Origin of the sequence: Streptomyces sp. NPDC006294 (genome assembly GCF_042870895.1) — a bacterium.
Classification (GTDB): domain Bacteria; phylum Actinomycetota; class Actinomycetes; order Streptomycetales; family Streptomycetaceae; genus Streptomyces.
Window position 1 is genome coordinate 224,413 of record NZ_JBIAHV010000006.1, and the last position, 55,952, is coordinate 280,364.

Consider the following 55,952-nt stretch of genomic DNA (forward strand, 5'->3'; position numbering starts at 1 on the left):
GACGTGCCGATCATCGTGGTCACCGCGAAGGCGATGCCCGGGGACCGCGCCGAGGCCCTGGCCGCCGGAGCCGACGACTACGTGTCCAAGCCGGTGGACGCGGACCAGCTCGTCGCCAAGATCCGGCAGCGGCTCGACCAGGACGGCTGACCACCGCCTCTGGAGCGCGGCGTCAGTCGATACGGACCGCGATGAGACTCGTGTCGTCGTCCGTGTCCCCGGTGGCCGTGCTCAGCAGCCGGTCCACCTGCGCCTCCACCTCGCAGTCCGGGAGCCGCTCCGCCATCTGCCGCAGCGCCGCCAGCCCCTCGTCCAGGCCGTCGTGTCGCCGCTCGATCAGACCGTCCGTGTAGAGCAGGAGCGTGTCACCGGGGGCCAGCTGCGTCGTCGCCTCACCGTAGACCGGCGCGTGCACGGCGCCGAGCAGAATGTCCTGCGGCGGCTCCAGGAGCGTCGCCTTGCCGCCGCGCAGCAGCAGGATCGGCAGATGGCCCGCGCTCGCCCAGCGCAGGAGGCGTTCCCTTGGGTCGTACATCGCGCACAGCGCCGTGGCGGTGGGATGACCCGCCGTGTGCAGCGTCACCTCGTTCAGCAGTCCCATCAGACGCCCGGGGGACTGGCCGGTGAAGGCCAGGCCGCGCAGGGCGTTGCGCAGGGCGATCATGCCGGTGGCCGAGTCGATGCCGTGGCCGGCGATGTCGCCGACCGCCATCAGCACCCTCCCGTCGGGCAGCGGCAGGATGTCGTACCAGTCGCCGCCCACCCGGTACTCCTGGGCCGCCGGGCGGTAGCGGGCCGCAGCGCTCAGACCGGGCAGCCGGGCGGGCGACGGCATCTCCGGCACGATCGCCCGCTGGAGCTGGAGCACCAGCCGGTGCCGCAGCGTCGCCTGCGCCCGGACGGCCGTGAGCTGGTCGAACGTCGCCGTGAGCGCCACCTCGGTGTGGTACTCGGCCGAGATGTCCTGGTAGACACCGGTGATCCCGGACAGGGCCTCCCCGTGCAGCAGCGGCTCCGCGGCGATCCGCACATGACGCAGACCGCCGTCCTCGCGGAGCACCCGTACGACGGCGGCGGCGCCCTTGCGCCGCTCCAGCAGGTCGGTGAGGAGCTCGGCCAGGTCGCCCGAGTCGTCGGGATGCACCCGCGGCCCCAGCTCGGTGAGCGGGAACGGCGCCGCACCGCTGCCCATCCCGAAGATCGCGTACGTCTGCTCCGTCCACGTCGAGCGTCCGGTGCCCAGGTCGTCCTCGAACAGCGCCAGGCCCTGCAGCCGCCCGACGGCGCGCCCCACCGCCGTGCGGCGGTCGCTGTGCGTGTGCCACAGCACGACGGTGCGGTCAGCGCCCGCCGGCAGCACCCGCAGATCCAGCAGCGGCCCGCCGGAGCCGGCTCCGTGCTCGGAGGGCAGCCGTGCCGCCCGCTGCGGGGAGGAGGCGTAGTGCGCCCGCCGGGCCATGGCGTCGAGATCGGCGTGGATCAGCGGGAACGCGGCCTCGACCGGCCGCCCCACGGCCCGCCGGGAGCCGCCGAGCGCCTCGCCCGCCGACGCGTTGACATGCTCGACCAGCAGGGCCGAGGTGTGCGGGTCGCGCCTCAGGGTCATCGCGGGGTGGACCAGGGAGTCGAGCAGGTCGTCCAGCGCGGGCTCCTCCGAGAGCGGCGACGCCTCGGCGCCGAGCACCCGCGCCGCGACCTCGACCAGGCCCGTGAGCGCGGCTCTGAGCCGTTCGTCCAGGTCGGCGCTGTCCGGCCAGACGGTCAGCGCGAGCCCCATCGTCCGGCCCCGCAGCCGCAGCGGGAACAGTGCGCGGGCCGCGCGGTCGGACGGGCCGGGCAGCAGCTCCCCGGCCGGCGGGCCCGTCGGCAGCCACACCGGCGCGCCGTCCGCGAAGGCCGCGCGGACCGGTGCGGGAGCCGCCGGGGGGATCCAGCGCCACTGCGACGCCTCCAGGGCGCTCACCCCGGCGTGCCCGGCGAGCCGCAGACAGCCGGACCCCGTCAGCCGCCACAGCCACAGGGACTCCACGCCCAGCGGCTCCAGCCCGCCCTCGAGCAGCGTGGCCGCACCCGTGGACACGGAGTCGGCCGCCTCGGCGGCGGTGACCACCTGGCGCAGCCGGCGCTCCTCGGCATACGGCGGAAGCCCGTCACCGTGCGCCTCCTCCGCCGAGCCCGGCGGGGCGGCGGGCGCGGTGACGGTGACGGCCCCTGCGACACCGTTCACGAGGTCGGCGGCGATGTCCTCGAGACTCACGGCGCCCGACTCGGCGAGCCGGGCGAGATGCTCGCCGGCCTCCGACGGAGAGGTGCGCAGCTGCGCCGCGAGGATCCCGGTGGCCAGATCGGTCAGATGGCGGCGGGTGAGCTCCTCGCGCAGTGCGGTGTTCTCCTCGCTGAGGCGGACGATGAGCGCTCTGGGCTCGCGCTGTCCGCCGTTCGCCGGGGCGGGGCCCTGGGAAGGCATGATCAGGACCACCCCCATCTCGAGCAGTCGGGCGAACGGACCGGTGGGTGATCGCGCCCGTCAGATTTTACGCGCGCGGCCGCCGCCCGGCAGAAGCACGGAGCGGCCGGGCGCATCCGGAACACGGGCCGGCCGCGCGGAATCAGGCCGCCGCGTGCTGTTTCGCCGACTCCACCACGTTCTTGTCGAGCGCCGCGCGGACGAGACCGGCCGCCAGATGCGCCGCGTCGGAGTCGTCCGCGAGCTTCAGCAGCGTGCCGGGATCATCGCCGACCCCCAGCCGGCGGGCGCCCTGCAGAGCCTTCTCGTCCAGCAGCGGCCCGGCCTCCGGCCACACCGACTGGACCTCCCGCAGAAAAATGTCCGCCCCGGCGGGCCCGATGCCCGGGACCTCCCGCAGCAGACCGCGCAGTTCGTCCACGTCGCCGCCGGCCCGCTCCCGCATCCGGCGCAGATCGCCGCCGTACCGTTCGATCAGCAGCTCCGCCCCGTCGCCCAGCTGGGTGGCCGTGCGCTCGTCGTAACGGCGGTAGCCGCCGCGGCCGAGGGCGTCGACACGGTCCTGCCACGAGGCGTCCCGCATCGCCTGCGGGCTGCGCATCCCGGCGTCGCTCAGCTCGCGGGCGGCGGCGACCGCCACGGACGCGCGGATACGGGCGCTCAGCAGGTGGGCGAGCACCAGCAGCCGGTACAGCGGCTGCGGCGTGTCGCGGAGCTTGATCCCGGCCTCTTCCGCGTACGTGCGGCCGTGGTCGTCGAGGAGCGCGTGGAGCACCGCCCGCTGCTGCTCGTCCCCGGTCCTGCGGGGGCTCATGGCCGTTCCATCTCCCCGTACGGCCAGCGCAGCAGCGCGCCCAGACCGCCTGCCGGGGTGTCGTCGCCGGCCGGCGGCAGGCTCTGCGCCTCCGCGCCGGTCACCACGGCGGACCGAAGCAGCGCGTCGTCCGCGCGGGCCGCCGCCGGCTGCGTGTCGCCCAGGTACTGCGTCTCGGAACGGCGTACGGCCAGCTGGTCGGGCTCGGCGCCGACCCAGACCTCGCGGTGCGTGTCCGGCCCGTCGGGCCGTACGAGCAGCTCGGCGATCCGGTGCTCGCGCGCCGCCTCCACCAGGGCGGGCACGCCCTCGGCCTTCGCGTCGTGGGCGGAGCGGAACCGGTCCAGCTCCTCCTCGGCCCTGCGGAGCATGTGCTCGTGCCGGACGTTCTCCAGTTCCTCGTCGAGCAGCCGGGTCGTGGAGCCCTCGGCCCGGCCGCCGTGCTCGGACTCCACCGCGCGGCCGTGCAGGGGCTGGGGCAGCTTGTCGTGCACGGCCCGGCGCATCCGCGGATCGCCGACCAGCACGATCAGATCGGCGCGCACGTCCTTGTCACAGGCGGCGATCGCGGCCGCGACCTCACCGGCGTTCTCCTCCCAGGTGTTCTCGACGCTCTGCTGGAAGTGCCGCTCCGACCAGTCGTCCCGACCGGTCCGGTGCATCGGCCAGTCCTTGCCGTGGGCCTCGCCGGCGTCCCTGCTGCCGAGCGGCGTGCGGACCTCCAGATCGGCGCCCGTCCGGTCGATGTAGGCGACGAGACACACCGGTTCCTGGGCCGCGAGGTCGAGCAGGGGCGACACATGCGGCAGCGCGGACCACTGCGCGTCGACCGGGGTCGGCGGGCGGGTCGCCAGGGGCGGATCGAGGACCACCCGGCCGGCGGTGGCGAACACGGCCCGCCCCGCCCCGTGGGTGGGACCGGGACGTGACATCAGCGCCTCGTACACGGCGCGCCCGGTCGCGTCGTCGGCTCCCTGGCGGGCGAGGGAATCGCACACGTCACGGGCCTGGAGCTCGCGCCGTGCGGTCGTGGACTCGTTCTCCCAGCCGGTGTCGAGATGAACACTGGCCCATGGGCCGGGACGCTCATAGAGAGGGGTGAGAAACGAGAGCTGCATGACTTCCTCCCTCGGAGGCCGGGTATCGCGTCACGAGCGGGTACCCGTAAGGCCGACCACCACACGCCATGACCAGCACGACTCGGAAGGGGACGGTCGCCGTGAACGAGAACGCGAACGAGAGCGGGAGCGAGCACCGGCACAAGGGCGTCGACCCGGCGGAACTCGGCGACCAGGACCTGCTGCGGGAACTGGAGACCATCCACCGCAGCCGGCACGACACGCTGCTCTACGGTTCGGCCGCCGCCCTGCAGGCGCACAACGTGCGGATGGCGGAGCTGGAGGGCGAGTACCTGCGGCGCCATCCGGAGAGGCCCGTCGCACCGGGCCGTACCCGGGCCGGTGCGCGGTCGCGGCAGCCGTGAGCATGAGACGGGGCGAGGTCGCGGCCGTGCGCGTGAGCCGGTGCGAGGTCGCGGCCGTGCGCGTGGGAACGCGGGCCGGGGCGGGCGCGCGCCGCGCCCGCCCCGGCGACCCGCCGTGACGTCGTCGCCGTGACGTCGTCGTCGAGGACCGCTCAAAGGACCGCTCAGCGGCTCGCGCCCGCGCCGGCTCCCGCGCCGGCGAACTTGGCGAACTCCGCCGTGAACGTCTCGCAGAACGCCTCGAGATCGCCCGGCTTGCGGCTCGTGATCAGCGTGCTGCGCGCGCCGTCGTCGACCTGGACCTTCTCGTCCACCCAGTCGGCGCCCGCGTTGCGCAGATCCGTGCGCAGACTCGGCCAGGACGTCATGGTGCGGCCGCGGACCACGTCCGCCTCGATCAGCGTCCACGGCGCGTGGCAGATCGCCGCGACCGGCTTGCCCGCGTCGAAGAACGCCTTCACGAACGCGACGGCGTCCTTGTCCATCCGCAGCGCGTCGGGGTTGGCGACGCCGCCGGGCAGCACCAGGGCGCCGAACTCGTCCACCGAGGCGTCGGCGGCCACCTGGTCGACGGGGAAGGTGTCCGCCTTGTCGAGGTGGTTGAACGCCTGGACCCGGCCGGAACTCGTCGACACCAACTGCGGCTCGTCGCCGGCGTCGGTCACCGCCTGCCACGGCTCGGTGAGTTCGACCTGCTCGACCCCTTCCGGGGCCGTCAGAAACGCGACCTTCATCATCAGCTCCTTTCGTTGTTGCTCTCGGCCAGGCTGATCTCCGCCAGCGCCGAGCCGGGATCCTGGGCGGCGGCCAGATCACCGATGCTCACCACCCCGAGCGGGCGGCCGTCCTCCACCACCGGCAGCCGGCGCACCGCATGGGCGCGCATCAGCCGCACGGCCGACGCCACCGAGTCCTCAGGGGTCACGCACACGGGATCGGGGGTGCACGCCGAGGCGGCGCTGACACCGACGGGATCCGCTCCCTCGGCCACCGAGCGGAGGGTGATGTCCCGGTCCGTGAGCACGCCGACCACACGGTCGCCGTCGGCGACCAGGACGTCTCCGATGTCCAGGTCCCGCATCAGCCGGGCCGCCTCGACCAGTGAGGCGTCCGGCCGGACCGCCGCCACACCGGCCGTCATGACTTCTCTCACGATCTCTGCCATCGCTGCTCGCCTTCCAGTGGTGGTGCCTGCCGGCCCGTTCCGGGCGGCTGCCGCGCCCCGGGTACCCGGTCGACCGGCCGTGACACGGGAGAACGGCCTCTTCGGACGGCGATTTCGCGAGGCGATGTTTGGGGCGGCGGGAGGCGGGGACCCGGAGTTCGGCCGAGCGGCCATGGGATGGGAGAACGGGCCGGGCACAGAGGATCGGCGGACCTCCGTGCCCGGCCCGCCCCACGCCCCTCAGCTCATGCCGAAAGCGTCCAGGATGCGTTCGGCCGCGAGCGAGGCGGTCAACTCGCCGTCCCGCACCCGTTGTTCGAGACCGGGCGCCAGTTCCCGTACGCCGGGATGCGCGCGCAGCCGGTCCCGCAGGGTGTCGTGGACCATCGCCCACGTCCACTCGATCTGCTGCTCGCGGCGCTTGGCGTCGAGCGCGCCCGTCGCCGACAGCACCGCGCGGTGCTGCTCCAGCCGCTCCCACACCGTGTCGAGTCCGGTGCCCTCGCGGGCGCTGCACGACAGCACCGGCGGAGTCCACGCGGCGTCCGGCGGGTTCATCAGCCGCAGCGCACCGGCCAGTTCACGGGCGGCCGAGCGGGCGTCCCGCTCGTGCGGGCCGTCGGCCTTGTTGACCGCGACGACGTCGGCCAGCTCCAGCACGCCCTTCTTGATGCCCTGCAACTGGTCGCCGGTGCGGGCGAGGCTGAGCAGCAGGAACGAGTCGACCATGCCCGCCACGGCGGTCTCTGACTGGCCGACGCCGACCGTCTCGACGAGCACCACGTCGTAGCCCGCGGCCTCCATCACGACCATGGTCTCCCGCGTGGCCCTGGCGACGCCGCCCAGCGTTCCCGAGCTGGGGGAGGGGCGTACGAACGCCGCCGGGTCCACCGCCAGGCGCTCCATACGCGTCTTGTCGCCCAGGATCGAGCCGCCGGTGCGGCTGGACGACGGGTCGACGGCGAGGACCGCCACCCGGTGGCCGAGCACGGTGAGCATCGAGCCGAGCGCGTCGATGAACGTCGACTTGCCGACACCGGGCACCCCGCTGATGCCGACCCGTCGCGCGTTCCCCGCGAACGGCAGCAGCCCGGTGAGCAACCGCTGAGCGAGCACCCGGTGGTCGGGCCGGGCCGACTCCACCAGCGTGACGGCGCGGGCGATGTACGCCCGCGAACCGTCACGCACGCCCCGCACGTACGCGTCGATGTCGATCTTCGGCGGCATGGGCCTACGACTCGTGGCCGAGCGAGGCGGCCAGCGTCCGCACCAGCTCCCCGGCGGCGTCCGGGATGACCGTGCCCGGCGGGAAGACGGCCGCCGCACCGGCCGCCCGCAGCGCGGGGACGTCCTGCGGCGGGATCACACCGCCCACGACGATCATGATGTCGTCGCGTCCCTCCGCCGCCAGCTGCTCGCGCAGCGCGGGCACCAGCGTCAGATGTCCGGCGGCGAGCGACGAGACGCCGACGATGTGCACGTCCGCCTCGACGGCCTGCCGCGCCACCTCGGCCGGCGTCTGGAACAGCGGGCCGACGTCCACGTCGAAGCCGAGGTCGGCGAACGCGGTCGCGATCACCTTCTGGCCGCGGTCGTGCCCGTCCTGCCCCATCTTGGCGACCAGGATGCGCGGCCGGCGGCCCTCGTCCCGCTCGAACGCGTCGACCAGGGCACGGGTCTCGTCCACCGCCGGCGACATGCCTGCCTCGTTCCTGTACACGCCGGAGATCGTACGGATCTGGCCGGAGTGCCTGCCGTACACCTTCTCCAGGGCGTCGGAGATCTCACCGACGGTCGCCATGGCACGGGCCGCGTCCACGGCCAGCGCCAGCAGATTGCCCTCCAGACCGCCACCCCCCGCCGGCCCGGCCTCGGCCGCCGCCGTCAGGGCGCGCAGCGCGTCCTGGCAGGCGGCCTCGTCGCGCTCCGCGCGCAGCCGCCGCAGCTTCTCGATCTGCTGGGCGCGCACCTGGGAGTTGTCGACGCCGCGCACCTCGATCTGCTCGTCGGTCTCCACCCGGTACTTGTTCACCCCGATCACCGGCTGCCGGCCGGAGTCGATACGGGCCTGGGTGCGGGCCGCGGCCTCCTCCACCCGCAGCTTGGGGATGCCGGCGTCGATGGCCTTCGCCATGCCGCCCGCGGCCTCGATCTCCTCGATGTGCTGCCAGGCCCGCCGGGCGAGGTCGTACGTCAGCTTCTCCACGTACGCGCTGCCGCCCCACGGGTCGATGACCCGGCAGGTGCCCGACTCCTGCTGGAGCAGCAGCTGGGTGTTGCGGGCGATCCGGGCGGAGAAGTCGGTCGGCAGCGCCAGGGCCTCGTCGAGCGCGTTGGTGTGCAGCGACTGGGTGTGGCCCTGCGTCGCGGCCATCGCCTCTACACAGGTGCGGGTGACGTTGTTGAAGACGTCCTGCGCGGTGAGCGACCACCCGGAGGTCTGCGAATGGGTGCGCAGCGACAGGGACTTGGGGTTCTTCGGGTCGAAGCCCTTCACCAGCTTCGCCCACAGCAGCCGCGCCGCCCGCAGCTTGGCGATCTCCATGAAGAAGTTCATGCCGATCGCCCAGAAGAACGACAGCCGGGGCGCGAACGAGTCCACGTCCATCCCGGCCGCGACGCCCGCCCGCAGATACTCCATGCCGTCGGCCAGCGTGTACGCCAGCTCCAGGTCGGCCGTGGCCCCGGCCTCCTGGATGTGGTAGCCGGAGATGGAGATCGAGTTGTAGCGCGGCATCTTCCGCGAGGTGTACGCGAAGATGTCGGAGATGATCCGCATCGAGGGGCCGGGCGGATAGATGTAGGTGTTGCGGACCATGAACTCCTTGAGGATGTCGTTCTGGATGGTCCCCGCCAGCTTTTCCGGCGGTACGCCCTGCTCCTCCGCGGCCACGATGTACAGCGCGAGCACCGGAAGCACCGCGCCGTTCATCGTCATCGACACGCTCATGCGGTCCAGCGGGATGCCGTCGAACAGCTGCCGCATGTCGTAGATCGAGTCGATGGCCACACCGGCCATGCCGACGTCGCCGGTCACCCGCGGGTGGTCGCTGTCGTACCCGCGGTGCGTCGGCAGGTCGAAGGCGACCGACAGGCCCTTCTGGCCGGCCGCGAGATTGCGCCGGTAGAAGGCGTTCGACTCCTCTGCCGTGGAGAACCCGGCGTACTGGCGGATCGTCCAGGGCTGGTTGACGTACATCGTCGGGTACGGGCCGCGCAGATACGGGGCCACGCCCGGATACGTCCCGAGGAAGTCGACGTCCGTCAGATCCCCGTCCGTGTACAGGGGTTTGACCGCGATGCCCTCCGGCGTCTCCCACACCAGCTCACCGGGGTCCTTGCCGGTGGCCGCACCGACTGCCGCCTGCCACTGCCGCTGGTCGGCGGTCCCCGCGGCGGCGGGCCCCAGCTCGATCCCCGTGAAGTCCGGGACGCCCATCACACCACTCCGATCCGGTCGAGGGCCCCGGCGAGCACGGCGACCGCGTCGCCGCCCGCGACGACGAACTCGTCGACACCGGCCCTCTCGTACGTCTCACGCTGTTCGCCGGGCCGCCCGGCGAGATACACCCGCCGCGCGCCGGCCGCCTTCAGGGCCGCGGCCACCCCGGCGGCCTGCTCCGCGTAGAGCGCGTCGCTGGAGCAGAGGCATGCCACGGCGGCGCCGCTCGCCGTGAACGCCGCGGCGGCCGATGCCGCGTCGACGCTCACCGGGTCCTGCACCGGCTCGATGCCGCCCGCCTGGAACAGGTTGGCCGCGAAACCCGCCCGCGCGGTGTGCGCGGCGGCCGGGCCGAGCGCCGCGAGGAACACCCTGGGCCGGGCCCCCGTCGCCGCCAGATGCGCGTCGGAGCGGGCCCGCAGCGCCTCGAACGCCTCGTCGCGACGCACCACGGGAAGGCCGCCGGCGGGCCGCCCGGGAGCCGGGTCGCGCTCCACCGCCGCCTGCTCCAGCAGCGGGAACTCGCTGACGCCGGTGACCGGTTCACGGCGGGTGGCCAGCCTGCCGCGGCGAACCTCCCACGCGGCGCCGATCCGCTCCCCGACCAGGCCGTCGCGCAGGGCGGCGGCCTGGCCGCCGGCCCGCTCGATCTCCTGGAACCAGGCCCAGGCCGCCTGCGCGAGCTCCTCGGTGAGCTGTTCCACGTACCAGGAGCCGCCCGCCGGGTCCACGACCCGGCCCAGATGCGACTCCTCGACCAGGATCGTCGACGTGTTGCGGGCGATGCGGCGCGCGAACGCGTCCGGCAGGCCCAGCGCGTGGTCGAACGGCAGCACGGTCACCGCGTCGGCTCCGCCGACGCCCGCGGCCAGCGAGGCGACCGTCGTGCGCAGCATGTTCACCCACGGATCGCGCCGCGCCATCATCACCGTCGACGTCACCGCGTGCTGGCGCTGCGCCCCGGCCGGGCCGGCCGCACCGCACACCTCGGCCACCCGCGACCACAGCCGCCGTGCCGCCCGTAGCTTGGCGATCGTCAGGAACTGGTCGGCGGTGGCCGCGTACCGGAACTCCAGCTGCCCGCAGGCCGCCTCAGCGTCCAGTCCCGCGCCGGTCAGCTCACGCAGCCACAGGACGCCGGTCGCCAGCGAGCAGCCCAGCTCCTGGGCGGCGCTCGCCCCGGCCTCGTGGTACGGGAGCGCGTCGACGCTGATGGCCCGCAGATTCGGGTACGACCGGTGGCACAGGGCGGCGAGTTCGGCCGCCGTGGCGGTACCGTCCTCGATGTCCGCATGGCGGCCGGTGCGCGCGGCATGGCCGAGCGGGTCCGCGCCGAGACGGCCGAGCGCCGCCTCGGGGGCCACGCCCCGCTTCTCGTACAGGCCGAGCAGTTCGCGCGCCGCCGCGTCGAAGGCGCCGCCCGCGTCGAGCACCACGGGAGCCAGGTCCAGATGGACGCCGTCCAGCGCCGTTCCCAGGTCCGCCACGGGTACGCCGGCCTCGCCGACGGCCAGCCACACCGAGGCGGCGCCGTTCTCCAGGTCGGCGAGCACCGCCTCGTTCGTACGGGCCGCGTCCGGCTGCTCGTGGCGCTGGCGCACGTCCCAGCCCGCCACGCCGCCGCCGTGCGGGGTGCCGCCGCGGGTGAAGGGCGCGAAACCCGGGAAACCGGCAGGGTGCGCGCCGTCGCCGGCCGTGTAGAGCGGACGGGTGGTGATCCCGTCCTCCAGGGCCGTGGACAGCGCGTCCTCGGCCGCCGGCCCCGCCGCGTCCCTGCCTGCCTTGCGCAGCACGCCTTCGACCAGGCGCCGCCACTGCTCGTGGTCGGCATCCGGGAATTCGGCGGCCAGTGAGAACCCGTCATCGGGAAGGACCGTCATGCCACGGATCGTAGTCAGCCACCGAGAGTCACAGCAGCGCGGAGAGCTGTGACTTTGCCCTCCCCGGCTGCTCTTGATCGACTGGCCGCCGTGCCCTATCCGGAACCCGTCTCCGAGGGCCGTGCCCCGGTCCCGCCATGCATGTCCCTACCTCGGGCGGGTACCCGGAATCGGACCATCCGACCTACAGAGACAGGTGAGACACATGGGTCTTGGCGGATGCATCATCCTGATCGCCGCCGGAGCGATCCTCACGTTCGCGACCGACTGGGAGGTGCAGGGCGCCAACCTCGACGTCATCGGGCTGATCCTGATGGCCGTCGGCATCATCGGCGTCGCGACCTTCACCAGCATCGCCCGGCGCAGGCGCGTGGTCGTGCCGCCCTCCACGCCGGTCGTCGAGGACCCCCACCGCCGCACCTACGAGTGACGCGGCCGGGCCCTTGGCCGCTGGTTTGGGCGACCGGGGCCACGGGCACCCGGGACCCGCGCTCGACGTGCACATTCCGTATCCATCCCCGAGTTCGCGGACGGAGCCGATCGTGAGCCGTTCCCGAGTCGTGGTCGTCGGAGCCGGGTTCGCCGGCTTCCAGGCGGCGCGCACGCTCAGCCGGACCCTGCGGGACAAGGCAGAGGTGGTCCTGCTCAACCCGACCGACTACTTCCTCTACCTCCCGCTGCTTCCGCAGGTGGCGGCCGGAATCCTCGAACCGCGCCGGGTCACGGTGTCCCTGCCCGGCGCACTGCCCCGGGTCCGCCTGGTGCTCGGCCAGGCCACCGGGATCGACCTGGCCGGCCGGCAGGTCCACTACGAAGGACCCGAGGGCGGCACGGGCCGGCTCCCGTACGACCGGCTCGTCCTGGCGGTCGGCAGCGTGAACAAACTGCTGCCCGTGCCCGGCATCACCGAACACGCCCACGGCTTCCGCGGCCTGCCGGAAGCGCTCTACCTGAGGGACCACCTCACCCGCCAGATGGAACTCTCCGCCTCGGCGGACAGCGCCGCGGAACGCACCGCCCGGCGGACCTTCGTCGTCGTCGGAGCGGGCTACACCGGAACCGAAGTCGCCGCCCAGGGCGCGCTGTTCACCCGGGCACTGGCCGACCGGCAGCGCGCCGGGCACATCGGCGTCCGGCCGCGCTGGATCCTGGTCGACATCGCGGACCGGGTGCTGCCCGAACTGGACAGCAGGCTCTCCGACACCGCGGACCGGGTGCTGCGCGAACGGGGCGTCGAGATCCGCACCAACACCTCCGTCAAGGAGGCCACGGCCACTGGGGCCCTGCTCGACGACGGCGACGACATCGCCACCCACACCCTGGTCTGGTGCGTGGGCGTGCGCCCCGACCCCCTCGTCTCCGACATGGGGCTGCCGGTCGAGCGCGGCCGGCTGGTCGTCGACTCCCGGCTCACCGTCCCCGGCCACCCCGAAGTCTTCGCGTGCGGTGACGCCGCCGCGGTCCCCGACGTCACCCGGCCCGGCGAGTACACGCCGATGACCGCGCAGCACGCCTCGCGGCAGGGCAGGACGGCCGGCCACAACGTCGCCGCGTCGCTCGGCCGCGGCACCCCCCGCGCCTACTCGCACCACGACCGCGGCTTCGCCGTCGACCTCGGCGGCGTCAAGGCCGCCGCGAACCCCTTCGGCGTGGCGCTGTCCGGACCTCTCGCGGGTGCCGTCACCCGCGGCTACCACCTCGCGGCGATGCCCGGGAACCGGGTGCGCGTCGCCGCCGACTGGGTGCTGGACGCCGTACTGCCGCGGCAGGCGGTCCAACTGGGACTCGTGCGTTCGGGCTCGGTCCCGCTGGACACCGCCTCGCCCGAGCTGGCCCGGGTCCCGAGCACCCCCTCCAAGGAGAGTTGAGATGCACGACGAACAACTCGCCGAGCTGGCACAGCAGTTGCGCGTCGACGCGGTACGCGCCGCCGACGCGGCGGGCTCCGGCCACCCCACCTCTTCCATGTCCGCGGCCGAACTCGGCGCCGTACTGCTGGCCCGCCATCTGCGCTACGACTTCGACCGGCCGGAGCAGGCCGGCAACGACCGCCTCGTGTTCTCCAAGGGCCACGCCTCACCGCTGCTGTACGCGATGTACCTCGCGGCGGGAGCCATCGACGACGAGGAGCTGCTCACCTTCCGCAAGAAGGGCAGCCGCCTCGAAGGCCACCCCACGCCGCGGCTGCCCTGGGTCGACGTCGCCACCGGATCGCTGGGGCAGGGACTGCCCGTCGGCGTCGGCATGGCGCTCGCCGGCAAGCGGCTGGACGACATCCCCTACCGCGTGTGGGTGCTCTCCGGTGACAGCGAGATGGCGGAGGGCTCCGTCTGGGAGGCCGTCGAGCACGCCTCGTACGAAGGGCTGGACAATCTGACCCTGCTCCTCGACGTGAACCGGCTCGGCCAGCGCGGCCCCACCCGCTTCGGCTGGGACCTCGACGCCTACGCCCGCCGGCTGCGGGCCCACGGCTGGCACACCGTGGAGACCGACGGACACGACGTCAGGGCCGTCGACGACGCACTCGCCGAGGCCGCGGCCACCGTGGGCCTCCCCACCGCCGTGATCGCCCGCACGGAGAAGGGCCGCGGGGTGGGCGCCGTGCAGGACCAGGAGGGCAAGCACGGCAAGCCGCTGCCCGACGCCGAGGAGGCGATCGCCGAACTCGGCGGGCGCCGCACCGCCCGTATCGAGGTCCGGACGCCGCCCGCCGCCCGTGTGCAGCACGCCCGCCGCAGCGGCGGACTGACCCTGCCCACGTACGACAAGGGCGACGAGGTCGCCACTCGCACCGCGTACGGCGAGGCGCTGACCGCCCTCGGCGCGGCGCGCACGGACGTCGTGGCGCTCGACGCGGAGGTCGGCGACTCGACCCGCGCGGAGTTCTTCGCCAAGGAGTACCCCGACCGGTACTTCCAGTGCTACATCGCCGAACAGCAGCTGGTCGCCGCGGCGGTGGGCATGCACGTCCGGGGCTACGTCCCCTTCGCGTCCACCTTCGCCGCGTTCCTGACCCGGGCCCACGACTTCGTACGGATGGCGGCCGTCAGCCGCGCCTCCATCAACCTCGTCGGCTCCCACGCGGGCGTCGCCATCGGCCAGGACGGACCGTCCCAGATGGGCCTCGAGGACCTGGCGATGTTCCGGTCCGTGCCCGGCAGCACCGTCCTCTACCCGTGCGACGGCAACCAGACCGCCCGGCTCGTGGCCGCCATGTGCGACCTGCCGAACATCAGCTATCTGCGCACCAGCCGCTCCGACATGCCGGTCCTCTACGGCCCCGACGAGGACTTCCCCGTCGGCGGCTCCAAGGTCCTGCGCTCCTCCCACCGCGACCGGGTCTGCGTCGTCGCCGCGGGCGTCACCGTCCACGAGGCGCTGGCCGCCGCCACCCTGCTGGAACGCGAAGGCATCCCGGTGCGGGTCCTCGACCTGTACTCGGTCAAGCCGGTCGACGGCGGCACCCTGCAACAGGCGGCCGACGACACCGGCTGCCTGCTGACCGTGGAGGACCACCGGACCGAGGGCGGCATCGGCGACGCGGTGGCCGAGGCGTTCTCCGACGGGCGGCCCATGCCACGGCTGGTACGACTGGGGGTCAGCAACGTCCCCGCCTCCGCCGCCCCCGAGGAGCAGCTGCACGCCTCCGGCATCGACGCCGAGTCGATCGCGGCGGCCGTACGCCTGCTCGTCGCGGAAGCCATGGTGCGCCCGTGACGGACCGCGGAAGCCGTGGCGGTGCGCCCGGGAAGGAGGAGCGGACGCACCCGGTCCGCGCGGGCGGACGCACCGTCCGCATCCAGCGGCCCGACAAACTGCTCTTCCCGGACGACGGCATCACCAAGGCCGGCCTCGCCGACTACTACCGGGCGGTCGCATCCCACATGCTGCCCCATCTGCGCGACCGGCCGCTGATGCTCGAACGGCATCCCGACGGCATCGACAGGCCCCGCTTCATGCAGAAGAACACGCCGGACAGCTACCCCGACTGGGTGCGCAGGGTGGAGGTCCGGAAGGCGGACGGCACCGTCTGCCACACCGTGTGCGACAACACGGCCACCCTGATGCACCTCGTCGACCAGGCGTGCATCACCTTCCACCGCTGGCAGTCACGCGTGCGCAGCCTGGAGAAGCCCGACCGGCTGGTGTTCGACCTGGACCCCTCGGGCGGCTCGGCGGAGGACTTCGGGAACGTACGCCGGGCCGCACGGCAGCTCGGGGAGCTCCTCGACGACCTGCGCCTCACGTCCGTGCTGATGACCACCGGCTCGCGGGGACTCCATGTGATCGTCCCGCTCGCCGGGGACACGGACTTCGACGCGACCCGTTCCTTCGCCCAGGAGGTCGCGGACACCCTCGCCGAGCGCGACCCCGACCGGCTGACCACCGCGGCGCGCAAACAGGCCCGCGGCGACCGCCTCTATCTCGACGTGCAGCGCAACGGGTACGCCCAGACGGCGGTGGTCCCCTACTCGGTGCGCGCCAGGCCCGGCGCACCGGTCGCCACGCCCATCAGCTCGGAACAGCTCGCGGACCCTGATCTCGGCCCGCGCCGCTGGACCGTCGCCGACGCGCTCGACCAGGCCCGTACCGCCCCGTGGGGCGACGCGCTCGGCGGCCGGCGGGCACTGGGCCCGGCCGGCCGCCGGCTGGCCGCCCTGCGTTAGGAGCGGCCTCTCGATCGCCGTCTACCACCTGTACCAGCGGGAACGCCCGCCACCTGCCGCCGTCCCGCGCAGGACGAATCCCAGCAGCCAGATCACCAGCACGGCCAGAGCGATCCACCAAAGGACCTTGACCGCGAATCCGGCACCGAAAAGAACGACGGCGAGAAGAAGAACGAGCAGGATAGGAACCATTGTCTGCACCTCCATTACGGCGGGTGCCCGCATTTTCCTGCCGCACACTGTCCGATGTGAATGGAGTCTCAGGGTGATGGACCGGATCAGGAGAAATGGTGACGGAAAGGGAAATGGCGGTCCCGGCCGCGACGAGACGGAGGAGGAAAGGGCCGACCGGAAGTGGGCCGACCTCATCCAGGAATTGAGGGTGGCGCAGACCGGTGTGCAGATCCTCTTCGGATTCCTCTTGACCGTCGCGTTTCAGCCACGCTTCGAGCAGTTGTCCCAGACGGACCAGACGATCTACTCCGTGACCGTGATTCTGGGCGCGGCGACCACCGGGGTGCTCGTCGGACCGGTCGCCTTCCACCGGATGCTCACCGGCCGGCGGCTCAAGGCGGAGACCGTGGCCTGGGCGTCCCGCCTCACCATGCTGGGGCTGGTGCTGCTGCTGTGCACCATGGCGTGCGCGCTGCTGCTGATCCTCCGCGTCGTCCTCGACGACACCATCGCGCTGTGGCTGGTCGCCGCCATGGTGGTGTGGTTCGTGGTGTGCTGGTTCGTTCTGCCCGCCTGGACCCGCGCCACCCGCCGTGGCCTGGACTGACGTTTTTTCAGCCCTCCAATCCGCGAAAGCCCCGGGCGGGTTGCGAAGCCGTGCCGCCCTGGCGGTACCGTGCGCGCACCGCCTGACCGAACGACGCGGTAATCGTGGAGGAATCAGTGACTGAGAACAGAAGAACGTGGCGGCGTGCCGGAGCGCTCATAGCCGTCGCGTCGGCCGGCGCACTCGGCGTCGGCCTTTCGGCCGCACCGGCATTCGCGCACACGCCGGTGTGGTCGGTGACCTGTGACCAGGTCAGCGTCGACCTCACGGCGTACAGTCCCACCGAGGACAACACCGTGACCATCACGGTGGACGGCAAGGACCTGCTGCCGGAGAAGACCTTCAAGAAGGAATTCCACGACGAACTGGAACTCCCGGCGCACGACAAGGAAGTCACCGTCCGCCTGATCGTCGAGGCCGGTGACGGGGACCAGTTCTCCCGCGACGAGACCAAGACCGCGCCGGTCTGCGAGGACGACACCCCGAGCCCGTCGCCGTCGACGACGCCCCCCTCGACGCCTCCCGCGCCGACCCCGAGCGTGTCCTCGCCCGCCCCCGGCGACACGCCGAGCACCACCGCGCCCGCGGCGCCGCCCGCCGCGCCGAGCACCACCGCACCCGGCGGCGGCCTGGCCGAGACCGGAGGCTCCGGCGCCACCCCGCTGATCGCCGGTGCGGCGGCCGCCGTGATCCTGGCCGGCGGCGGCATCATGTGGGCCGCGCGCAAGCGCCGTAGCCCCCAGCACTGACGCTCACGCCGATGTGACACGAGGAGCGGGCGGGCCGTACGCGGCCCGCCCGCCCTTGCGCTGTCCCGTCCTTGCGCCGCCCTGGTGCCGTCACGGCCTTGCGCCTCCCGTCCTGCTGCCCCCTTGTGCCGCCCGCTCGACCCGTCGAGCGGGCGGCTTCGCGTGTGCGCCACGCGGCCTTGGGCCGAACGGCGAGGCGCGCCGCCGATGTCGGCGTGGTGACGCCGCGTCAGCGGGCCCCGTCACGCGAAGATGCCAGGCGCCACCTGTTCCCCGTCCTTCACCCCGACCCTCTGGCGCGATCCTCCCGGCCCGGCGATGCTGTCCGCCGACAGCGCTTACCACGTGCTCAACCAGCCAACCTCCAGGAGTAGTTGTGGACCTTGGCAGAGCAAGACGCACCGTCGTGCTGGCCGCGACGCTGTCCGCACTCGTGGTGGGGGCCGTCGCTCCCGCCGTCGCCGATCCCGTACCACCGCCGCCACGGGAATCGGCCGAGATACTGCGGCCCGTCGCGCCGCCTCCCGCGAGCGCCCCGGGCGGCAGCCAGGCCGCCGTCACCGACCCCGACGGCATCGAGACCGCCCGCTCCTCGCGGCCCGTCGCGCCCGGCGTCGAACTCACCTCGTACGACCGGCTCGAGGCCGACAAGTGGCTGCGCGTCGACACGCTCTCCGTCGACCTCACCGGCGGCATACAGGCCGACTACCTGTCGTCCGGCAAGGTCACCGACCGGCACAGCGTCTCCGAACTCGCCGCCCGGCACGACCCCGGCGAGGGCCGGCGCACCGTCGCCGCCGTCAACGCCGACTTCTTCGACATCAACCAGACCGGCGCACCGCAGGGCCCCGGCATCAAGGACGGCCGGTTCACCCACTCGCCCGCCCCCGGCGCCCACCGCGCCGTCGGCATCGGCCCGGAAGGCGCGGGACGGGTACTGGAGCTGTACTTCGAGGGCACGCTCACCGTGCCCGGCGGCGAGCACCGGCTCGGCGCGTACAACGCCGCCAACGTGCCCGCGGGCGGGATCGGCGCGTACACCCCGGCCTGGGGCGAGGCCGACCGGGCGCTCACCGTCGACGCCGCGACGCCCGTCGCCGAGGCGGTCGTCCGCGACGGCGAGGTCGTCACGGTCACCGACCGGCCGGGCACCGGGGGCGTCCCCGCCGGCGCCACCGTGCTCGTCGGGCGGGAGGCCGGGGCCGCCGTGCTCGCGGCGCTCAGGCCCGGCGACCCGGTGAGCATCGCGTACCGGCCGCGCACCGACAGCGGCCCCGTACCGCGCACCGCCGTCGGCGGCCGCGAACTCCTCGTCGTCGACGGCGTGCCGCAGAGCCACGACGGCGCCGGCAACAACACCGCCGCGCCGCGCACCGCCGTCGGATTCTCCGCGGACGGCCGCACCATGCACATCATCACCGTCGACGGCCGGCAGGCCGACAGCGGTGGCGTCACGCTCACCGAACTCGGCCGGATGATGCGGAAGGCCGGCGCGCACAACGCGCTCAACCTCGACGGCGGCGGCTCCTCCACCCTCGTCGCCCGCGACGTGGGCAGCGACACGTTCCGGGTGGAGAACAGCCCCTCCGACGGCAGCGAGCGCGAGGTCCCCAACGGCCTCGCCCTCACCGCCCCCGCCGGCAGCGGGCAGCTGCACGGCTACCGGGTCGAGACCGCCGTTCCCGCCCTGGCCGCGCCCACCGCCGACCCGGTCGTGGGCGGCCACCCGGAGCGGGTGTTCCCCGGACTCACCCGCAGGCTCACCGCCGCCGGCCACGACGAGACCTACGGCCCCGCCGCGGGCGACCCGCACTGGCGGTCCCTGCGGCCCTCGGTCGGCCGGGTCGACGGCGACGGCGTCTTCCGGGCCCGGCACAGCGGGGCCACCGAGGTCCGCGCCGAACGGGGCGCCGCCCACGGCAGCATCCGCCTCACCGTGCTCGACGACCTCGCGCGCATCGAGCCGACCGCCCGCCGTGTCTCCCTCGCGGACTCCGGCGCCACCGGCACTTTCGGCGTCCTGGGCCTGGACGCCCAGGGCAACAGCGCGCCCGTCGAACCCGGCGACGTACGGCTCGACTACGACCGCGGCCTGTTCGACGTCCGCGACGACGGCCGCGGCGCCTTCACCGTCGCCGCGCGCGGCGACGCCGGCACCGCCGGGCTGATCACCGCCACGGTCGGCGACGCACGCACCGTGCTCGCCGTCAGCGTCGGCCTCGCCCGACAGGACGTCACCGGCTTCGACGACGCCGGGTCCTGGACCTTCAGCCAGGCCCGGGCGAGCGGGTCCGTCGCGGCCGTGCCCGACGGACTGGACGGCACCGGCCTCGAACTCTCCTACGACTTCACGAAGTCGACCGCGACCAGGGCCGCCTACGCCAACCCGCCGCGGCGGATCACGGTCGCCGGCCAGCCGCAGTCCTTCACCCTCTGGATCAAGGGCGACGGCAACGGCGCCTGGCCCACCCTCCACCTCAAGGACGCCGCCGGTTCCGACCAGCTGCTGCGCGGGCCCTACATCACCTGGACCGGCTGGCAGCAGGTGCGGTTCGCCGTCCCGCAGGGCGCGGCGATGCCGCTGTCCGTCCACCGCTTCTACCTCGCGGAGACCGCCGCCGCCCGCCAGTACACCGGGCGGATCGTCATCGACCGGCTGGAGGCGCAGGTGCCGCCGCCGGTCGACCTGCCCGAACCTCCGACGGTCGTCGCCCCGCTCGTCGACCCGGCGGCCGTCACCGAGCGGCGCGACTGGCGGTTCGCCGTGATGTCCGACGCGCAGTTCGTCGCCCGCGACCCCGACAGCCCGATCGTCGCCCAGGCCCGCCGTACGCTCCGCGAGATCAAGGCGGCCCGCCCGGACTTCCTGGTCGTCAACGGCGACCTCGTGGACGAGGGCTCACCCGCCGACCTGGCGTTCGCCCGCCGGGTCCTCACGGAGGAACTGGGCGACGAGGTGCCCTGGTACTACGTGCCCGGCAACCACGAGGTGATGGGCGGACGGATCGACAACTTCACCGACGAGTTCGGCCCGGCGCAGCGCACCTTCGACCACCGGGGCACCCGGTTCATCACCCTCGACACGTCCAGCCTGACCCTGCGCGGCGGCGGCCTGGCCCAGATCAAGGAGCTCCGCGCGCAGCTCGACGCGGCCGCGGCCGACCGCGGCATCGGCTCCGTGATGGTCGTCGAGCACGTCCCGCCGCGCGACCCGACCGTCCAGCAGGCGAGCCGGCTCGGCGACCGCAAGGAAGCCGCGCTGATCGAGGACTGGCTGGCGGAGTTCCGCCGTACGACCGGCAAGGGCGCGGGCCTGATCGGCAGCCACGTCGGCGTCTTCCACGCCGCGCACGTCGACGGCGTGCCGTACCTCGTCAACGGCAACTCCGGCAAGGCCCCGGCCGGGCCCGCCGACGAGGGCGGCTTCACCGGCTGGTCGCTCGTCGGCGTCGACCACGTCTCGCCCGCCGAACAGGCTGCCGCGCGCCGGGCCCCGTGGAAGGCCCGGCCCGACTGGGTCTCCGTCCAGACCCGAGCCCACGTCGACGCGCTGGAACTGGAGGCGCCCGTCGTCCTGCGCCCCGGCGACACCGGCGACGCGAGGGCGACCGTCGTCCAGGGCGCACGCCGGGTCCCGGTGACGTTCCCCGTCAGCGCGGACTGGTCGGGCTCGCCGAACCTCCACATCGGCACCCCCGACGACGCCCGGGGCCATCACGTGGCGTCCTTCGACCCGGCCACGGGCCACCTCACGGCCCTCCGGCCGGGCACGTTCACGCTGTCGGTGACGGTCAACGGCACGACGAGGGAGGCGCACGCGAACGTGATGACGCCGGGGGAGGGGGCGGGGTGAGGCGGGGGCCGGGTCCGGCCTTTCCGGCCAGACCCCGGCCGGGCGCGTGGGCCCCGGCCAGGGGGCGTCGCGGACCCCGGCCGATCCGCCCCTTCCGGTCGGGCCCCCAGAGCGACGGACCGAGGTGTCGAGTGCGTGTGCGGCTCGGCCAGGCCGCGGCCCCCGCCCGGGCCGAGAGCGGTGCTGCGGGCCCGGTCCCGGGCGCGCAGAGGGACCGAGCGCGATGGAAATGAGCCCGGCCTGGGGTTCTTACCCACGGCCGGGCCGAAGGGGGCGTTTGAGGGCCCCCGCGCGAAGCGCGTTGCCCGCCCCGAGCCGGGCACACTGCCCCCGGCGCGCACCGCGAGCCGCGGGCTCCGCCCCCGCCCCCGCGGGCTCGGCCCCCCGCGCGGGTCCGGGGCGCAGCCCCGGTTCCGGGAAGGGGCGGGGTGGGGGACATCCCACGCCCCACCCCCCGTGCTCGCCGTGCGGGATACCGCCCCAGCGGGCAGCCTTGGTCAGGGGCTGTCCAACTGGGAGGTGGTCCCGTGTCCGACCGGCCCGCCCCCCGGCCCGCGCCCGCGCCGCCAACCGGCGGCACGGGCCCCAGCACCGGCCCCGGCTCCCACCCCCTCCTCTCCCTCGCTCTCGCCGGGATGATGGACGACGTCCAGGCCCACTCCGGCGCCGTCTATCTCCTCTCCGAGGCCGAGCCGATCCTCGAGATGGCCGTCATGGCCGGCCTGCCACGCGCCTTCGCCGCCCCCTGGGAGCGGGTCGCGCTCACCTCCCCGATCCCCGTCGCCGACGCCGTCCGCGGGCGGCGGCTCGTATGGGTGCCGGACGAGGAGGACATGGCCAGGCGGTATCCCCGCATCTCCGTCGTCCTGCCGTACCCGTTCGCGCTCGCCGCGCTGCCCGTCGCCACCGCGGACACGGTGTACGGGGCCGTCTTCGTCACCTGGCCGGGATCGCATCCGTCCGAGCTGTCGCCGTCCGAGCGCACCCTCCTCACCACCGCCTGCGACCGGCTCGCGCTGCGCCTGGAGCGCGCCGCGCAGAAGGGCCGCCGGGTCGTGCCGGAGGTCGACTTCCTCGGCACGGCGCCGATGGCGGGCACCAGCAGCGCCGTAGAGGCCGCGCAGATGGTGGCCCGGGTCCCGGACGGCATGTGCGCGCTCGACGTCAACGGCCGCGTCACGTTCGCCAACGCCGCCATGCTCGAACTCGTCGGCAGCACATCGGAGGAGCTGCTCGGCAGCCCGCTGTGGGCCACCCTGCCCTGGCTGAACGACCCGGTCTACGAGGATCACTACCGCGCGGCCCTGTTCAGCCAGCACAGCACGTCTTTCGTGGCGCTGCGCCCGCCGCAGGACTGGCTGATGTTCCGGTTCCATCCCAGCAGGAGCGGGATCAGCGTCCAGGTCACCCCGGCGGGGGCCACGGCCGGGCCGCATGCGGCCGGGAAGCGGACCGGGCACCGGCCGCCGCGTCTGGTGACCATCTCGCACCTGCTGAGTCTGGCGAGCGCCCTGACGGAGGCCGTCGGAGTCTTTGACGTGGTCGAACTCGTCGCCGACGAGATCATGCCGGCCGTCGGGAGCTGCGCCCTGGTGATCCTGGCACCCGACGGGGGACGGCTGCGGGTGCTGGGACACCGCGGATTCGACGATCCGGGGGTCGTCGACCGCTTCGACGGCATGCTGCTGACCGCCGCCACACCGGGCGCGCACGCGCTGGCGACCGGGGTGCCGTCGTTCTTCGAGACGCGCGAGGAGCTCGAACACCTGTATCCGGACCGCGGCGCCATGCCGGACCCCATGGCCGCCTGGGCGTATCTGCCGCTGATCGCCTCCGGACGTCCGGTCGGGACGTGTGTCCTCGCGTACGCGCAGCCGCACCCGTTCCCGCCCGACGAGCGGGCCGTGCTCACCAGCCTCGGCGGTCTGATCGCGCAGGCCCTGGAGCGGGCCCGGCTGTACGACACCAAGCACCGCCTGGCGCACGGCCTGCAGTCCGCGCTGCTGCCGCACTCGCTGCCCGCGCTGCCCGGTCTGGAGGTGGCCGCCCGCTATGTGCCCGGCACCCAGGGCATGGACATCGGCGGCGACTTCTACGACCTGATGCGGCGGAGCGGGGAGGGCGAGCTCTTCCGCGGGTCGGCGCAGCCCGAGGCCGCCGCGGTCATCGGCGACGTACAGGGCCACAACGTCGCCGCCGCCGGCCTGATGGGGCAGGTGCGCACGGCGGTGCGGGCGTACACCGCGGTCGGGCAGCCGCCCGGCCGGGTCATGGCGAGCACGAACCGGCTGCTGATCGACCTGGACGCGGACCTGCTGGCGAGCTGTGTGTATCTGCATCTGGACCTGGAGCACCACCGGGTGATGCTGGCCCGCGCGGGCCATCCGCAGCCGCTGCTGCGGGACCCGGACGGCCGGGTCCACGTGCTCGACCTCGCCGGCGGCCCGCTGCTGGGCATCGACTCCTCGGCGGCGTATCCCACGACCGCGGTGCCGCTGCCGCCCGGGTCCGTGCTGGTGCTCTACACGGACGGGCTGATCGAGACGCCGGGCGTCGACCTCGACGACGCCCTCGCCGAGGTGGCGGGGCGGCTCGGACGGGGAGCCGGGCAGCCGCTGGAGACGCTGGTGGACACGCTGATCGGCGACCGGACGACGGTACCGAGCCGCGGCGACGACATGGCCGTGCTGCTGCTGCGTCCACGGCGTTGACCTGTCCGGGGGCCGGTCACCCGGTGAGCCCGAGCCCCGGTTCCCCCGCCGGCAGCGGGGCGAAGTGCGCCGCGACGGCCGTGTCGGTGACCGCGTCCAGCCGCGCCGGTGACCACCGCGGGCTGCGGTCCTTGTCGACGACCTGCGCCCGGATGCCCTCGACCAGGTCCGGCGAGCCCAGCGCGGCGCACGAGACCCGGAACTCCTGTTCGAGGACCGGCTCCAGGGCGCCGAGCGCCCGTGCCCGGCGGATCGCGGCGAGCGTCACCTTCACGGACGTGGGGGACCTGGTCAGGATGGTCTCCGCCGCGTCCTTGGCCGCGGGCTCGCCGCACGACGACAGACGTTCGACGATCTCCTCCGCGGAGTCCGAGGCGTAGCAGTGGTCGATCCAGTCGCGGTGGGCGGCCAGCGCGGCGCCGGGCGCGGGGTCCTCGTGCCGCCGTACGGCTTCCGCCGGGGGCACACAGGCGAGTGACGCCGAGACGCCGGCGAGCCGTTCCGAGGGCACGAAGTGGTCGGCGAGGCCGAGGAGCAGCGCGTCGCCCGCGCCGACCGCCTCGCCGGTGAGCGCGAGGTGGGTACCCAGTTCGCCGGGCGCCCGCGCCAGCAGATGGGTGCCGCCGACGTCCGGCACGAAGCCGATCCCGGTCTCGGGCATGGCGATCCGGGAGCGTTCGGTGACGATGCGGACGCTGCCGTGGGCGGACACGCCGACGCCGCCGCCCATCACGATGCCGTCCATGAGGGCGACGTACGGCTTCGGGTAGCGGGCGACGCGGGCGTTGAGCCGGTACTCGTCGCGCCAGAAGTCCACCGACGCCCGTCCGCCGGCGCGCGCGTCGTCGTGGATGGCCCGGATGTCGCCGCCGGCGCACAGCCCGCGCTCGCCGGCCCCGGTGATCACCACGGCGTGGACGGCGTCGTCGTGCTCCCAGGCGTCGAGCGCCGCGTGGACGGCGCGCACCATCGGGTGGGTGAGCGCGTTGATGGCGCGGGGGCGGTTGAGCGTGAGGTACCCGGCGCGGCCTTCGGTGCGCAGCAGTACGGCGTCGTCGTTCGGCGGTACGGAGCCGTCGGGGGCCATCGCTTCGTCCTTCCGGATGCGGATCTTGCGGTTCCATCCTCGCGCACGGGTGGCCGGTCGCCGTACGCCCCCTTCCCCATCGGTCCGACCAGTCGGTATGTTCCGCGCAGGACGAGGCGATGGAGGCCGGTATGACGGAACGACCCGTGGACATCGAAGGTCATTGCGACGAGCGCTTCTCGGCGGTGCGTGCCGCCTTCGAGGCGAACTTCCGGGAGCGGGGCGAGCTCGGCGCCGCCGTGACCGTGCTCGCCGGCGGCGAGAAGGTCGTGGACCTGTGGGGCGGCTGGGCGGACGCGGCCCGCACCCGGCCGTGGCAGCGCGACACGACGGTGAACGTATGGTCCACGACGAAGGGCCCGACCGCGCTCTGCGCCCATGTGCTCGCCGACCGCGGGTTGCTCGACCTGGACGCGCCGGTCGCCGACTACTGGCCCGAGTTCGCCGCGGAGGGCAAGAAGGCCGTCCTGGTGCGCCATCTGCTCTCCCACCGGGCCGGGCTCGCGGGACTGCGCGAGCCCCACTCGCTGGACGAGCTCTACGACTGGGAGCTGACCTGCGCGCGGCTCGCGGCCACCGAGCCGTGGTGGGAGCCCGGCACCCGCTCCGGATACCACGCGATCACCTACGGCCACCTCGTCGGCGAGGTCGTGCGCCGGGTGAGCGGGCTGCTGCCCGGCGAGTTCCTGCGGCAGGAGATCACCGGACCGCTCGGGATCGACTTCACGATCGGCCTGCCCGAGGCCGAGGCCGGGCGGGTCGCCGAGCTGGTGCATCCGGCGCCCGCGCAGAGCAGCGAACAGGCCGCGGCGTTCGCCCAGTTGGCGCCCGTCGCGCTCGCCGCACTGGTCAACCCGGTCACCGGCGCGGACGCCGCCAACTCGGCCGGGTGGCGCGCCGCCGAGATTCCCGCCGCGAACGGCCACGGCACCGCCCGCGCGGTCGCCTCGCTGTACGGCGTCCTCGCCGGCCGGGGGCGGCTCGACGGACACCGGGTGCTGAGCGAGCGGGCGGCGGAGCGCGTGCGCGAAGGGCAGGGCGCCTGCCGCGACCTGATCCTCGGAGCCGGCTTCGCGCACGACACGGAGGTCGGTCTCGGTCTCTGGCTCAGCGGCGCCAACGGCTCGTACGGGCCCAACCCGAGGGCGGTCGGCCACGACGGCTTCGGCGGCTCCTGCGGGCTCGCCGACCCCGAGGGCGGCATCGCCCTCGGATACGTGATGAACCGCATGGGCCCCCACATCGCCGACGACCCGCGCAAGATGGCCCTCGTCGAGGCGGTGTACGCCTCGCGGTAGCGAACCCGCACGGCCCTTCCGGATTACTGCAACACGTTCTACTGTGTGCGCCGCCGCGCAAGGGAACGGACCGCGAGAGCCCGGAACGGACCGCGAGAGCCTGGAGGGGCCGTGCACCTTCGATACACGCCGCAGCAGGAGCAGTTGCGCACCGAACTGCGCACCTACTTCGCGAAGCTCGTCCCCGACAACGCCTACGCCCGGTTCGCGGAGCCGGCCGCCCGTAAACGCTTCTACCGCGAGACGATCCGCCGGCTCGGCTCCGACGGCTGGCTCGGGGTCGGCTGGCCCGAGCGGTACGGCGGCCGCGGACTCAGTCCGATGGAACAGTTCATCTTCTTCGACGAGGCCGCCCAGGCGGGCGTGCCCCTGCCGCTGATGGCGCTCAACACGGTCGGCCCGACGATCATGCAGTTCGGCACCGACGAACAGAAGGCGTACTTCCTGCCGAAGATCCTCTCCGGCGAGATCGACTTCGCCATCGGCTACAGCGAACCCGGCGCCGGCACCGACCTCGCCGCGCTGCGCACCCGGGCCGTGCGGGACGGGGACACGTACGTCGTCGACGGTCAGAAGATCTGGACCACCAACGGCGACACCGCCGACTGGGTCTGGCTCGCCGTCCGCACCGACCCCGAAGCGCCGCCCCACAAGGGCATCACCATGCTCCTCGTACCGACCTCCGACCCCGGCTACTCGTGCACCCTCATCAACACCCTCGCCTCGCACGACACCACCGCGAGCTACTACGAGAACGTCCGCGTCCCCGTCGCCCACCGGGTCGGGGAGGAGAACAAGGGCTGGCGGCTGATCACCAATCAGCTCAACCACGAGCGGGTCACCCTCGCCGCCCACGGCACCATGGCGATCCGCGCCCTGCGCGACGTCCAGCACTGGGCCGCACGGACCGGACTCCCCGACGGCCGCCGGGTGATCGACCTCGGCTGGGTCCGCGGCCGGCTCGCCCGCACCCACGCCCGGCTCGACGCCATGAAACTCCTCAACTGGCAGATGGTGAACGCCGTCCAGGACGGCACGCTCACCCCGCAGGACGCCTCCGCGGTCAAGGTCTACGGCTCCGAGGCGCGGCGCGACGCCTACGCCTGGCTGATGGAGATCGTCGGCGCGGCGGGCCCGCTGAAGGAGGGCTCCGCCGGGGCCGTCCTCGGCGGCGAACTGGAACGCGGCTACCGCACCGCCGTGATCTTCACCTTCGGCGGCGGCAACAACGAGATCCAGCGCGAGATCATCTCCTGGATCGGACTGGGGATGCCGCGGGTACGACGCTGACATGATGTGACGAGGCTCTTGGCCGAGATCTCTGGTCGGCGCCAAGATCACCGCCCGCAGAGGTGACGCCGCATCATATGGATGCAGACGGCCCGGGCCGGACTGGAGCGGTACGGGACCGCGGGCTTCCGCCCGCGGGGCGCCGCGCCGTGTGGCGGCAGCCTGGAGCGCAGTTCACGGACTTCTTCGCGCTGCTCCCCGGCTCGCCCAATTCCGTCTCCATGGCTCCCGCCACGGCCCGCAGGACGTCGAGGGCGTGCCCCACCTCGGTTTCGTCGACCTCGGTGATCACCTTCCGACCGGGTCCGGTGCGACACGGGACGGTGAGGACTGCGGCGGCCGCGGCCAGGCCGAGCAGCGGGTGCGGTCGGGGACCGCGCCCGCCCACCGGGACAGCCGTTCCGCTCAGGCGAGTTCCCCGTCCCTTCCCGTCAGGGACGGCAGGAAGGGGGCGCCGGCCAGGGAGGTGGTGAGCAGCGGCAGCACGGGGGAACCGGGCCGTGGGGAGCGGTGCAGTGAACCCGTCGCGTATTCGGTTCATGGCCGGGACGGGGATCTGGGTACGTGAGACGCATCACTCCTGCATACCCCCGGGGGCATAAGGCGGATCCTGTTACGGTTGAGTACATGCATACCCCCCCGGGTATTACTGGAAGGCAAGTGAGCAGGAGTTCCCGCATGGTTCCTGAGATCGACCAGCAGCGGTTCGCCGAGGCGCACGCGGCAGGTGCCCTCGTCGTCGATGTCCGCGATGGAGACGAGTACCGGGCCGGCCACGTCCCCGGCGCCCGGCCGGTACCACTCCCCAACCTCCCTCTTCGGCTCCCCGAGCTGCCCAAGGACCGCCCGGTCTACGTGATCTGCCGGAGCGGCGGCCGCAGCGCACAGGCGACCTCCCTGCTCCGCGACCTGGGTTACGACGCCCACAGCGTCAGCGGCGGCACCGCCGCCTGGGTCGACGCCGGCCGCCCCACGGTCACCGGCGACCAGCCTGGCACTGCAACCGCCTCCACCGCCCCCGCCACCCCCGAGGAGACGCGATGATCACCGTTCTGCCCGTCGAGACCCCCGGCCTGGGGGACCGCACCTACCTCGCCCACGACGGTTTCGTGGCCCTGGTGGTCGACCCCCAGCGCGACTACGACCGCGTCACAGCGCTGGCCGACGCCGCCGGAGTGCGGATCACCCACGTGTTCGAGACGCATATCCACAACGACTACGTCACGGGCGGCCTGGCCCTGGCCAGAGAGGTGGGCGCGCAGTACCTGGTGAACGCCGACGACGCGGTCTCCTACGAGCGGACCCCGGTGCGCGACGACCAGGTGATCGAGGTCGGCGACACCCTCCGGGTGCGGGCGATGCACACCCCGGGCCACACCCACACCCACCTGTCCTACGCCCTGGAGGCCGACGGACAGCAGGTCGCGGTGTTCACCGGCGGCTCCCTGCTGTACGGCACCACCGGGCGTCCCGACCTGCTGGGCCCGGACCACACCGACACCCTGGTGCGCGCCCAGTGGCGCTCGGCGCACCGGCTGGCCGAGGAACTGCCGGACGAGACCGCCGTCTACCCCACCCACGGGTTCGGCTCGTTCTGCTCCGCGACCCAGGCCACCGGCCTGTCCAGCACCATCGGCGAGGAGAAGCGGACCAACACCGCGCTGACCGCCGACGAAGAGGCATACGTCCAGCAGCTCCTGGCGGGCCTCGACGCCTACCCGGCCTACTACGCCCACATGGGTCCGGCCAACTCCGGCGGGCCCGGCAGCCCGGACCTGTCCCCGCCCTCCGTCGCGGACCCGGCCGAGCTGCGGCGCAGGATCGAGGCCGGCGAGTGGGTGGTGGACCTGCGCGACCGCACCGCCTTCGCCGCCGGGCACCTGGCGGGCAGCCTCAACTTCGGCCTGGACGGCCAGTTCGTCACCTATCTGGGCTGGCTGATTCCGTGGGGCACACCCGTCGCACTGCTCGGCGAGACGGCCGAGGACGTGACCGAGGCCCAGCGCGAGTTGGTCCGCATCGGCATCGACCGCCCGGCCGCCATGGCCACCGGCGGCCCCGAGGACTGGGCCGGCGGCGAGGCCCTGGCCGTCTACGAGCGCGCCACCTTCGGCGACCTCAAGGCCGCCCTCAGCGGCGACGACCTCGTCGTCCTGGACGTGCGCCGCAACCAGGAGCGCGACGAGGCGCACATCCCTGGCTCGCTGCACATTCCCATCCACGAGGTGCCGGTCCGCCTCGAGGAGATCCCCGCAGGTCGCGTCTGGGTGCACTGCGCCGGCGGCTACCGCGCCGGAGTCGTCGCCGCACTGCTCCATGCCCGCGGCCGCGACGTCGTCGCCGTCGACGACAGCTTCGACAACGCCCTGGACCTGGGGCTGTGCCCCGACGCCTCCGACATCCCCGGAACCCGCGACAACCGACAGGAGATCAACGCGTGACCACGCCCACCACCCCCAGCAGCCTGACCATCGACGAACTGCGCGCCAGGCTCGACGCGGGCACCCCGCCGCGATTGCTCGACGTCCGTTCCCCCGCCGAGTTCGAGGGCGCGCACATCCCAGGCTCCTACAACGTCCCGCTGGACACCCTGCGCGAGCACCGAGATGAGCTGACGAGGCACCTGGACACCGACGTGGTGCTGGTGTGCCGCTCCGGCCAGCGCGCCGGCCAGGCCGAACGCGCCCTCGCCGAGGCCGGGCTCCCCGGCCTGGCGGTCCTGTCGGGCGGCATGACCGCCTGGGAGAAGTCCGGTGCCCCGACCAACTACGGTCAGGAACGCTGGGACATGGAGCGCCAGGTCCGCCTGGTCGCCGGCTCGCTGGTCCTGGTCGGCGCCCTCGGCAGCTTCTTCCTCCCCGGGCTGCAGGCGCTGTCCGCGTTCGTCGGCGGCGGACTGGCCTTCGCCGCCATCAGCAACACCTGCGCCATGGGCGTGATGCTGTCGAAGATGCCGTGGAACCGCACCGCGTCCTTCGACCCGCGAAAGGCCGTCGCCCAGCTCGCCGACGGCAGGTGATCACCATGACGCTGGCGCTCGTCCTGGTCCTCGCGCTGCTGGTCGGCGTCTCCCTCGGCCTGCTCGGGGGAGGCGGGTCGATCCTGACCGTGCCGCTGCTGGTCTACGTCGCGGGCATGGACGCCAAGGAGGCCATCGCCACCTCCCTGTTCGTCGTCGGCGTCACCTCCGCCGTGGGCATGATCAGCCATGCCCGCGGCGGACGGGTCCGCTGGCGCACCGGCGTCCTGTTCGGAGCGGCCGGCATGGCCGGCGCCTACACCGGCGGTCTCGTCGGCGGCCGCATCCCCGACGCCGTCCTGCTGATCGCCTTCGCGGTCATGATGATCGTCACCGCTGCCGCCATGCTCCGCGGCCGCCGGGGCGTCGACCCCGACCGGGCCCACCAGCAGCTCCCGGTGGGAAGAGTCCTGGTGGACGGCGCGGCCGTCGGCCTGGCCACCGGCCTGGTCGGCGCGGGGGGCGGCTTCCTCGTCGTTCCCGCCCTGGCTCTGCTGGGCGGCCTGCCCATGCCGGTGGCTGTCGGCACCTCACTGCTGGTCATCGCGATGAAGTCCGCGGCCGGCTTCGCCGGTTACCTCTCGACCGTCCAGATCGACTGGACCCTGACCCTGGCCGTCACCGGGTTCGCGGTCGTCGGCAGCCTCGCCGGGGCCCGACTGGCCGGGCACGTCCCCGCACACGTCCTCTCCCGGCTCTTCGCCTGGTTCGTACTGGCCATGGGCGCCTTCGTCCTGATCCAGCAGGCGCCCGCCCACATAGCCGTCCCGGCTCTCGCCGCCATCGCCTCGCTGGGCGCCGGAGCGGGCGTCTGCTACGGCTTCGTCGCCCGCTGCCCGCTGCGACGCGCCGTCCACAGGGCCTAGCGTTCCCGCTCCGGCCCCCTGCTGCCCCGGCGCACCGTCCTCTCGGTGCGCCGGGGCGGCGGCGTGTCGGAAACCTGTACGGGGACCCCGCGTGGCGAGCGGCATCGACTCGAACGGCGGCGGAATGCCACATCCCATCCTGGCGTTGTGTACCCCAGGGGGTATCAAGCACCCGTACTTCGGTGAAACGAAAGGAACCGTCCCATGAGCACCGTCGCCCTCACCGCCGCCGACTTCGAGAAGACCGTCACCGGCCACGACATCGTCCTCGTCGACTTCTGGGCCTCATGGTGCGGACCCTGCCGGATGTTCGCCCCCGTCTACGAAAGGGCTTCCAAGACCCACTCCGACATCGTCTTCGGCAAGGTCGACACAGAGGCCGAGCAAGCCCTCGCCGCCGCGGCGGACATCACCTCGATCCCCACCCTGATGGCCTTCCGCGAAGGCATCCTGGTCTTCTCCCAGCCCGGTGCCCTGCCGCCCCGGGCCCTGGACCAGCTGATCACCGCCGTCCGCGAGCTTGACATGGACGAGGTGCGCGCCTCCCTCGCCACCCAATGAGCGCAGCCGTTTTCCGGCCGGCCCTCCGAGAGGAACATCCCATGGTCCAGCTCCCCGCCGACCAGGTGCGGTCGGCCGCCAACCGCCTCAAGCGTGCCCAGGGCCAGCTCGCCGGTGTCGTGCGCATGTTGGAAGAAGGACGTGACTGCGAGGACGTCGTCACTCAGCTGGCCGCGGTCAACCGTGCGCTGGACCGGGCCGGCTTCGCCATCGTCGCCAGCGGCCTCAAGCAATGCCTGATCGAGGAGGGCGGAGCCGACAGCCTGGACACCCAGAAGATGGAGAAGCTCTTCCTCTCCCTCTCCTGAGACGCTCCCGCCCTCACCGGAGGGGCCGCAATTGGGTGAGGGAACCGTGGAGCACCGCCTCTCCGACCCACCGTGCCCACACCATCCCCGCTTCGGCGGGCTACCGCTGTCCGCAGCCGTCCCATGGTGGCGGAGGCGCGCAGATCATGGCCCACTACTTCTCCGACGACCAGGGCGCCCCGTGCGCCCGACAGCGGGATCACACGAACCGGTCGCCTCCCGGACCGGCCCGAGAGCCTGCGCAGGCGTGCTGGGCGCGGGCCGGCCGCGGTTCGACGAGGCCCGGTCGCCCGACCCTGCCGATCAGCAGCGATCCGCCGGTGAACGCCGCCACCGCCGCCCGACCTCCCTCCACGACGCAACACGTGGTGCGGTGTCTCGCCGGGTGTGGCGATGGCGCGCAGCAGCACGCCCTCGTTCACCACGACGGCGTCGCCGTTGACGACGGGCGTCCGGACACAGGCCAGGGAGGCCCCGGCCGGAACCAGGTGGCGGGCGCCGGTCGTGTGGGGCCGGATCCACATGACCGGCACCGCTGAAGCGATCGCTGCAGGTGTGTCCCGGCCATGTACGCGATGCGCCCCCGCGACGGCCGTGCCTGCGTTCGCGGCTTGTGTTCACATCCGGACGGGAGGAGACACCGCACCGATCAGTGCCAGCCAGTCGGTCAGCCCGGCCGGGTCGGCTGCCCCGCACTGGAAGCCGACATGCCCGTCCGGACGCACCGCAACCAGACCGCGGCCCGGGCTGTTCGCCAATCGCAGGACGCTGACGTGGGAGCCGGTCACCGCCTGCGGCGGCGGGGGATCGGCGTCGCGCTGCAACAGCAGGTGCACACCCGGATCGGCCAGCAGTTCGTGGAGCCGCCGTGGAGCCCCTCCGAGGCTGATGGCCGCGTCCGGCAGGCGGTCTCCTGGGCGGGGAGCACCCCGCAGGGGAGGTGTTCCCCGCACCGACAACAGGCTGTGCCGGTAGTTCACACGCAACTGGGAGATGAGACGGACGGCCTCGGCGACCAGCCTGCGCCGGTCCAGCAGGGCGGGTACGATCCGGGCCGCACGCGGGGCGGCCACTCCGCGCAGCCAAGAGGGGATCCGCCCGGTCGACGCCTCTGCCCAGAACGCGGTGTGCGTGAGGATCAGCCGTCGGTATGCGGCCGGTCTGCGTTCCAGGTCGTAGGAGTCGAGCAGCACTTCTTCAGCGATCACGTCATCCGTGGGCCCGCCCCTGGTACGGCTCGCCGCGAACGCCAGTTTCCAGCCGAGGTTCACCGCGTCCTGGATGCCCGCGTTCATGCCCTGGCCGGTGGCCGGTGAGTAGTTGTGAGCCGCGTCGCCCGCGAGGAAGAGGCGCCCCCGGCGGAAACCCCGTGCCAGGCTGCACTGCAGCGGCACTCGCGCGGACCATGCGAGGCGCTCGATTCGTGTCTGAAGCCCCGCGTCGATCAGGAGGCGCTGCAGTTCGGCATGCGGGACGGTGGAGCCGGGCTGGCCGAAGCCCTGCTCGGCCCCGTCGGTGGAGACTCGTGTGGCCAGCAACCGCCAGTCGGCCTGCTCGCCGAGAGGGAAGAGGAACAACAGCCCTTGGCGGCCCGCGAACAGCTGAGCACCAGAGCGAGCGGAGATGTCGTCGAGGTCGAGGTCGAGGTCGGCGAGGACCACCTCTTCGCCGTAGGGCCTGCCGTGCCACCCGATACCGGCGCAGGCCCGGACTGTGCTGGCCGGGCCGTCGCAGCCGGCGACGAAGGAGCAGCGGATCTCCTCGATGCCGTGCGGGGACCTCAGCACGGCCCGCGCACTGTGTCCCTCGTCGCGGACGGCGACCAGTTCAGTCCCCCGTCCCACCGTCACCCCGCGGTCGGCGAGCGCCCGAGTCAGTACTCGCTCGACGTCCGTCTGCCGCACGAGAGACAGGTGCGGGAACGCCGTGTCGGCCAGTGCCAGGTCCCCGAGCCCGGCTTCGACGACGTGGGAGCCGAGATGCAGGTCTGCCGTCGGGGCGGTGTCCGCCATCGCCAGCACGGCGTTCGTGACACCAAGGGGGCGCAGGACCTCCAGGGTGCGTGGATGGAGGATGAGGGCACGCGAGGGCCGGAACGGCTCCGGACGCCGCTCGACGACCCGGACCCGCGCCCCGTGGTCATGGGCCTCCAGGGCCACGGTGAGACCGGTCGGACCGGCCCCTACGACCAGGACGTCCACCATCGTCGTCACTTCCCGCCTGTATGCGCCACCATGCTGCGGCCTCGACCGGGGTGAGGTCCTCAAGCAGCTCGGGGTCCGCGACGACGTCGTCGCGGCGCACTCCCGGCACGACGGCGTACCGGATCGAACCGGGCACGCTGACCAGCGCCAGGACCCGCCACAAGGAACGCGCGTAGTGCTCGGCGCGCTCCGCGCCGTCCCACTCGTACACACCGCGGTAGCGGCCGCACTCGTCGTGGGCCAGCCACAGCTTCGAGGTGAAGCCCGGAAAGCCGACGAACAGCGGAGTGTTCAGCAGGCTCTCCCAGCGGAACAGCGCGTGCGCGGGCCCCCGCACCAGCCGCAGCCGGAAGGCGACCACCAGCGTGCAAGGGTCCTTCGCCAAGCCGCTGCCGAGGCGGGTCTCCCGGTACACGCGGCCCGAGGTGCCGTCGGCGAAGCGGAGCCGTACCCCCAGCCGTTCTTCCGGCAGGTGGATCCGGTGCCGTGAGAACAGCGGGAAGGTGGCAAGGAAGCATGCGGCCACGGCGCGCCATGCCTCGCCCGGGGCGAGCGGCCTCTCTTCACCCATGGTGGCCTCCTCCCGCAGAACCGAAGACAACCCGCGATGCGGGCTCTGCCACGCCGCCCGCCGGTCGGGAGTTCCCCGTACAACCCACCATGGGGCACTGCGCCGCGTCCCGCGAAACCTGGGCGGGGCCCGGCGACGGGGATCGGCCCGAGGGCCCCGGCCGGGCAACCGCTCGTCTAGGCCGGCTCCGTGCGGGGGCGGCGGAAGACCGGTGCCTGGCCCGTGCCCCATGGGCGTACGGCTGCCAGGGCCTGGGCCACCGCGGACTCCAGAGAGCCACTGGTGTCGACCGTGACGGCCTCTGGCCACGACTGCTGCCGGGCCTCCATCGAGGCGGCGATGTCGGCGTCGGCGTCGGACGCTCCCTGGGCGCGCGTGCTCAGGCGGGCCGCCGACACGTCGCCCGGCACGTGGCAGTGCAGTGCCACCAGGTCGGCGCTGCTGCGTTCGGCCACAGTCAGGGCGGCCTCGCGCTGTGCCTCGTCCGACCAGGTTGCGTCCAGGACGACTGACTCGCCGGAGCACAGCAGGGCGGACGCGCGGTGGAGCAGTGCGGCGTAGGTCCGGGCTGTCCACTCCGGCGTGTACAGGCCCTCGCCGTAGCCGGCCGCCGCGGACTGCTCCGGCGGGATCCCTGCGAGCTCTTTGCGGAGACGGTCGCTGCTGAGCAGCGTGACCCCCAGCCGGTCGGCCAGCGCTCCGGAGAGAGTGGACTTCCCACTGCCCGGCAGCCCGCCGACGAGCGTCAGTCCGACGGCGGAAGTACGCAGGTGGCGCAGCGCCGCCGAGGCCAGCCGCCGTGACGCGGCCCCCGCGCCCGGCGCTCCTTGACCGACCTGGATCAGGGAGACCTTGGCGCGGACGAAGGCGCGGTAGGCGACGTAGTGGTGCCACAGGGACGGGGGCGCGGGATCCGCGGAGTACTCGCCGTACTGGGCGAGGAAGTACGCCGCGGCCTGAGGGGCGCCGAGCTGTTCCAGGTCCATGGCGAGGAATGCGGCGTCGTCGAGGCCGTCGACGTGGCGGAGGTGGTCGTCGAACTCCAGACAGTCCAGGACGCGGGGGCCGTCGTCGAGGCAGAAGACGTCCTCGGCGAGCAGATCGCCGTGGCCGTCGACCACCCGTCCCTGCTTGATGCGGGAGTCGAACAGAGGCTTGCGACCGGCGAGATAGCGGCGCACCAGCCGCTCCACCTCCCCCACCCCGTCCGGCACGACGCCGTCGTCGGCCAACGCACGGAACTGCTGGAAGCTGGTCTCCCAGCGGGAGGACAGAGCGTCCCGCGTGCCCTGCTCGTCCACCTCCCGGCTCCGAGGTGCCTTCGCGTGCCACGCCGCGAGTTGCCGGGCAACCGCCCGCAGAATGTCGTCGACGGAGGCCCCTTCCCGTACCAGCTGGGAAAGGCGGCGGTCCGCAGGCATACGGCGCATCACCACGAGTGGTTCGGGCGCCTGTGCCTCAGGACTGCGCATCTCACCCAGACCCAGATAGACGTCCGGGGCGAAGCGGCGGTTGAGAGCGACTTCGCGTTCGCACGCCGCCCGCCGGGCCGTCACTGTCGTGTAGTCCAGGAACCCAAGATCCACCGGCTTCTTCACCTTGTAGGCACGGTCGCCGGCGAAGAACACGATCGCGGTGTGGGTCTCGCACACCGCCGCCCGCGGCGCTGTCTCGCTGTCGTGCCGCTCACCGCTCTGTGGCCGCGACCACGCTGGGCTCCCGCGGAGGCCGGGCTCAGTCATGAGGAATGGCGACGGCCGGGCAGCGCCCGCCGGTCGGCTCCGGGGCCGGCAACGGCCACGCGTACAGCAGGCGCGCGCCGAGCTCGCGCTTCCTGGCGTCGCCGGCGGGCCGGCGGGCAGCGGCGAGGCCGGCGGGTGATCCGTCGAGGCCAACGATGACGGCTGGTTGCATGGCGGCGGCCTCCGTCCCGTACGAAGCTCGAAATGGCGGTGGTGCATGACGGTGCCAGTCCGCCGGTGTGGAGGTCCTCGAGTCGCCGACATGCCGAGCGCGGTGTGTTGTCATCCTTCGATGAGTACCCCATTCCCCTACGCGGCGCATGCGGCCCGCCAAGGGGATCGGGGCGTGGGAACCGGCGAGAAGGGGCAGGGCGGCTCGTCGTCACGGTCACGCGTGAAGCCTTGCGACGACGGCCCGTGCCCCGGCACCGATCGCGACATCCGTCTCACGAAGATCCCTGTCCCTGATGAGCGTGTCGATGCGTCCCGAGCCCGAGCCGGTAGTGCGGCCCATGCGCTCGTCGGCCGGGAGAGCGACCCTGGTTGCAGACCGTCGGTGCACACCCGTCGAGAGGAAGGGCGACGTTATGAAGGCGCTGGTGTTTCAAGGCCCTGGACAGACGTCCTGGCAGGACGTTCCCGACCCCGGGATCAAGGACGCCGGCGACGCGGTGATACGCGTCGACGCCGTCACGATCTGCGGGACGGATCTGCACATCATCAAAGGCGACGTTCCCGAGGTCGGCCCGGGCACAGTCCTTGGCCACGAGGCCGTGGGAGAGGTCGTCGAGGTGGGCAGCGACGTACGCACGGTACGCCCGGGCGACCGCGTGCTGGTCTCCTGCATCGCTTCCTGCGGCCGCTGCGGATTCTGCCGGGAGAACCGCTACGGCCAGTGCCGCGGCGGCGGGGGCTGGGTGCTCGGACATCTGATCGACGGCACTCAGGCCGAGTATGTCCGGGTGCCCTTCGCCGACCTCTCGGTCCATCCTCTTCCCAACACCGTGACCAGCGAGGACGCGGTTCTGCTGGCGGACATATTCCCCACCGGCTACGAGGTGGGCGTGCTCAACGGCCGTGTGCGGCCCGGTGACACCGTCGTCGTGATCGGCGCCGGTCCGATCGGCCTCGCAACCATCGCCACCGCACAGCTCTACACCCCGGGACGCATCATCGCCGTCGATCTGGCCGAAGCCCGGCTGGAGGCAGCACGTGCCATGGGTGCGGACGCCACTGTCAATGCGGCCGAAGAGCCGGAGCAACTGGTCGAGGATCTGACGGACGGCCTCGGCGCCGATGTCGTCGTCGAGGCGGTCGGCGTGCCGGAGGCGTTCGAACAGTGCACCCGGATGGTGCGGCCCGGAGGCCATGTCGCCAATGTCGGTGTACACGGCAAGCCCGCCGCGCTCCACCTCGAAGATCTGTGGATCAAGGACGTGACCATCACGACCGGACTCGTCGACACCCACTCCACACCGCTGCTCCTTCGGATGATGGCGGCTGGGAAGCTTCCGGCGGCCTCTGCGATGGTCACGCACCGTTTCCGGCTGGAGCAGATGGAAGAGGCGTACGACATCTTCGCCCGCGCAGCGCAGACCGGGGCGCTCAAGGTGGTGCTGGGCGGTCCCACGCACGATGAGGTCAGCGTGGCCGGCCGGCGGGACGGCGGGCCGGGGAGCGAGAGCTGAGGGCTGATCGGGGGCCGACAGGCCCTGGTGGCAGGCTGCGGGCGGTGGTTGTCTGAAGTTGACGGAAGGAGTCCTGGGCGAGGCGCGGAGAAGCGGTCGTGAACCGTGCACCGCGCAATCAGGATCCGCGAGAAGCGGGTGGGACTCCTTCCGCCACATGAGCCACGGCGGCTACCCGGGAGTCTGTGGACGACGTTTCGTAGACACCGAAGGGCGCGTCATGCGTAAGACGGTCACCGTAGGCATAGACGGGTCAGCCGAGAGCAACGCCGCTGCCCAGTGGGCGGCTCGTGAGGCGATGCTCCGAGGTGTGCCTCTGACCTTGCTGCAGGCCGGGTACGAACCGACTCCGCGCACGCACCTCCCCGAGATCGACGTACCGGCCGAGCGCGTGAACAGAGCTCTGGACCACACGGCCAGGAGGCTGCTGGCGGACCACCCCGGCCTGCACATCGTTCCCCACCGGACCGCGGACGCGCCGGTGACCGCCCTGCTGGCCGCGGCGGAGACCTCCGGTGTGCTCGCCCTGGGTTCCCGTGGATTCAGCAGCCTCGCGGGCTTCGTGATCGGTTCGGTGGCCCTTGACGTCACGGCCCAGGCACGAGGCCCGGTCGTTCTCGTCCGGGCCGGTGAACGCGCGGAGGAGGAACATGCTCACGCCTGGACGGCCCCGGCAGCAGAGCGGACGGCGTTCCGGCCGGTCGTCCTCGGCCTTGACCTGGAGCACCCGGACGAGTCGCTGTTGTCGTTCGCCTTCGAGGCAGCGAAGGCGCGGTCGACGTCACTGACCGCCGTCTACGCATGGAAGCTTCCCGCTTCGCACGCGTACGGCCTGACGCCGGCGGCCGAGGCCGACACCATGCGGAACGAGACGAGGCTGTCGCTCGCCGCGGTGCTGCACCCATGGCGCGAAAAGTATCCAGAGGTGGCTGTCGTCGAGCGGCTGGCCGAGGAGCGTGCTGCGCACTGCCTGCTCCTCGCCGCAGAGGATGCGAGCCTCGTCGTCGTCGGTCATCACGCCGGCGCCGGCACGCGCATCGGTCCGGTCACGCACGCGATGATCCATCATGTGGCCTGCCCCGTAGCGGTGGTGCCCCACCCGCTGTAGCGGGTGGGGCACGGGCTTCGGGCCGGCGGCATCCTCGTCGGTCAGCGAAGTCTGCGGAGAGAGGGGTCGACGGCGTGCGCCGGCTTCAGCAGGACACGTACATCGACCAGGCTGACGGATCCCGCGCGGGCCAGAACGGGGTTGAGGTCCACCTCGGACAGCTCAGGCACGTCGGACGCCATCCGGGAGAGGCGGAGCAGCACCTGCTCGACCCCCGCCACGTCGAGCGGGGCACTTCCGCGACGGCCGAACAGCAGAGGCGCACAGCGTGGTGACCGCATCAGCTCCTGCACGTCCACATCGGTCAGCGGCGCGAGCCGGGCCGCGTGGTCGGCGAGGACTTCCGTGGCTGTTCCGCCCAGCCCGAACAACACCAGGGGCCCGAACACCGGGTCCTGGACGACTCCGGCAAAGAATTCGGTACCGCGGCCGGCCAGCGGCTGGATGACGACCCCGGTCATCCGGTCGCCGAAGCGCCGGGCCATGTCCCGGTAGGCGGACCGCACCTGTCCGGGACCGCGCAGGTCGAGCACGACGGCTCCGAGGGCGCTCTTGTGCACGAGTCCTGGCCAGTACGCCTTCATCACCACGCCCCCGTCCGACCCGGCGAGCTGTTCGGCAGTCCGGACCGCCTCGGTCTCGTCGGCGGCCCAGCCCCAGGGGGACAGGGGGAGCGAGTAGCTGCCGAGAAGCTCTGCGGTCGTCATCGGGTCGAGCCAGCCGCCCTGCGGGTGCTCGTCGAGGAAGCGGACGGCCACCGCACGTGCCGCGGCGCTGTTGACGTCGGTCAGTTCGGGAACCGTACCGAAGGGCCTCGACAGCCACCGGGTGCGCGACACGGCTTGCGCCAGCGCGCGTGCGGCGTCCTGTGCGTCCCCGAAGGCAGGCACGCGACCGCCGTCGCGTGTCGGCAGCAGTTCGACGCGGGTGCTCTGCGAAGGCAGCACCGCGACAACCGGTCGTGGCGGGCGGGCCGATCGGTTGATCAGCGCGTTCACCAGATCGTCGCCGACGGCGGCAGCGACCGCGGTCGGAACGAGCACCACGAGCACGGCGTCGACTTCGGCGCACAGGCCGAGCCGGTCGATGCACCGTCGCAGCTCTTCCTCGCCGACGGCCGCCGTGGCGTCCACAGGGTTGGCGGCGCTTGCGCCCGGTGGCAGTCCGGCCAGCAGATCCTTGGTGGTCGCATCGCTCAGTACGGGCACGGTGAGCCCGGCCTCGTCGCATGCGTCGGCCGCGAGCACGCCGGCCCCGCCGGCGTTGGTCACCACGGCGACCCGGGCGCCGTCCGGCAGCGGCTGGGTCTTCAGAAGTGCCGCGGTGTCGAGGAGTTCACCGATGGTGCGGGTGGCGATGACGCCGGCCTGGGCGAACAGGGCGGCCCGGGTCATGGTGGGCGTCGCGGCGGCCGCAGTGTGGGAGGCGGCAGCCCTTCGTCCCGCATCGGACCGGCCCGCGTCGACGGTGAGGACGGGCATGGAGCGGGTGACCCGGCGGGCGGTGCGGGAGAACGCACGGGGGTTGCCGAAGGACTCCAGGTGCAGTACGGCGAGATCGGTGCGACCGTCGCTCTCCCACCACCGCAGGACGTCGTTTCCACTCACGTCGTACTTGTCGCCGAGTGAGACGAAGGTCGACACGCCGATGCCGAGCCGGGACAGGCCGTCCAGGAGTGCGATGCCCACACCGCCCGACTGGACAGCCACTCCGGCCGTACCCGGCACAGGCGGGTGGGCGGCGAAGGTGGCGTTCAGCCGGATGTCGGGCGCGGTGTTCAACAGGCCCAGGCAGTTCGGGCCGACCATGCGCATGCCGTAGCGCCGGCACTGGGCCAGCAACGCGGCGGCCTGCTCGTGCGTCAGGCCGGAGGAGAGCACCAGCAGCGCCCGGACGCCCGCCTCACCGCACTCCTCCGCCACCTCCGGCACAGCCGGCGCCGGAAGGGCGAGGACGGCCAGGTCCGGCACATACGGCAAGGACGCCACGGAGGGGTGGCTGGCCACCCATTCGATGATGTCGGCGTGCGGGTTCACAGCACGCAGCAGGCCGGTGAATCCGCCGGAGCGCGTATTGCGCAGAACGGCCCGCCCGACCGAGCCGGGCTTGCGGCCGGCGCCTACGACGACGACCGATCGTGGTTTCAGCAGGGGGCGCAGGCTGGCGACGTCGGCGATGCGCCCGCGCTCGTCGATGGCGGACGCATAGGCGTCGGTCTGCGCGAGGTCGATGGAGTATCGGACCTCCGGGCCGTCGAAGTGCTGCCGTGTGCGCAGTCCGAGGTCCGCGAACACCTTGAGCACCGCGTGATTCCCGGAGAGGGCGTCCGCGGTGAAGACGGTGATGCCGGCGTCGCCCGCCCTGGCGACGAGGTGCTCCAGCAGCAGCGTGCCCAGCCCTCGATGGTGCTGATCGTCCGCGACCGCGAGGGAGATGTCCGCCGACGTCGTTCCGGGCTCTCTCGAGTAGTCCGCGATCCCCAGGACTCTGTCTCCCGCCTCGGCCAGCAGCGCCTGGTAGCCGACTTCCGGCGCCGCTTCCACCCGGGCGGCGGCCAGCTCCGCCGAGCGACGTCCCGTCGCCAAGAAGCGCATCCGCAGGTTGTCGGGCGACATCGTGGAATAGAACTCCAATACGCGCTCGGCGTCTTCGGGAAGAGCGGGGCGAATGCGCACGGTGGTTCCGTCCGTCAGCAGCGCGTGCATGGAGACTTCGGTGCTCGTCATCGGCCGGCCCTCCTCGTGAGTCCTCGCCTCCAGCGTGCGCCCATGACGGGACGGGAGCTGGGGCCGTACGGGCATCAGCCGGGGCCCGACCGGCCCTGGAGACCGCATGCCTCCGGTGTGACGGTGAGAAGGAGAGCCGATGGCCCTTCGGAGAAAGGCGGTGGGGACGATGGAGTCGCCCCTGGTTGTGGGCGTGGACGGTTCGGAATCCAGCTTCCTGGCGACCGACTGGGCAGCGGACGAGGCCCTTCGCCGCGGTCTGCCGCTGCGCCTGGTGTACGCGTCCTTGTGGCAACGCTACGAGGGCGCCGCACTCGCGACCGGCCTCGACCGTCCCGACGAGCAGGTGCTTGCCGAGAACATCGTGGGTACCGCGGCAGAGCGCGTCCGTCGCCGTACGCCGGACGTCAAGGTCGCCACCGACGTCCTTCCGGACGACACGGTGAGCGCTCTCCTGAGAGAAGGGCGGCACGCCTTCGCGCTGGTCACCGGATCACGAGGCCGTGGTGACATCGCGGGCCTGCTGCTGGGCTCGGTCAGCCTCGCCGTGGCCGCCGGCGCCCAGTGCCCTGTCGTCGTGGTGCGTGGCGACAAGGCGGGACTGGCAGGTGCACACCACCGCATCACGCTCGGTGTCGGGGATGCCGACACCGACTCGGCAGCGGTCCGGTTCGCCTTTCGCGAAGCGGAGCTGAGGGGCTGCACCCTGGATGTGGTCCGGGCCTGGCGCTGCCCGGCCCATGAATCGACGGACCACCCGCTCCTCGCGGGAGATCCCGCCCGCTACCACGAGGAACGGGCGTCGAAGCTGCTCGACGAGGCGCTTGAGACGGCCGTGCGGGACCATCCGGACGTCCGGCTGAAGCGAGCCACAGTCGAAGGGCCGGCGCGTAAGGTCCTGCTCGCGCGGTCGGCGGCGGCCGACCTCCTGGTCGTCGGCGCCCGTCGTCGGCACACCCACTTCGGCATGCAACTCGGAAGGGTGGGCCACACCGTGCTGCACCACGCCTCCTGCCCCGTCGTGGTCGTGCCGAACCAGTGACATGCCGCCGCCGGCCGAGCCCGGAGAGTCGGGCTCGGCCGGGTCGTACGGCGGGCCGCTCGGCCCTGTTGCGCGACGTGCACGAAGCGCAGGCTGACATGGAAGGGATCCGCCCCTCGTGGGCGGAGCCGATGCACTCCCGGAGGGAGCGTGCCGTGAATCGCCGATCACCGCACATCGTGAGCGACGTGATGACTCCGACCGTCGTCGCCGTGGAGCTGGAGGCCCGGTTCAAAGAGATCGTGACCGCCATGAAGAAGTGGCGGGTCACCGCGCTGCCCGTGCTGGAAACGGGTGGGCGCGTCGTGGGAGTGGTCTCCGAGGCGGATCTTCTGGCCAAGGAGGAACTGCGAGACATGGAGCCCACGCTGATCGGCCAGCGGGAGCGCCTGGCGGACTATGCCAAGGCCGGGGCCGTCACCGCGCGGGATCTGATGTCGGCTCCCGCCGTCACCGTTCGCGCCGGCGCCACGCTGCCCCAGGCGGCCCGTCTGATGGCACGCCACCAGGTGAAGCGGCTACCGGTTGTCGACGAGCAGGGGCTCCTGAGAGGCATCGTGAGCCGGTCCGACCTGCTCAAGGTCTTTCTCCGGACGGACGAGGACATCGCCGACGAGGTGAGGCGCGAAGTGATCGACCGCTTCTTCCCCGTCTCCCGCGCGGGGATCCAGGCAACCGTGGACAAAGGGTGTGTGACGATCACAGGGACCGTGCGAGACGGCACACTGATCGCGCTTGCGGAGCGGCTGACGCGGGCAGTCGAAGGGGTCGTCGACGTGCGCTGCGACATGGTCGCGTCCACGGCGCTGGACAGCACCCGGCGCCGGTGAGACGTCGGGCGGTGCTCACTTCTTGCTGTCGGCCGGGCGCACCACGACCACCGGGCACGACGCGTGCTGGGCACAGCGCTGGCTGACGGAGCCCAGCATGGCCCGAGCGAAGCCGCCCCGGCCCCTGCTGCCCACAACCAGCAGCTCGGCTCCTTCGGAGGCGCGTACCAGCACCTCGGAGGGGTCGCCGCGGACCAGCCTCTCCCGTACCTCCACAGGCTTGCCGTCCCGGAAGACCGTCCCGATCTCCTCGGCGAAGCCGCGGCGGGCCTGCTCCAGATCGAATCGGGGTTCCGTGGCCGGTCCCGCCCACCCGGACTCCGACGGTGTGTCCCATGCGCAGACGGCCTCCACCACGCCACCGACGAGCTGGGCGTGCCCTGCCGCCCACCGCAGCGCCGCATGGGACGACACGGAACCGTCGACACCGACGACGATGCGGGGGGTCGATTCACTGCCGTCCATGGTCGTCTCACCTCTCACCGCGGCCGCCCCTGGTCCACGGTGCCCGCGCCGGATGCTCTACGCCACCCCGGGATGCTCCGTCCGGTCAGGCGGGGCATCCAGGGCCCGGCTGATGCCGGCCGCCCACGCGTCGATCTCCGACCAGTCCCGGTAGTCCCCGTAACGGCAGCCGAGCAGGCGAAAGGCCATGGCACCCTTCCGGCCGAGATGCCCGCGCCGGACCACGCCGGAGAAGCGGTGGTGCTCGCGGGGGCGGACGAGATCGACGAGCTGTACGACACGCGGCTGCTCGGCTCGTGCGGCAAGCAGGCGCAACGGCCGGGGCAGGGCGGCGGTCATGCCGACGCTGTACATCCACACGGGCCGACCGGACAGGAGCTCGGCATGCCTCCTGACGAACTCCTCGGCCGCAGGAAGCCAGGCACCGTCGTGTACGGCGCTGCCGATCACGAGTGAGCCGGCGCCCGGGGACCAGGTGTCGCCGGGACGCAGTCTGTGCACCTCGATGTCGTGGCCGCGCTCGCTCAGCCGGGCACCGACCCGTTCGGCGATCTCCTGTGTGGAGTGATGTTCCGACGCGAAGACGATCCGTACAGAAGCCATGGCGCCTCCTCCGTGACCTCCAGTCTGCACCGGTCGGACGACGGCAGCCCGCTCGTCATTCCGACACCGGGACAAAGGGGGCCTGCGTCCCGGTGCAGGGTCCGTTCGGCCCGTTCCCGAGGGACGTTCATCCCCTCGTGGTTGCGGCCGGCCGGTGTGAGGGTCGAAGTGAGAGCACACGGCCCTCACCGATGTGGAGGAGGCCATCATGAAGCGACTGAGCGGCAGGACGGCCCTGGTGACCGGCGGTGCGCGTGGCATCGGCGCAGCCGTCGTCCGCGCGTTCGTGGACGAGGGGGCGTTCGTCATGATCACTGATGTGCTGGAGGAAGAGGGTGAGGCTCTCGGCAAGGAAGGGGGAGAGGCAGCCCGGTTCCGCAGCCTCGACGTGACAAGCGCCGTCGACTGGTCGGCTGCGGTTGCGGAGACAGAGCGGGTATTCGGCCCGGTGTCGGTGCTCGTCAACAACGCGGGTGTGGTCGAGTTCGGCTCCATGGAGGCGACGGAACCGCAGGTGTTCCGGCGGGTGACGGACGTCAACCTCTACGGCCCCTGGCTCGGTATGCGCGCCACCACACCGTCGATGAGGCGGGCGGGGGGCGGTGTGGTTCTCAACGTGTCGTCCACGGCCGGACTCATGGGCTATGCCGATCTCGGCGCGTACGTGGCCAGTAAGTGGGGCCTGCGCGGTCTGACGAAGGCAGCCGCCCTGGAGCTGGCCGCATCAGGGATCCGTGTGTGCTCCATCCATCCGGGACCGATCGCCACCCCGATGACCGAGGGCATGGGCGACGCCATCGTGGCCGACCAGCCGATTCCGCGCTTCGGCACGCCCGAGGAAGTGGCGGCGATGGCGCTGTTCCTGGCGGCGGACGCCACGTACTCCACAGGATCGGAGTTCGTGATCGACGGGGGCGCGACGACCGGCAGCATGGTTCTGGCCGGTACCGGGGACTGATCCCGGGGAAGGCGGGGAACCGCCTCAGGCCAAGGACGCCAGCGCCGCGTCGAGTCGGGTCGTCGCCTCGGTGGCGACCGGTTCGAGGGCGGCCATGCCTGTCAGCGTGACCATCGTGTTCGGGTCGAGCGCCTGGACGACGGTGGTGTCGCCGTCGCGGCGTACGACGACGTTGCATGGCAGGAGCAGGCCGATGCTGCGGTCGGTCTGGAGCGCCTGATGGGCCAGGGCCGGATTGCAGGCGCCGAGGATCAGGTAGTCCTCCATGTCATGGTCGAGCTTGGCCTTGAGGGTGGCCTTGACGTCGATCTCGGTGAGGACGCCGAAGCCCTGATCACTCAGAGCCCGGCGGACCGCGGCCACGGCGGTCGGGAAATCGGTCGCCAGACGGACGGTGCGGTCGTAGCTCATGGGGGCCTCCGATGGTTGCGCGGACAGTTCCTGCATACCCGTACGGACCTCGACCCGCCTGCGGAGGCCGCGGGCTGCAGGCACGGCCGGTACCGCGGATTCCAGGCCGGCCGTCGTGGCGAGAATACCCCCTGGGGTACCTCTGTTAAGGTGGATACTGATACCCCGGGGGGTAAGTCGGAAGGAGCCTTGATCGTGTTCTTCGTCGAGAGCTTGGAGCTGGAGGGCCTGGGCAACCGCAGCTATCTGGTCGGGGGCCCCGGCTTCGCGGCAGTGGTGGATCCGCCCCGCGACATCGACCGGGTCGTCGCCGCGGCAGCCCGGCGAGGAGTGCGCATCGCGTACGTGCTCGAGACGCATCTGCACAACGACTACGTCAGCGGCGGTCTGGAACTGGCGCGCGTCACCGGCGCCCGGTATCTCGTGCCGGCGGACGCCGCGGTGGCGTTCGCCCGTACGCCTGTCGTCGACGGCGAGACCGTGACCGTGGACGAGGGTCTGGTGCTGCGCGCGCTGGCCACTCCGGGGCACACGCCGCACCACACCTCGTACGTCCTCGAGGAAGGCGGCCGGGGAGTGGCCGCCTTCACCGGTGGGTCGCTGCTCATCGGCAGCGTGGGGCGACCGGATCTGGTCGAGCCCCGGCTGACCGCGCAGCTGGCGCGCGCTCAGCACGCCTCCGCGCATCGCCTGGCCGACGAGCTCGACGACGACGTCCGGGTGCTTCCCACGCACGGGTTCGGCAGTTTCTGCTCGTCCTCCCAGTCCGAAGGGGAGGCGACCACGATCGGCGCGGAACGCAAGACCAATGACGCGCTCACGAAGGACGTGGACACGTTCGTCGGTGACATGCTCGCGGGGCTGGAGGACGTACCCGCCTACTACGCGCACATGGGCCCGGTCAACGCGGCCGGACCCGCCCCCGTCGACCTGACCCCTCCGCAGCCGGCCGACGCCGCGCAGATCGCGGCGCGGCTGGCCGCGGGGGAATGGATCGTCGATCTGCGCAATCGCGTCGCCTTCGCTCAGGGGCATGTCGCCGGGGCGTTCAACTTCGAGGGCGAAGGAAAACTCGCCACCTACCTGGCGTGGCTCATCCCCTGGGGCAAGCCCGTCACCTTGCTTGCCGAGACGTCCGACCAGGTCGCGGACGCGCAACGGGAACTGGCCCGGGTCGGCATCGACCGTCCGGCGGCCGCCGCCACGGGCACCCCCGACCACTGGGTCGGGGAGGGCGAACGGCTCGCGTCCTTCCCGCGCGCCCGGTTCGCCGATCTGGCTGCCGTACGTGAGCGCGGCGATCACGTGGTGGTGCTGGACGTACGCCGCGATTCGGAGCGGGCGAACGGCTTCGTCGACGGATCGGTACACGTACCGATCCATGAACTGCGCGGGCGCCTCGCGGAGGTGCCGCCCGGCGTGGTGTGGGTGCACTGCGCCGGCGGGATGCGCGCGGCGATCGCCGCTTCCCTGCTGGACGCCGTCGGGCGGGACGTCGTGGCGGTCGACGACGGTTTCGAAGCCGCCGAGGAAGCCGGCCTCACCCGTACCGCTTGAACGCTTGCACGGCCCTTCTCATGGAGTGACCCACAATGCCTTCCCGACCCGGTATCCAACGCCTTTCCCCGGCCCAGGCCGTGCAACGGACGGCGCAGGGCGGCGCAGTTCTGCTCGACGTCCGGGAGACCTGCGAATGGGCTGCCGGACACGTACCCGGCGCTCTGCACCTGCCCCTGACCCGGCTTCTGGCCGGCACCGCACTCCCGCCCTCCGCCCGGGGCCGGCCCGTTGTCGTCATCTGCCGTTCCGGGAACCGCTCCCGCCGAGCGGCCGAATACCTGGCCGACAGCGGAGTGGAGGCCGCCGATGTCACCGGTGGGCTGATCGCCTGGGCCCGGGAGGGCCTGCCGGTCGTCGACGACCGCGGCGACCGCGGCGTCATCACGTGAGCGCGGTGGTCCTGGCGCTGCTCGCCGGAGCTCTCGTCGGTGTGGCGCTCGGAGCGCTCGGTGGCGGCGGCAGCGTTCTCGCCGTTCCCGCGCTCATCTACGTGCTCGGCTTCTCCCCGGCGGCAGCCACTACGGCGAGCCTGCTCATCGTCACCGCGACATCCGCCACCGCTCTGTACGCACACGCCCGCGCGGGCAACGTGCGGTGGAGGACGGGAGCGCTGTTCGCGGCGGCCGGCGTGCTGCCGGCCGCCGCTGCGGGAGCCGCCGCCACCCGTATGCCGCAGCACATGCTGACCGCCGCGTTCGCCGCCGTCGCGGCCCTCGCCGCGGTCAGGATGCTCACTCCGGTCCGCACCACGGGCCAGGCCGGTGCGGAGCACCCCGTGAAGGCGGCGGGGGCCGGGGCCGGGCTGGGCGCGCTCACCGGATTGCTCGGTGTGGGTGGCGGATTCCTGGCCGTTCCGGCTCTCATCACGGTCCTGGGCTTCGAGATGCAGGCAGCGGTCGGCACCAGCCTGTTGGTGATCTCGGCGAACGCCCTCGCGTCGCTCGTCACCCGCGGTTCGACGACTGCGGGACTCGACTGGGCCGTCGTCGCGCCGTTCATCGCCACCGCGATCCTCGGAGCGTGGGACGGCAAACGGTTGGCCGCCAAGGTGTCCGGCAAGGTGCTTCAGCGCATTTTCGCGTCCGCGCTGTTGGCGGTGGCTGCGTTCATGCTGCTGGATGTGCTGACATGACATGGCGTCAGGAGTGGGTCAGGCCAGGGACAGGAAGAGTTTCTCCAACCGGGCCCGCATCTGCTCGCGGTCACCGCTCGCAGCCATGTCGGTGTCGGTCAGGCACTGCTGCAGACCGGTGGCGATGATCGCGAATCCTGCCTTGTCCAGCGCCCGGGAGGCGGCGGCCAACTGCGTGACCACGTCTTCGCAGTCCCGGCCCTCCTCGATCATCTTGATCACCCCGGCGATCTGCCCCTGAGCCCGGCGCAGCCGGTTGACCACTGCCTTCAGTTCCTCGGCTGCCATCGCCAGTTCCACAAGCGCTCCTTCGGGATACCCGTGCGGGTATCTTACCGGAGCGATTCCTTCCCACCGCAAAAGGAAAAGCGATGACGACTCCCGCCGCTCTCGACGCCGGCCAGGCCGTCAGCCGCCTGCACGAGCTCATCGTGATCGACGTCCGCACTCCGGGCGAATACGCCTCGGGCCACCTGCCCGGCGCGCACAACATCCCGCTCGGCCCCCCGACGAGGCCCTGCCCGCGATCAAGGCCGCTGCCGCCCGGGGCGACCTGCTCGTGGTGTGCGCCTCCGGTGCCCGCTCCCGCCAGGCATGCGCCACCCTGGCCCAGAGTGGCGTCCGCGCGGCCACACTCACCGGCGGCACCGCCACCTGGACGCAGCTCGGTCACGGCCTCCACCGTCCCGAGGCCGCACGTACGGCCTGGGCCGGCCACCCGCAGACCACGCTCACCGCGCTTGCAGGCCGACCACCGCTGCACCTGAGCGGTGCGGTGGTGCGGGGCGTTCTCACGGCAGCCATGCCGCTGCCACCGCTGTACGCGGCCGATCCGGGCGGACGGCCCGCCCCGGTGCTGCCGCGAGAGGGCCACTTGGTCCGGGGGAGGGGCCCTGTGGCCTCTCTTCTCTCCCGCCCGAGCCGACCAGTCTGGGAGGAGAAGAACCCGTCCGTGGAGAGGAGCCCATCATGCCCGGCACTGTCACCGTCGGTGTCGACGGTTCACGAGAGAGCCTGGCGGCTGCGGACTGGGCTGCCGACGAGGCTCTCGGCCGCGATCGTCGTCTGCGGCTGGTGCACGTGTGGAACGACGCCGATGTCCTCCTCACCAACCACATGGCTCCCGAAACACAACGCCAAGTGGCCGGCGAGCTGCTCGACTCGGCGGCCGCCCATGTCCACCGCCGCTGCCCGGGGGTACGGGTGGAGACGTCACAGATCTCCGGCGACCCCGTCGAAGTGCTGACCGCCGCCGGCGAGGACGCGGACCTCCTGGCTCTCGGCTCCCGTGCGCTCGGCGGCGTGAAGGGCTTCATCGCCGGCTCCGTCTCGCTGGCCGTTCTGGCCCGCGTACGGCACCCGGTCGTCCTCGTGCGGGCATGGGGACCGAGCGCATCGGAGCCGGGGCCGGCGGCCGGAGACGTCGTCCTCGGAGTGGACCTGCCCCATACCAGTGACGACGCGCTCGCGTTCGCCTTCGAATACGCCGACCGCCATGGCTGTGGTCTGAGAGCCGTTTACAGCTGGACCCCACCGCCGGTGTACGGGCCGGGCACGGTCGGCATTCTGCCGATGTTCATGGAGGTGCCGGCAGAACGGCAGAAGGAACTCGAAGCGGCGGTGGCGCGAGTGGCGGAGAAGTACCCCGGTGCAGCCGTCAGCCGGCAGTGCGGCCAAGGGCGCGCGGCACAGGATCTGGTCGAGGCGTCGAGGGGCGCCCGGCTCCTCGTCGTCGGTCTCAGGCACCGCCGCTCGCGTCTGGGGGCCCACATCGGGCCGGTCGTCCATTCCGTACTGCACCACGCGTCCTGCCCCGTGGCGGTCGTGCCGCACGACTGAGGGCCGACCGCTTCAAAGGCGGGCTTACAGGGGACTCCGGGAGCATCGAGAGACGGGTGGAGCGCTATGGAACACCGGTACGTGTACGACTTCGGCGAGGGCGGGCGGGGCATGGCCGGCCTTCTGGGCGGCAAGGGAGCGAATCTCGCCGAGATGGCCCGCATGGGTCTGCCCGTGCCGCCGGGCTTCACCGTCACCACGGAGGCATGCCGGGCGTTTCTGGCGACCGGTGAGCCGCCCAGCGAGCTCGAGCGGCAGGTCGGCGAACATCTGGTCGCCCTGGAACGAACCGCAGGCCGTCGTCTCGGGCAGGTGGACGACCCGCTGCTGCTCTCGGTCCGCTCCGGGGCGCGGTTCTCGATGCCGGGCATGATGGAGACCATCCTCGACATCGGCCTCAACGACCTTTCGGTTCTCGGACTCGGCAGGACTCCTGACACGGAACGCTTCGCCTGGGACTCCTATCGACGTCTCGTGCAGATGTTCGGCAGTACCGTCATGGGCGTCGACAGCGCCTCCTTCGCGGAGGTCCTCGCCGGTGTGAAGAAGCAGCACCATGCCGCCGACGACACCCGGCTCGACACCCCTGACCTGATGAGACTGGTCGAGACGTACAAGGACCTGATCCTGGCCAAGACAGGAGAGGAGTTCCCGCAGGAACCCGCCGAACAGCTCCGCCGGGCGATTCTCGCCGTCTTCACCTCGTGGAACGGTGAACGGGCGCGGCTCTACCGGCGGCGTGAGCACATCCCCGACGATCTCGGCACCGCTGTCACCGTCCAGACCATGGTCTTCGGCAATCTCGGCCCCGACTCCGGCAGCGGCGTCGCCTTCACGCGCGACCCGGCCACGGGCCGGCCCGGGATCTACGGCGACTACCTGCCGAACGCCCAGGGCGAGGACGTCGTCGCGGGCATTCGCAACACCGTCCCCCTGCAGGATCTCGAGAGCCTCGACCCGGCCTCCTTCGATCGGCTGCGCGACTGCATGCGTCAGTTGGAGACGCACTACCGGGACCTGTGCGACATCGAGTTCACCGTCGAACGCGGCACCCTGTGGATGCTGCAGACCCGCGTCGGGAAGCGCACGTCCCAGGCCGCCTTCGCCATCGCCGGGCAACTGGTCGACGAAGGGCTGATCACCGCACGGGAGGCGCTGGACCGGGTCGACGGCGAAGGCCTGGCGCGGCTGATGTTCCCGCGGTTCGACAGCTCCGGGGCCCGTGACGTACTGGCCCGGGGCATCCCCGCCTCTCCCGGCGCCGCCGTCGGAGCGGTCGTCTTCGACTCGGCCGAAGCAGTCCGCCGGGCCGCCGCGGGAGAGAAGACCGTTCTCGTACGGCAGGAGACGACACCGGACGACCTGCCGGGAATGATCGCCGCGGAGGCCGTGCTCACCAGCCGCGGCGGCAAGACGAGCCATGCGGCCGTCGTCGCCCGGGGCATGGGCAAGGTCTGCGTCTGTGGTGCGGAGGAGCTCACGGTCGACGCCGGGGAACGTCTCTTCTCGACGGCCTCGCACACCGTCCGGGAAGGCACCGTGGTCTCCGTCGACGGGTCCGAGGGGGTGGTGTTCCTCGGGGCGGCCCCGCTCGTGGACTCCCCGGTGATGCGGTACTTCGAGTCCGGCGGTCACCCGCCGGGCGAGGAGGCCCCACAGGTCGTACATGATGTGCACCGGCTCGTCGGGCAGGCCGACGAGGCCCGGAGCATGGAGGTCCGGGCCAATGCCGACACGCCGGAGGACGCCGCTCGGGCCCGGCGGTTCGGGGCACAGGGGATCGGGCTCTGCCGCACCGAGCACATGTTCCTCGGTGACCGGCGGCCCTTGGTCGAAGCGATGATCCTGGCCCACGACGACGCGGAGAGGGAGGCGGCACTCGCCGCTCTGCTGCCCCTGCAGCGGCGGGACTTCACCGGCATCCTGGCAGCGATGGACGGTCTGCCTGTGACCATCAGACTGCTGGACCCACCCCTGCACGAGTTTCTGCCCGACCTCACGGAGCTGTCGGTACGCGTCGCCCGGCAGGGCGCTCTGGGGCGGCATCCCGATCCCCACGACGCCGAACTCCTGGCGGCGGTCACCCGGATGCACGAGGAGAACCCCATGCTCGGCCTGCGCGGGGTACGGCTCGGGCTGGTCGTTCCCGGGCTCGTGGCCATGCAGGTGAGAGCCGTCGCCGAAGCCGTCGTGGCACGCAGACGCGCCGGCGGCGATCCCCGGGCCGAGATCATGGTGCCGCTCGTCGACGCCGTGGAGGAACTCCGTCTGGTCAGGGCCGAAGTCGCCCGTGTACTGGAGCAGGTCTCCGCGGAGACCGGAGTTCCGCTGGAATGCCCGGTGGGGACCATGATCGAACTCCCGAGGGCTGCCCTCACCGCGGGCAGTATCGCCCGGGACGCCGAGTTCTTCTCCTTCGGTACGAACGACCTGACACAGACCACCTGGGGTTTCTCCAGGGACGACGTCGAGGCGGCGTTCTTCGCGGCCTACCTGGACAAGGGCATTTTCCAGGTGTCCCCGTTCGAGACGATCGACCGTGAGGGAGTGGGGCGCCTGGTGGAGATCGCCGTCGCCGAAGGCCGGGCCGCCCGGCCGGGGCTGAAGATCGGTGTCTGCGGGGAGCACGGGGGAGACCCGGAGTCCGTCCACTTCTTCCACGACACCGGTCTGGACTACGTGTCCTGCTCGCCCTTCCGCGTCCCCGTGGCACGGCTCGAAGCCGGGCGCGCGGCGCTTCAGGCCACGGGGGCCCACGCCGGCAGATGAGCCCGTCGCGACGCGCCGACGCCGTTCCTCGCCCGACGTCGCGAACTTCACGGGTGGCCACGCGTATCTTGCTCCTGACATCGGCCGGCAGCCTGTCGGGACCGGTGACGTACGGACCGGCCGCGTGCCGACGGGGCCGTGTGCGGCATCCGCGGCGTCAGGGCCGATGCGCAGCCGACGGCAGGCCGTCGGCCTTCGCGTCGTCGAACCGCCAGGGGTGTGCGTTGTGCACGGACGGTGCCCGCGTGGCGTCGGCGACCCACGAGGGCAACGATGTCGTGTCAGGCGTGCGGACAGGCATCGAAGCCACCTCTCGGGTCCCGAGCCCGGCGCCACGGGACCGCGTCGACGCTCAGGTCCTGAGACCGGGTTCGTCACCACCCATGTCCAGCCGGAAGGGAGGGTACTCGTCGGTCATGGGAGCCGCGTAGGCGGCGACCCGCAGCACCCACCGTTCGAGGCCCGTGATCAGCGCGAAGAGGTCGCGGGGGTACCTGTCGGTGAAGGCCAGTGTGATCACCGCGATCAGGGCGAGAACGGCGATCAGACCGCCGGACCGGCAGGAGGCGGGCTGGGATCCTGGCCGCGCGGCTGAGCCGCCCCGGGCACAAGCAGTCCTCGTCGCCACCACACGCTGATGGCGTTCGCGCGTCAGAAAGGGACGTACGGCCCTGCCGTCGACCCCGGTGGCCCTGGGCCCGGTTACGGCATTCGACGGACGATGACACCGAGGGGGTGGCCAGGCAGGCCGCCGCCTGAAGGAACCACCGAGAGGGGAGAAGGCCATGGCACCCGCGAATCACCCGCACCTGGTGGAGGAGAGCAGGACCGGGCTGGAAGTGAGCGCCGGCACGACAGTAAGTGCGCGTCTCGGCGATCAGATCATCGTGGAGGGCCCGGCGGTGGGGGTGGTGCGCCGGGACGGCGAAGTGGTCGGCCTGCACCACGACGACGGCAGCCCGCCCTATGACGTGCGCTGGTCCGACACCGGAAGGGTCACGCTGTTCTTCCCGGGACCGGACGCCCACATCAGACACCTGTGAGGGAGCGCACGGGTGGTGCCCGCAACCAGGTTGCGGGCACCACCCGTGCGCCGCCGGCGCTGCGGCCTCAACGCACGGACGCCTGAGGGCCGCGCAAGTCGATCCGGATGTCCACGACACCCTCGACCGCTCGGATCGCCCGCGCCAGCAGCGGCACCAGGGACCGGTCCCGCAGGCGGCCGCCCACGGTCACCACACCCTCCTCGACGCCGATGCGCACCTGCGCCGATTCCGGCAGATCCGGCAGGACGGTGGTCCGGATCTCGGTGGCCACGTCGTCGTCGGACCGCAGAAAGACCTTCAGCAGATCGGTCCTGCTGACAACACCTTCCAGCACACCGAGGCGGTCCACCACGGGCAGGCGTTTCACGTGCCGTCTCGCCATGATCCTGGCCGCCTCGGCGATGGTCGCGTCGGCGTGGACGGTGATGGCGGGGCTCGACATGAGTTCCTCCGCGTACACCGCGTCCGCTTTGGCGCTGTCGGCGGGCGGAGGTCCGGACAGGACCTCGTCGTCGATGCGGTACTCCTCCTTGAGCAACAGGTCGGCTTCTGAGACGACGCCGATGACGCGTCCTTCGCCTGCCAGCACGGGCAGCGCGCTGACCTTCCACTGCTGCATCAACTCGACGATTTCCTTGTACGACGCCCGGCTGCCCACCGCCACAGCGGTGTGGGTCATGACGTCGCTCACGGTGTGGGGTGATTCGGACATCGCGCTCTCCTCAGGTCGGGTGCACAGGGGACACGGCAGCGCATCGTTCATCTCTTCGAGGTGGGGATTCAGGCGAGGCGGCTCCATTCCGGTTCCACCTGGCTC

Annotated in this window: 50 protein-coding genes and 3 pseudogenes (2 of these 53 only partly in view); 30 read left to right on the plus strand and 23 right to left on the minus strand. The window is 72.3% G+C overall.

Annotation, left to right across the window (positions count from 1 at the left end):
• Window positions 1-150 carry the end of a HAMP domain-containing protein gene (locus ACFYOP_RS12725; RefSeq protein ID WP_356896167.1) on the plus strand. It extends 2,793 nt beyond the left edge of the window, so 150 of the gene's 2,943 nt are visible here — the last part of the coding sequence; the start codon falls outside the window, past its left edge; the stop codon is at window positions 148-150.
• A gap of 22 nt (window positions 151-172) precedes the next feature.
• Here ACFYOP_RS12725 and ACFYOP_RS12730 read toward each other — a convergent pair whose 3' ends face one another.
• The 3 genes from ACFYOP_RS12730 to ACFYOP_RS12740 all read right to left on the minus strand — a co-directional run bounded on the left by ACFYOP_RS12730 (window position 173) and on the right by ACFYOP_RS12740 (window position 4,399).
• On the minus strand, window positions 173-2,467 hold the full coding sequence (locus tag ACFYOP_RS12730) for a SpoIIE family protein phosphatase (protein ID WP_356896169.1): 2,295 nt from the start codon (window positions 2,465-2,467) through the stop codon (window positions 173-175).
• A gap of 142 nt (window positions 2,468-2,609) precedes the next feature.
• On the minus strand, window positions 2,610-3,281 hold the full coding sequence (locus tag ACFYOP_RS12735) for an endonuclease (protein ID WP_356896171.1): 672 nt from the start codon (window positions 3,279-3,281) through the stop codon (window positions 2,610-2,612).
• On the minus strand, window positions 3,278-4,399 hold the full coding sequence (locus ACFYOP_RS12740) for a Vms1/Ankzf1 family peptidyl-tRNA hydrolase (RefSeq protein ID WP_356896173.1): 1,122 nt from the start codon (window positions 4,397-4,399) through the stop codon (window positions 3,278-3,280). Before ACFYOP_RS12740 ends, ACFYOP_RS12735 begins: the two co-directional genes overlap by 4 nt.
• 68 nt (window positions 4,400-4,467) lie before the next feature.
• Between ACFYOP_RS12740 and ACFYOP_RS12745 the strand changes: the two genes are divergently transcribed.
• Entirely contained in the window at window positions 4,468-4,764 is a 297-nt protein-coding gene (locus ACFYOP_RS12745; RefSeq protein WP_356896175.1) for a DUF6158 family protein, read from the plus strand.
• A 164-nt stretch (window positions 4,765-4,928) separates the two neighbouring features.
• Here the strand turns inward: ACFYOP_RS12745 and ACFYOP_RS12750 are convergent, their stop codons facing one another.
• From ACFYOP_RS12750 to ACFYOP_RS12770, 5 genes are all read right to left on the minus strand, one after another.
• Window positions 4,929-5,498, minus strand: coding sequence for a type 1 glutamine amidotransferase domain-containing protein (locus tag ACFYOP_RS12750; protein ID WP_356896177.1), 570 nt, complete (start codon window positions 5,496-5,498; stop codon window positions 4,929-4,931).
• A 2-nt stretch (window positions 5,499-5,500) separates the two neighbouring features.
• The gene (locus ACFYOP_RS12755; protein WP_356896179.1) at window positions 5,501-5,929 is read right to left on the minus strand and encodes a CBS domain-containing protein; all 429 of its coding nucleotides are present in this window, start codon (window positions 5,927-5,929) and stop codon (window positions 5,501-5,503) included.
• Window positions 5,930-6,169: 240 nt separating this feature from the next.
• On the minus strand, window positions 6,170-7,156 hold the full coding sequence (gene meaB / locus ACFYOP_RS12760; RefSeq protein ID WP_356896181.1) for a methylmalonyl Co-A mutase-associated GTPase MeaB: 987 nt from the start codon (window positions 7,154-7,156) through the stop codon (window positions 6,170-6,172).
• A 4-nt stretch (window positions 7,157-7,160) separates the two neighbouring features.
• Window positions 7,161-9,368 (minus strand): methylmalonyl-CoA mutase, encoded by a 2,208-nt coding sequence (gene scpA / locus ACFYOP_RS12765; RefSeq protein WP_356896183.1) that lies wholly within the window; start codon window positions 9,366-9,368, stop codon window positions 7,161-7,163.
• Complete coding sequence (locus ACFYOP_RS12770; RefSeq protein WP_356896185.1) at window positions 9,368-11,251, minus strand: methylmalonyl-CoA mutase family protein; 1,884 nt, start codon at window positions 11,249-11,251, stop codon at window positions 9,368-9,370. Before ACFYOP_RS12770 ends, scpA begins: the two co-directional genes overlap by 1 nt.
• 205 nt (window positions 11,252-11,456) lie before the next feature.
• Here ACFYOP_RS12770 and ACFYOP_RS12775 point away from each other — a divergent pair, with 205 nt between their 5' ends.
• The 4 genes from ACFYOP_RS12775 to ligD all read left to right on the plus strand — a co-directional run bounded on the left by ACFYOP_RS12775 (window position 11,457) and on the right by ligD (window position 15,918).
• A complete protein-coding gene (locus ACFYOP_RS12775) occupies window positions 11,457-11,681 on the plus strand; it encodes a DUF6458 family protein (protein WP_356896187.1) in 225 nt (74 codons plus the stop codon).
• Between the two features lie 112 nt (window positions 11,682-11,793).
• A complete protein-coding gene (locus ACFYOP_RS12780; protein WP_356896189.1) occupies window positions 11,794-13,119 on the plus strand; it encodes an NAD(P)/FAD-dependent oxidoreductase in 1,326 nt (441 codons plus the stop codon).
• Between the two features lies 1 nt (window position 13,120).
• The gene (locus ACFYOP_RS12785) at window positions 13,121-14,968 is read left to right on the plus strand and encodes a transketolase (protein ID WP_356896191.1); all 1,848 of its coding nucleotides are present in this window, start codon (window positions 13,121-13,123) and stop codon (window positions 14,966-14,968) included.
• Window positions 14,965-15,918: a non-homologous end-joining DNA ligase gene (ligD, locus tag ACFYOP_RS12790; RefSeq protein ID WP_356896193.1), complete on the plus strand. Its 954-nt coding sequence runs from the start codon at window positions 14,965-14,967 to the stop codon at window positions 15,916-15,918. The genes ACFYOP_RS12785 and ligD overlap by 4 nt, the downstream gene beginning before the upstream one ends.
• Before the next feature lie 21 nt (window positions 15,919-15,939).
• On the opposite strand, the gene ACFYOP_RS12795 is transcribed toward ligD, so the two are convergent.
• Window positions 15,940-16,110 carry a hydrophobic protein gene (locus tag ACFYOP_RS12795; RefSeq protein WP_356896195.1) on the minus strand — a complete coding sequence of 57 codons (171 nt, stop codon included), beginning with the start codon at window positions 16,108-16,110 and terminating at the stop codon, window positions 15,940-15,942.
• A 76-nt stretch (window positions 16,111-16,186) separates the two neighbouring features.
• Between ACFYOP_RS12795 and ACFYOP_RS12800 the strand changes: the two genes are divergently transcribed.
• The 4 genes from ACFYOP_RS12800 (at window position 16,187) to ACFYOP_RS12815 (ending at window position 24,012) form a co-directional block, all read left to right on the plus strand.
• A complete protein-coding gene (locus ACFYOP_RS12800; protein WP_356896197.1) occupies window positions 16,187-16,699 on the plus strand; it encodes a DUF6328 family protein in 513 nt (170 codons plus the stop codon).
• 116 nt (window positions 16,700-16,815) lie between these two features.
• Window positions 16,816-17,448: an LAETG motif-containing sortase-dependent surface protein gene (locus ACFYOP_RS12805; protein WP_356896199.1), complete on the plus strand. Its 633-nt coding sequence runs from the start codon at window positions 16,816-16,818 to the stop codon at window positions 17,446-17,448.
• A 376-nt stretch (window positions 17,449-17,824) separates the two neighbouring features.
• On the plus strand, window positions 17,825-21,301 hold the full coding sequence (locus ACFYOP_RS12810; RefSeq protein ID WP_356896201.1) for a phosphodiester glycosidase family protein: 3,477 nt from the start codon (window positions 17,825-17,827) through the stop codon (window positions 21,299-21,301).
• Window positions 21,302-21,936: 635 nt separating this feature from the next.
• The gene (locus tag ACFYOP_RS12815) at window positions 21,937-24,012 is read left to right on the plus strand and encodes a SpoIIE family protein phosphatase (RefSeq protein WP_356896269.1); all 2,076 of its coding nucleotides are present in this window, start codon (window positions 21,937-21,939) and stop codon (window positions 24,010-24,012) included.
• A 16-nt stretch (window positions 24,013-24,028) separates the two neighbouring features.
• Here ACFYOP_RS12815 and ACFYOP_RS12820 read toward each other — a convergent pair whose 3' ends face one another.
• On the minus strand, window positions 24,029-25,099 hold the full coding sequence (locus ACFYOP_RS12820; RefSeq protein WP_356896203.1) for an enoyl-CoA hydratase/isomerase family protein: 1,071 nt from the start codon (window positions 25,097-25,099) through the stop codon (window positions 24,029-24,031).
• A gap of 131 nt (window positions 25,100-25,230) precedes the next feature.
• On the opposite strand from ACFYOP_RS12820, the gene ACFYOP_RS12825 reads away from it, so the two are divergent.
• The 8 genes from ACFYOP_RS12825 to ACFYOP_RS12860 all read left to right on the plus strand — a co-directional run bounded on the left by ACFYOP_RS12825 (window position 25,231) and on the right by ACFYOP_RS12860 (window position 32,441).
• Window positions 25,231-26,397: a serine hydrolase domain-containing protein gene (locus ACFYOP_RS12825; protein ID WP_356896205.1), complete on the plus strand. Its 1,167-nt coding sequence runs from the start codon at window positions 25,231-25,233 to the stop codon at window positions 26,395-26,397.
• Between the two features lie 111 nt (window positions 26,398-26,508).
• A complete protein-coding gene (locus tag ACFYOP_RS12830; RefSeq protein ID WP_356896207.1) occupies window positions 26,509-27,687 on the plus strand; it encodes an acyl-CoA dehydrogenase family protein in 1,179 nt (392 codons plus the stop codon).
• Between the two features lie 678 nt (window positions 27,688-28,365).
• Entirely contained in the window at window positions 28,366-28,731 is a 366-nt protein-coding gene (locus tag ACFYOP_RS12835) for a rhodanese-like domain-containing protein (protein ID WP_356896209.1), read from the plus strand.
• Window positions 28,728-30,128, plus strand: coding sequence for an MBL fold metallo-hydrolase (locus ACFYOP_RS12840; protein WP_356896211.1), 1,401 nt, complete (start codon window positions 28,728-28,730; stop codon window positions 30,126-30,128). Before ACFYOP_RS12835 ends, ACFYOP_RS12840 begins: the two co-directional genes overlap by 4 nt.
• Window positions 30,125-30,706 carry a rhodanese-like domain-containing protein gene (locus tag ACFYOP_RS12845; RefSeq protein ID WP_356896213.1) on the plus strand — a complete coding sequence of 194 codons (582 nt, stop codon included), beginning with the start codon at window positions 30,125-30,127 and terminating at the stop codon, window positions 30,704-30,706. The genes ACFYOP_RS12840 and ACFYOP_RS12845 overlap by 4 nt, the downstream gene beginning before the upstream one ends.
• 5 nt (window positions 30,707-30,711) lie before the next feature.
• A complete protein-coding gene (locus ACFYOP_RS12850) occupies window positions 30,712-31,572 on the plus strand; it encodes a sulfite exporter TauE/SafE family protein (RefSeq protein WP_356896215.1) in 861 nt (286 codons plus the stop codon).
• Between the two features lie 204 nt (window positions 31,573-31,776).
• Complete coding sequence (gene trxA, locus ACFYOP_RS12855) at window positions 31,777-32,133, plus strand: thioredoxin (protein WP_356896217.1); 357 nt, start codon at window positions 31,777-31,779, stop codon at window positions 32,131-32,133.
• Window positions 32,134-32,174: 41 nt separating this feature from the next.
• Window positions 32,175-32,441, plus strand: a complete 267-nt coding sequence (locus ACFYOP_RS12860; protein ID WP_356896219.1) for a metal-sensitive transcriptional regulator — start codon at window positions 32,175-32,177, stop codon at window positions 32,439-32,441.
• A gap of 238 nt (window positions 32,442-32,679) precedes the next feature.
• Here the strand turns inward: ACFYOP_RS12860 and ACFYOP_RS12865 are convergent.
• The 5 genes and pseudogenes from ACFYOP_RS12865 to ACFYOP_RS12885 all read right to left on the minus strand — a co-directional run.
• Window positions 32,680-32,944: pseudogene (locus tag ACFYOP_RS12865) on the minus strand (MBL fold metallo-hydrolase); the annotation flags it as partial.
• A 114-nt stretch (window positions 32,945-33,058) separates the two neighbouring features.
• Window positions 33,059-34,645, minus strand: a complete 1,587-nt coding sequence (locus tag ACFYOP_RS12870; protein WP_356896271.1) for an FAD-dependent monooxygenase — start codon at window positions 34,643-34,645, stop codon at window positions 33,059-33,061.
• On the minus strand, window positions 34,581-35,216 hold the full coding sequence (locus ACFYOP_RS12875) for a hypothetical protein (protein WP_356896221.1): 636 nt from the start codon (window positions 35,214-35,216) through the stop codon (window positions 34,581-34,583). Before ACFYOP_RS12875 ends, ACFYOP_RS12870 begins: the two co-directional genes overlap by 65 nt.
• 176 nt (window positions 35,217-35,392) lie before the next feature.
• Window positions 35,393-36,958 carry an AAA family ATPase gene (locus ACFYOP_RS12880; protein WP_388451436.1) on the minus strand — a complete coding sequence of 522 codons (1,566 nt, stop codon included), beginning with the start codon at window positions 36,956-36,958 and terminating at the stop codon, window positions 35,393-35,395.
• Window positions 36,951-37,130 (minus strand): hypothetical protein, encoded by a 180-nt coding sequence (locus ACFYOP_RS12885; protein WP_356896223.1) that lies wholly within the window; start codon window positions 37,128-37,130, stop codon window positions 36,951-36,953. The genes ACFYOP_RS12880 and ACFYOP_RS12885 overlap by 8 nt, the downstream gene beginning before the upstream one ends.
• Before the next feature lie 415 nt (window positions 37,131-37,545).
• On the opposite strand from ACFYOP_RS12885, the gene ACFYOP_RS12890 reads away from it, so the two are divergent.
• On the plus strand, window positions 37,546-38,646 hold the full coding sequence (locus ACFYOP_RS12890; RefSeq protein ID WP_356896225.1) for an alcohol dehydrogenase catalytic domain-containing protein: 1,101 nt from the start codon (window positions 37,546-37,548) through the stop codon (window positions 38,644-38,646).
• Window positions 38,647-38,866: 220 nt separating this feature from the next.
• The gene (locus ACFYOP_RS12895) at window positions 38,867-39,754 is read left to right on the plus strand and encodes a universal stress protein (RefSeq protein WP_356896275.1); all 888 of its coding nucleotides are present in this window, start codon (window positions 38,867-38,869) and stop codon (window positions 39,752-39,754) included.
• 41 nt (window positions 39,755-39,795) lie between these two features.
• Here ACFYOP_RS12895 and ACFYOP_RS12900 read toward each other — a convergent pair whose 3' ends face one another.
• Window positions 39,796-42,480 (minus strand): GNAT family N-acetyltransferase, encoded by a 2,685-nt coding sequence (locus tag ACFYOP_RS12900; protein ID WP_356896227.1) that lies wholly within the window; start codon window positions 42,478-42,480, stop codon window positions 39,796-39,798.
• A 160-nt stretch (window positions 42,481-42,640) separates the two neighbouring features.
• Between ACFYOP_RS12900 and ACFYOP_RS12905 the strand changes: the two genes are divergently transcribed.
• Entirely contained in the window at window positions 42,641-43,522 is an 882-nt protein-coding gene (locus ACFYOP_RS12905; RefSeq protein ID WP_356896277.1) for a universal stress protein, read from the plus strand.
• Window positions 43,523-43,653: 131 nt separating this feature from the next.
• Window positions 43,654-44,352 carry a CBS domain-containing protein gene (locus ACFYOP_RS12910; protein ID WP_356896279.1) on the plus strand — a complete coding sequence of 233 codons (699 nt, stop codon included), beginning with the start codon at window positions 43,654-43,656 and terminating at the stop codon, window positions 44,350-44,352.
• A gap of 15 nt (window positions 44,353-44,367) precedes the next feature.
• Here the strand turns inward: ACFYOP_RS12910 and ACFYOP_RS12915 are convergent, their stop codons facing one another.
• Both ACFYOP_RS12915 and ACFYOP_RS12920 read right to left on the minus strand, forming a co-directional pair.
• On the minus strand, window positions 44,368-44,817 hold the full coding sequence (locus ACFYOP_RS12915) for a universal stress protein (RefSeq protein ID WP_356896229.1): 450 nt from the start codon (window positions 44,815-44,817) through the stop codon (window positions 44,368-44,370).
• Window positions 44,818-44,874: 57 nt separating this feature from the next.
• The gene (locus tag ACFYOP_RS12920; protein ID WP_356896231.1) at window positions 44,875-45,420 is read right to left on the minus strand and encodes a flavodoxin domain-containing protein; all 546 of its coding nucleotides are present in this window, start codon (window positions 45,418-45,420) and stop codon (window positions 44,875-44,877) included.
• Between the two features lie 208 nt (window positions 45,421-45,628).
• Between ACFYOP_RS12920 and ACFYOP_RS12925 the strand changes: the two genes are divergently transcribed.
• Window positions 45,629-46,378 carry an SDR family oxidoreductase gene (locus tag ACFYOP_RS12925; protein WP_356896233.1) on the plus strand — a complete coding sequence of 250 codons (750 nt, stop codon included), beginning with the start codon at window positions 45,629-45,631 and terminating at the stop codon, window positions 46,376-46,378.
• Between the two features lie 24 nt (window positions 46,379-46,402).
• On the opposite strand, the gene ACFYOP_RS12930 is transcribed toward ACFYOP_RS12925, so the two are convergent.
• Window positions 46,403-46,789, minus strand: a complete 387-nt coding sequence (locus ACFYOP_RS12930; RefSeq protein ID WP_356896235.1) for a DUF302 domain-containing protein — start codon at window positions 46,787-46,789, stop codon at window positions 46,403-46,405.
• 195 nt (window positions 46,790-46,984) lie between these two features.
• Between ACFYOP_RS12930 and ACFYOP_RS12935 the strand changes: the two genes are divergently transcribed.
• The 3 genes from ACFYOP_RS12935 to ACFYOP_RS12945 are packed head-to-tail and all read left to right on the plus strand — an operon-like array spanning window position 46,985 to window position 49,481.
• On the plus strand, window positions 46,985-48,346 hold the full coding sequence (locus ACFYOP_RS12935; protein WP_356896237.1) for an MBL fold metallo-hydrolase: 1,362 nt from the start codon (window positions 46,985-46,987) through the stop codon (window positions 48,344-48,346).
• A gap of 35 nt (window positions 48,347-48,381) precedes the next feature.
• Entirely contained in the window at window positions 48,382-48,738 is a 357-nt protein-coding gene (locus tag ACFYOP_RS12940; RefSeq protein WP_356896239.1) for a rhodanese-like domain-containing protein, read from the plus strand.
• Window positions 48,735-49,481, plus strand: a complete 747-nt coding sequence (locus ACFYOP_RS12945; RefSeq protein WP_356896241.1) for a sulfite exporter TauE/SafE family protein — start codon at window positions 48,735-48,737, stop codon at window positions 49,479-49,481. The genes ACFYOP_RS12940 and ACFYOP_RS12945 overlap by 4 nt, the downstream gene beginning before the upstream one ends.
• Window positions 49,482-49,499: 18 nt before the next feature.
• Here the strand turns inward: ACFYOP_RS12945 and ACFYOP_RS12950 are convergent, their stop codons facing one another.
• On the minus strand, window positions 49,500-49,781 hold the full coding sequence (locus ACFYOP_RS12950; protein ID WP_356896243.1) for a metal-sensitive transcriptional regulator: 282 nt from the start codon (window positions 49,779-49,781) through the stop codon (window positions 49,500-49,502).
• A gap of 71 nt (window positions 49,782-49,852) precedes the next feature.
• On the opposite strand from ACFYOP_RS12950, the pseudogene ACFYOP_RS12955 reads away from it, so the two are divergent.
• The 3 genes and pseudogenes from ACFYOP_RS12955 to ppdK all read left to right on the plus strand — a co-directional run.
• Window positions 49,853-50,328: pseudogene (locus tag ACFYOP_RS12955) on the plus strand (rhodanese-like domain-containing protein); the annotation flags it as partial.
• Between the two features lie 122 nt (window positions 50,329-50,450).
• Window positions 50,451-51,320 (plus strand): universal stress protein, encoded by an 870-nt coding sequence (locus ACFYOP_RS12960; RefSeq protein ID WP_356896245.1) that lies wholly within the window; start codon window positions 50,451-50,453, stop codon window positions 51,318-51,320.
• Between the two features lie 66 nt (window positions 51,321-51,386).
• Complete coding sequence (gene ppdK, locus ACFYOP_RS12965) at window positions 51,387-54,089, plus strand: pyruvate, phosphate dikinase (protein ID WP_356896247.1); 2,703 nt, start codon at window positions 51,387-51,389, stop codon at window positions 54,087-54,089.
• A gap of 352 nt (window positions 54,090-54,441) precedes the next feature.
• On the opposite strand, the gene ACFYOP_RS12970 is transcribed toward ppdK, so the two are convergent.
• A complete protein-coding gene (locus ACFYOP_RS12970; protein WP_388451441.1) occupies window positions 54,442-54,876 on the minus strand; it encodes a DUF4389 domain-containing protein in 435 nt (144 codons plus the stop codon).
• A gap of 52 nt (window positions 54,877-54,928) precedes the next feature.
• Between ACFYOP_RS12970 and ACFYOP_RS12975 the strand changes: the two are divergent.
• Window positions 54,929-55,129, plus strand: a pseudogene (locus ACFYOP_RS12975) (DUF1918 domain-containing protein); the annotation flags it as partial.
• Between the two features lie 70 nt (window positions 55,130-55,199).
• Here the strand turns inward: ACFYOP_RS12975 and ACFYOP_RS12980 are convergent.
• On the minus strand, window positions 55,200-55,847 hold the full coding sequence (locus ACFYOP_RS12980) for a CBS domain-containing protein (RefSeq protein ID WP_356896251.1): 648 nt from the start codon (window positions 55,845-55,847) through the stop codon (window positions 55,200-55,202).
• A 68-nt stretch (window positions 55,848-55,915) separates the two neighbouring features.
• On the minus strand, window positions 55,916-55,952 hold the final stretch of the coding sequence (locus ACFYOP_RS12985) for a hypothetical protein (protein WP_356896253.1). It continues 494 nt past the right edge of the window; the window shows 37 of its 531 coding nt (coding positions 495-531); its start codon lies off the right edge, out of view — the gene reads right to left on this strand; the stop codon is at window positions 55,916-55,918.

Excerpts from the sequence above, each read along its gene's own strand:
- ACFYOP_RS12730 (WP_356896169.1), bottom strand. The coding sequence starts at position 2,467 with ATGCCTTCCCAGGGCCCCGCCCCGGCGAACGGCGGACAGCGCGAGCCC.
- ACFYOP_RS12735 (WP_356896171.1), bottom strand. The coding sequence starts at position 3,281 with ATGAGCCCCCGCAGGACCGGGGACGAGCAGCAGCGGGCGGTGCTCCAC.
- ACFYOP_RS12740 (WP_356896173.1), bottom strand. The coding sequence starts at position 4,399 with ATGCAGCTCTCGTTTCTCACCCCTCTCTATGAGCGTCCCGGCCCATGG.
- ACFYOP_RS12745 (WP_356896175.1), top strand. The coding sequence starts at position 4,468 with ATGACCAGCACGACTCGGAAGGGGACGGTCGCCGTGAACGAGAACGCG.
- ACFYOP_RS12750 (WP_356896177.1), bottom strand. The coding sequence starts at position 5,498 with ATGAAGGTCGCGTTTCTGACGGCCCCGGAAGGGGTCGAGCAGGTCGAA.
- ACFYOP_RS12755 (WP_356896179.1), bottom strand. The coding sequence starts at position 5,929 with ATGGCAGAGATCGTGAGAGAAGTCATGACGGCCGGTGTGGCGGCGGTC.
- meaB (WP_356896181.1), bottom strand. The coding sequence starts at position 7,156 with ATGCCGCCGAAGATCGACATCGACGCGTACGTGCGGGGCGTGCGTGAC.
- scpA (WP_356896183.1), bottom strand. The coding sequence starts at position 9,368 with ATGGGCGTCCCGGACTTCACGGGGATCGAGCTGGGGCCCGCCGCCGCG.
- ACFYOP_RS12770 (WP_356896185.1), bottom strand. The coding sequence starts at position 11,251 with ATGACGGTCCTTCCCGATGACGGGTTCTCACTGGCCGCCGAATTCCCG.
- ACFYOP_RS12775 (WP_356896187.1), top strand. The coding sequence starts at position 11,457 with ATGGGTCTTGGCGGATGCATCATCCTGATCGCCGCCGGAGCGATCCTC.
- ACFYOP_RS12785 (WP_356896191.1), top strand. The coding sequence starts at position 13,121 with ATGCACGACGAACAACTCGCCGAGCTGGCACAGCAGTTGCGCGTCGAC.
- ACFYOP_RS12795 (WP_356896195.1), bottom strand. The coding sequence starts at position 16,110 with ATGGTTCCTATCCTGCTCGTTCTTCTTCTCGCCGTCGTTCTTTTCGGT.
- ACFYOP_RS12800 (WP_356896197.1), top strand. The coding sequence starts at position 16,187 with ATGGACCGGATCAGGAGAAATGGTGACGGAAAGGGAAATGGCGGTCCC.
- ACFYOP_RS12815 (WP_356896269.1), top strand. The coding sequence starts at position 21,937 with ATGATGGACGACGTCCAGGCCCACTCCGGCGCCGTCTATCTCCTCTCC.
- ACFYOP_RS12820 (WP_356896203.1), bottom strand. The coding sequence starts at position 25,099 with ATGGCCCCCGACGGCTCCGTACCGCCGAACGACGACGCCGTACTGCTG.
- ACFYOP_RS12825 (WP_356896205.1), top strand. The coding sequence starts at position 25,231 with ATGACGGAACGACCCGTGGACATCGAAGGTCATTGCGACGAGCGCTTC.
- ACFYOP_RS12835 (WP_356896209.1), top strand. The coding sequence starts at position 28,366 with ATGGTTCCTGAGATCGACCAGCAGCGGTTCGCCGAGGCGCACGCGGCA.
- ACFYOP_RS12840 (WP_356896211.1), top strand. The coding sequence starts at position 28,728 with ATGATCACCGTTCTGCCCGTCGAGACCCCCGGCCTGGGGGACCGCACC.
- ACFYOP_RS12850 (WP_356896215.1), top strand. The coding sequence starts at position 30,712 with ATGACGCTGGCGCTCGTCCTGGTCCTCGCGCTGCTGGTCGGCGTCTCC.
- trxA (WP_356896217.1), top strand. The coding sequence starts at position 31,777 with ATGAGCACCGTCGCCCTCACCGCCGCCGACTTCGAGAAGACCGTCACC.
- ACFYOP_RS12860 (WP_356896219.1), top strand. The coding sequence starts at position 32,175 with ATGGTCCAGCTCCCCGCCGACCAGGTGCGGTCGGCCGCCAACCGCCTC.
- ACFYOP_RS12870 (WP_356896271.1), bottom strand. The coding sequence starts at position 34,645 with ATGGTGGACGTCCTGGTCGTAGGGGCCGGTCCGACCGGTCTCACCGTG.
- ACFYOP_RS12875 (WP_356896221.1), bottom strand. The coding sequence starts at position 35,216 with ATGGGTGAAGAGAGGCCGCTCGCCCCGGGCGAGGCATGGCGCGCCGTG.
- ACFYOP_RS12880 (WP_388451436.1), bottom strand. The coding sequence starts at position 36,958 with ATGACTGAGCCCGGCCTCCGCGGGAGCCCAGCGTGGTCGCGGCCACAG.
- ACFYOP_RS12885 (WP_356896223.1), bottom strand. The coding sequence starts at position 37,130 with ATGCAACCAGCCGTCATCGTTGGCCTCGACGGATCACCCGCCGGCCTC.
- ACFYOP_RS12890 (WP_356896225.1), top strand. The coding sequence starts at position 37,546 with ATGAAGGCGCTGGTGTTTCAAGGCCCTGGACAGACGTCCTGGCAGGAC.
- ACFYOP_RS12895 (WP_356896275.1), top strand. The coding sequence starts at position 38,867 with ATGCGTAAGACGGTCACCGTAGGCATAGACGGGTCAGCCGAGAGCAAC.
- ACFYOP_RS12900 (WP_356896227.1), bottom strand. The coding sequence starts at position 42,480 with ATGACGAGCACCGAAGTCTCCATGCACGCGCTGCTGACGGACGGAACC.
- ACFYOP_RS12910 (WP_356896279.1), top strand. The coding sequence starts at position 43,654 with ATGCACTCCCGGAGGGAGCGTGCCGTGAATCGCCGATCACCGCACATC.
- ACFYOP_RS12915 (WP_356896229.1), bottom strand. The coding sequence starts at position 44,817 with ATGGACGGCAGTGAATCGACCCCCCGCATCGTCGTCGGTGTCGACGGT.
- ACFYOP_RS12920 (WP_356896231.1), bottom strand. The coding sequence starts at position 45,420 with ATGGCTTCTGTACGGATCGTCTTCGCGTCGGAACATCACTCCACACAG.
- ACFYOP_RS12925 (WP_356896233.1), top strand. The coding sequence starts at position 45,629 with ATGAAGCGACTGAGCGGCAGGACGGCCCTGGTGACCGGCGGTGCGCGT.
- ACFYOP_RS12930 (WP_356896235.1), bottom strand. The coding sequence starts at position 46,789 with ATGAGCTACGACCGCACCGTCCGTCTGGCGACCGATTTCCCGACCGCC.
- ACFYOP_RS12940 (WP_356896239.1), top strand. The coding sequence starts at position 48,382 with ATGCCTTCCCGACCCGGTATCCAACGCCTTTCCCCGGCCCAGGCCGTG.
- ACFYOP_RS12960 (WP_356896245.1), top strand. The coding sequence starts at position 50,451 with ATGCCCGGCACTGTCACCGTCGGTGTCGACGGTTCACGAGAGAGCCTG.
- ppdK (WP_356896247.1), top strand. The coding sequence starts at position 51,387 with ATGGAACACCGGTACGTGTACGACTTCGGCGAGGGCGGGCGGGGCATG.
- ACFYOP_RS12970 (WP_388451441.1), bottom strand. The coding sequence starts at position 54,876 with ATGGCCTTCTCCCCTCTCGGTGGTTCCTTCAGGCGGCGGCCTGCCTGG.
- ACFYOP_RS12980 (WP_356896251.1), bottom strand. The coding sequence starts at position 55,847 with ATGTCCGAATCACCCCACACCGTGAGCGACGTCATGACCCACACCGCT.